The 57,671-nt window shown below is 73.8% G+C and carries 44 protein-coding genes (2 of these 44 running past the window's edge); 12 read left to right on the top strand and 32 right to left on the bottom strand.

Annotated elements, in window-relative coordinates; all coding sequences use genetic code 11:
• The 4 genes from ABZS58_RS31100 to ABZS58_RS31085 form a co-directional block, all read right to left on the bottom strand.
• Positions 1 to 221, bottom strand: partial view of a hypothetical protein gene (locus ABZS58_RS31100; RefSeq protein WP_354786793.1) — the 5' end (the start) only. The gene continues 406 nt to the left of window position 1, outside the view; the window shows 221 of its 627 coding nt (coding positions 1–221); its start codon is at positions 219 to 221; the stop codon falls past the left edge of the window.
• Positions 208 to 1,296, bottom strand: coding sequence for a DUF559 domain-containing protein (locus ABZS58_RS31095; RefSeq protein WP_354786792.1), 1,089 nt, complete (start codon positions 1,294 to 1,296; stop codon positions 208 to 210). The genes ABZS58_RS31100 and ABZS58_RS31095 overlap by 14 nt, the downstream gene beginning before the upstream one ends.
• A 122-nt stretch (positions 1,297 to 1,418) precedes the next feature.
• Entirely contained in the window at positions 1,419 to 4,019 is a 2,601-nt protein-coding gene (locus ABZS58_RS31090) for a discoidin domain-containing protein (protein ID WP_354786791.1), read from the bottom strand.
• Between the two features lie 376 nt (positions 4,020 to 4,395).
• On the bottom strand, positions 4,396 to 6,576 hold the full coding sequence (locus tag ABZS58_RS31085) for a diguanylate cyclase (RefSeq protein ID WP_354786790.1): 2,181 nt from the start codon (positions 6,574 to 6,576) through the stop codon (positions 4,396 to 4,398).
• A 149-nt stretch (positions 6,577 to 6,725) separates the two neighbouring features.
• Between ABZS58_RS31085 and ABZS58_RS31080 the strand changes: the two genes are divergently transcribed.
• Both ABZS58_RS31080 and ABZS58_RS31075 read left to right on the top strand, forming a co-directional pair.
• Complete coding sequence (locus ABZS58_RS31080) at positions 6,726 to 8,147, top strand: GGDEF domain-containing protein (protein ID WP_354786789.1); 1,422 nt, start codon at positions 6,726 to 6,728, stop codon at positions 8,145 to 8,147.
• Positions 8,148 to 8,269: 122 nt separating this feature from the next.
• Positions 8,270 to 9,694: an RICIN domain-containing protein gene (locus tag ABZS58_RS31075; RefSeq protein WP_354786788.1), complete on the top strand. Its 1,425-nt coding sequence runs from the start codon at positions 8,270 to 8,272 to the stop codon at positions 9,692 to 9,694.
• A 419-nt stretch (positions 9,695 to 10,113) separates the two neighbouring features.
• Here the strand turns inward: ABZS58_RS31075 and ABZS58_RS31070 are convergent, their stop codons facing one another.
• Positions 10,114 to 10,344, bottom strand: coding sequence for a hypothetical protein (locus ABZS58_RS31070; protein WP_354786787.1), 231 nt, complete (start codon positions 10,342 to 10,344; stop codon positions 10,114 to 10,116).
• Between the two features lie 69 nt (positions 10,345 to 10,413).
• Here ABZS58_RS31070 and ABZS58_RS31065 point away from each other — a divergent pair, with 69 nt between their 5' ends.
• Positions 10,414 to 14,001, top strand: a complete 3,588-nt coding sequence (locus ABZS58_RS31065) for a CHAT domain-containing protein (protein WP_354786786.1) — start codon at positions 10,414 to 10,416, stop codon at positions 13,999 to 14,001.
• Between the two features lie 308 nt (positions 14,002 to 14,309).
• Here the strand turns inward: ABZS58_RS31065 and ABZS58_RS31060 are convergent, their stop codons facing one another.
• The 3 genes from ABZS58_RS31060 to ABZS58_RS31050 form a co-directional block, all read right to left on the bottom strand.
• A complete protein-coding gene (locus ABZS58_RS31060) occupies positions 14,310 to 14,753 on the bottom strand; it encodes a hypothetical protein (protein ID WP_354786785.1) in 444 nt (147 codons plus the stop codon).
• Positions 14,754 to 14,772: 19 nt separating this feature from the next.
• Entirely contained in the window at positions 14,773 to 16,560 is a 1,788-nt protein-coding gene (locus ABZS58_RS31055) for a CHAT domain-containing protein (RefSeq protein WP_354786784.1), read from the bottom strand.
• A 124-nt stretch (positions 16,561 to 16,684) separates the two neighbouring features.
• Positions 16,685 to 17,686: a hypothetical protein gene (locus ABZS58_RS31050; RefSeq protein WP_354786783.1), complete on the bottom strand. Its 1,002-nt coding sequence runs from the start codon at positions 17,684 to 17,686 to the stop codon at positions 16,685 to 16,687.
• Positions 17,687 to 18,068: 382 nt separating this feature from the next.
• On the opposite strand from ABZS58_RS31050, the gene ABZS58_RS31045 reads away from it, so the two are divergent.
• On the top strand, positions 18,069 to 18,863 hold the full coding sequence (locus tag ABZS58_RS31045; protein ID WP_354786782.1) for a hypothetical protein: 795 nt from the start codon (positions 18,069 to 18,071) through the stop codon (positions 18,861 to 18,863).
• A 98-nt stretch (positions 18,864 to 18,961) separates the two neighbouring features.
• Positions 18,962 to 19,582 carry a LuxR C-terminal-related transcriptional regulator gene (locus ABZS58_RS31040; RefSeq protein ID WP_354786781.1) on the top strand — a complete coding sequence of 207 codons (621 nt, stop codon included), beginning with the start codon at positions 18,962 to 18,964 and terminating at the stop codon, positions 19,580 to 19,582.
• Between the two features lie 113 nt (positions 19,583 to 19,695).
• Here the strand turns inward: ABZS58_RS31040 and ABZS58_RS31035 are convergent, their stop codons facing one another.
• The 5 genes from ABZS58_RS31035 to ABZS58_RS31015 all read right to left on the bottom strand — a co-directional run bounded on the left by ABZS58_RS31035 (position 19,696) and on the right by ABZS58_RS31015 (position 26,825).
• On the bottom strand, positions 19,696 to 19,923 hold the full coding sequence (locus ABZS58_RS31035; protein ID WP_354786780.1) for a hypothetical protein: 228 nt from the start codon (positions 19,921 to 19,923) through the stop codon (positions 19,696 to 19,698).
• A 38-nt stretch (positions 19,924 to 19,961) separates the two neighbouring features.
• A complete protein-coding gene (locus ABZS58_RS31030; RefSeq protein ID WP_354786779.1) occupies positions 19,962 to 22,508 on the bottom strand; it encodes a caspase family protein in 2,547 nt (848 codons plus the stop codon).
• 113 nt (positions 22,509 to 22,621) lie between these two features.
• The gene (locus tag ABZS58_RS31025) at positions 22,622 to 25,663 is read right to left on the bottom strand and encodes an AAA family ATPase (protein WP_354786778.1); all 3,042 of its coding nucleotides are present in this window, start codon (positions 25,661 to 25,663) and stop codon (positions 22,622 to 22,624) included.
• Between the two features lie 68 nt (positions 25,664 to 25,731).
• A complete protein-coding gene (locus tag ABZS58_RS31020; protein WP_354786777.1) occupies positions 25,732 to 26,109 on the bottom strand; it encodes a hypothetical protein in 378 nt (125 codons plus the stop codon).
• Positions 26,109 to 26,825, bottom strand: coding sequence for a VWA domain-containing protein (locus ABZS58_RS31015; protein ID WP_354786776.1), 717 nt, complete (start codon positions 26,823 to 26,825; stop codon positions 26,109 to 26,111). Before ABZS58_RS31015 ends, ABZS58_RS31020 begins: the two co-directional genes overlap by 1 nt.
• Before the next feature lie 412 nt (positions 26,826 to 27,237).
• On the opposite strand from ABZS58_RS31015, the gene ABZS58_RS31010 reads away from it, so the two are divergent.
• On the top strand, positions 27,238 to 28,287 hold the full coding sequence (locus tag ABZS58_RS31010; RefSeq protein ID WP_354786775.1) for a pectinesterase family protein: 1,050 nt from the start codon (positions 27,238 to 27,240) through the stop codon (positions 28,285 to 28,287).
• Here ABZS58_RS31010 and ABZS58_RS31005 read toward each other — a convergent pair.
• Positions 28,262 to 29,452 (bottom strand): helix-turn-helix domain-containing protein, encoded by a 1,191-nt coding sequence (locus tag ABZS58_RS31005; protein ID WP_354786774.1) that lies wholly within the window; start codon positions 29,450 to 29,452, stop codon positions 28,262 to 28,264. The two genes, ABZS58_RS31010 and ABZS58_RS31005, sit on opposite strands and share 26 nt — an antisense overlap.
• A gap of 66 nt (positions 29,453 to 29,518) precedes the next feature.
• On the opposite strand from ABZS58_RS31005, the gene ABZS58_RS31000 reads away from it, so the two are divergent.
• Positions 29,519 to 30,580: a ferredoxin reductase gene (locus tag ABZS58_RS31000; RefSeq protein WP_354786773.1), complete on the top strand. Its 1,062-nt coding sequence runs from the start codon at positions 29,519 to 29,521 to the stop codon at positions 30,578 to 30,580.
• A 19-nt stretch (positions 30,581 to 30,599) separates the two neighbouring features.
• The gene (locus tag ABZS58_RS30995) at positions 30,600 to 31,748 is read left to right on the top strand and encodes an acyl-CoA desaturase (protein WP_354786772.1); all 1,149 of its coding nucleotides are present in this window, start codon (positions 30,600 to 30,602) and stop codon (positions 31,746 to 31,748) included.
• Positions 31,749 to 31,753: 5 nt separating this feature from the next.
• Here ABZS58_RS30995 and ABZS58_RS30990 read toward each other — a convergent pair whose 3' ends face one another.
• Positions 31,754 to 31,975, bottom strand: coding sequence for a DivIVA domain-containing protein (locus tag ABZS58_RS30990; RefSeq protein WP_354786771.1), 222 nt, complete (start codon positions 31,973 to 31,975; stop codon positions 31,754 to 31,756).
• A gap of 50 nt (positions 31,976 to 32,025) precedes the next feature.
• On the opposite strand from ABZS58_RS30990, the gene ABZS58_RS30985 reads away from it, so the two are divergent.
• Entirely contained in the window at positions 32,026 to 32,736 is a 711-nt protein-coding gene (locus tag ABZS58_RS30985) for a spermidine synthase (protein WP_354786770.1), read from the top strand.
• Here the strand turns inward: ABZS58_RS30985 and ABZS58_RS30980 are convergent.
• From ABZS58_RS30980 to ABZS58_RS30960, 5 genes are all read right to left on the bottom strand, one after another.
• Positions 32,728 to 34,710 (bottom strand): endo-1,4-beta-xylanase, encoded by a 1,983-nt coding sequence (locus ABZS58_RS30980; RefSeq protein WP_354786769.1) that lies wholly within the window; start codon positions 34,708 to 34,710, stop codon positions 32,728 to 32,730. The two genes, ABZS58_RS30985 and ABZS58_RS30980, sit on opposite strands and share 9 nt — an antisense overlap.
• A 196-nt stretch (positions 34,711 to 34,906) precedes the next feature.
• Positions 34,907 to 35,839, bottom strand: coding sequence for a carbohydrate kinase (locus ABZS58_RS30975; RefSeq protein ID WP_354786768.1), 933 nt, complete (start codon positions 35,837 to 35,839; stop codon positions 34,907 to 34,909).
• Positions 35,836 to 36,612: an ATP-binding cassette domain-containing protein gene (locus ABZS58_RS30970; protein ID WP_354786767.1), complete on the bottom strand. Its 777-nt coding sequence runs from the start codon at positions 36,610 to 36,612 to the stop codon at positions 35,836 to 35,838. The genes ABZS58_RS30975 and ABZS58_RS30970 overlap by 4 nt, the downstream gene beginning before the upstream one ends.
• Positions 36,609 to 37,625 carry an ABC transporter permease gene (locus tag ABZS58_RS30965; protein ID WP_354786766.1) on the bottom strand — a complete coding sequence of 339 codons (1,017 nt, stop codon included), beginning with the start codon at positions 37,623 to 37,625 and terminating at the stop codon, positions 36,609 to 36,611. The genes ABZS58_RS30970 and ABZS58_RS30965 overlap by 4 nt, the downstream gene beginning before the upstream one ends.
• Complete coding sequence (locus ABZS58_RS30960; protein WP_354786765.1) at positions 37,622 to 38,692, bottom strand: substrate-binding domain-containing protein; 1,071 nt, start codon at positions 38,690 to 38,692, stop codon at positions 37,622 to 37,624. The genes ABZS58_RS30965 and ABZS58_RS30960 overlap by 4 nt, the downstream gene beginning before the upstream one ends.
• Positions 38,693 to 38,886: 194 nt before the next feature.
• Here ABZS58_RS30960 and ABZS58_RS30955 point away from each other — a divergent pair, with 194 nt between their 5' ends.
• A complete protein-coding gene (locus tag ABZS58_RS30955) occupies positions 38,887 to 39,927 on the top strand; it encodes a LacI family DNA-binding transcriptional regulator (RefSeq protein WP_354786764.1) in 1,041 nt (346 codons plus the stop codon).
• 147 nt (positions 39,928 to 40,074) lie between these two features.
• Here ABZS58_RS30955 and ABZS58_RS30950 read toward each other — a convergent pair whose 3' ends face one another.
• The 11 genes from ABZS58_RS30950 to ABZS58_RS30900 form a co-directional block, all read right to left on the bottom strand.
• Positions 40,075 to 40,851: an AIM24 family protein gene (locus ABZS58_RS30950; protein WP_354786763.1), complete on the bottom strand. Its 777-nt coding sequence runs from the start codon at positions 40,849 to 40,851 to the stop codon at positions 40,075 to 40,077.
• 10 nt (positions 40,852 to 40,861) lie between these two features.
• On the bottom strand, positions 40,862 to 41,488 hold the full coding sequence (locus ABZS58_RS30945) for an AIM24 family protein (protein ID WP_354786762.1): 627 nt from the start codon (positions 41,486 to 41,488) through the stop codon (positions 40,862 to 40,864).
• 62 nt (positions 41,489 to 41,550) lie between these two features.
• Positions 41,551 to 43,152, bottom strand: coding sequence for a TerD family protein (locus ABZS58_RS30940; RefSeq protein WP_354786761.1), 1,602 nt, complete (start codon positions 43,150 to 43,152; stop codon positions 41,551 to 41,553).
• An 81-nt stretch (positions 43,153 to 43,233) separates the two neighbouring features.
• Entirely contained in the window at positions 43,234 to 44,958 is a 1,725-nt protein-coding gene (locus ABZS58_RS30935; protein ID WP_354786760.1) for a TerD family protein, read from the bottom strand.
• Positions 44,959 to 45,006: 48 nt separating this feature from the next.
• Positions 45,007 to 46,485, bottom strand: a complete 1,479-nt coding sequence (locus ABZS58_RS30930) for a TerD family protein (protein WP_354786759.1) — start codon at positions 46,483 to 46,485, stop codon at positions 45,007 to 45,009.
• Between the two features lie 28 nt (positions 46,486 to 46,513).
• The gene (locus ABZS58_RS30925) at positions 46,514 to 47,332 is read right to left on the bottom strand and encodes a hypothetical protein (RefSeq protein WP_354786758.1); all 819 of its coding nucleotides are present in this window, start codon (positions 47,330 to 47,332) and stop codon (positions 46,514 to 46,516) included.
• The gene (locus ABZS58_RS30920) at positions 47,329 to 48,468 is read right to left on the bottom strand and encodes a cysteine protease StiP family protein (protein WP_354786757.1); all 1,140 of its coding nucleotides are present in this window, start codon (positions 48,466 to 48,468) and stop codon (positions 47,329 to 47,331) included. Before ABZS58_RS30920 ends, ABZS58_RS30925 begins: the two co-directional genes overlap by 4 nt.
• A complete protein-coding gene (locus ABZS58_RS30915; protein WP_354786756.1) occupies positions 48,465 to 49,817 on the bottom strand; it encodes a phosphoribosyltransferase family protein in 1,353 nt (450 codons plus the stop codon). Before ABZS58_RS30915 ends, ABZS58_RS30920 begins: the two co-directional genes overlap by 4 nt.
• On the bottom strand, positions 49,814 to 50,998 hold the full coding sequence (locus ABZS58_RS30910; protein ID WP_354786755.1) for an HpcH/HpaI aldolase/citrate lyase family protein: 1,185 nt from the start codon (positions 50,996 to 50,998) through the stop codon (positions 49,814 to 49,816). Before ABZS58_RS30910 ends, ABZS58_RS30915 begins: the two co-directional genes overlap by 4 nt.
• Before the next feature lie 254 nt (positions 50,999 to 51,252).
• Complete coding sequence (locus ABZS58_RS30905) at positions 51,253 to 51,828, bottom strand: TerD family protein (RefSeq protein WP_354786754.1); 576 nt, start codon at positions 51,826 to 51,828, stop codon at positions 51,253 to 51,255.
• 389 nt (positions 51,829 to 52,217) lie between these two features.
• The gene (locus ABZS58_RS30900) at positions 52,218 to 52,463 is read right to left on the bottom strand and encodes a hypothetical protein (RefSeq protein ID WP_354786753.1); all 246 of its coding nucleotides are present in this window, start codon (positions 52,461 to 52,463) and stop codon (positions 52,218 to 52,220) included.
• A gap of 599 nt (positions 52,464 to 53,062) precedes the next feature.
• Here ABZS58_RS30900 and ABZS58_RS30895 point away from each other — a divergent pair.
• Positions 53,063 to 54,070: a hypothetical protein gene (locus ABZS58_RS30895; protein WP_354786752.1), complete on the top strand. Its 1,008-nt coding sequence runs from the start codon at positions 53,063 to 53,065 to the stop codon at positions 54,068 to 54,070.
• A gap of 97 nt (positions 54,071 to 54,167) precedes the next feature.
• Positions 54,168 to 56,471: a GTPase-associated protein 1-related protein gene (locus ABZS58_RS30890; protein ID WP_354786751.1), complete on the top strand. Its 2,304-nt coding sequence runs from the start codon at positions 54,168 to 54,170 to the stop codon at positions 56,469 to 56,471.
• Between the two features lie 237 nt (positions 56,472 to 56,708).
• On the opposite strand, the gene ABZS58_RS30885 is transcribed toward ABZS58_RS30890, so the two are convergent.
• Positions 56,709 to 57,671: the 3' portion of an Hsp70 family protein gene (locus ABZS58_RS30885; protein ID WP_354786750.1), read on the bottom strand. The gene runs 651 nt beyond the window's last position; only the last 963 of its 1,614 coding nucleotides appear in the window; the start codon falls outside the window, past its right edge; it ends in the stop codon at positions 56,709 to 56,711.

The raw sequence follows: 57,671 nt of genomic DNA, 5'->3' as shown, positions 1-57,671 counted from the left end.
GCCCAGCCCTTGTCGGTCAGCTCATGGCACAACATCTGACCGATCTTGTGGCTTTCCACCAGACCGAGAGAGACGAGCTTCCTGTGAGACTCGCCGTTCAGCGCGAAGCCGGCCAGTTCTTTGAGCTCTTTGTTGGTGACCGGGCGGGCCTCGGCCATCAGGACGACCAGGGCGAGGATCTGGGTGCCGGTGAGCGAAGGGACGTCGTCAGGGCTCGACATGTGCGATCTTCTCCTTGGGGGACCGTCGTTGCTGGAGCATGGTGCGGAGCTTGTCGACCACGGCGCCGACATCGGCGAGGATGTCGTCGTCGGTGAACCGCAGGACGACGTGCCCCTGCAGGTGGAGATCCACGTCCCGGCGACGGTCGGCGGCGAACTTGTAGCGGCCGCGGTGGTCCCGGCCGTCGACCTCGACCACGAGCCGCTCCGACGGCCAGAACAGGTCGAGCACGTAGGGCAGGCCGAGCGCGCGGGGTTCGTACCGGTAGTTCCAGTGCCGCCCCCGGGCCCACGCGTGCGGGCCGAGGGCGCGTTCCAGGGTCGTTTCCGCCGGGCTGTCGCGGCGCGGTTGGTTGGGCAACGACGGCACGGTGAGCAGCGGCCGGTGCCCGGCCACCGCGTCCGGGCACCCGATGCGCTGCGCCTCGTCGGCCAGGCTCGCCAGGTGGGCCGGCAGCGCGAGCCGGACGGATCTGATCCGGTCGACGGTGCGCAGCGGAGCGCCGGCCAGCCATACGGAGAGCCGCGCGTGGTGGGCGAGCCATTCGGCGGCGCGGGTGAGCGCGGCCTCGGCGGAGGCGATCAGGCCCTCGGGCACGTGGACCAGCACGGCGGCGCAGTCGCGGCCGTGCGCGCCGGCGACGACCCGGGCCAGCCCCGCGGCGCGGACCTCGGCAGGAAACCGGGGCCGGCGGGCCGAGACACCGCCGCGCAGCCCTCGCTCGGCGAGGTCCGCGAGGAACGGCCCGAAGTTGCGCGACCGGGCCGCGCTGGCACCGGCCAGCGCGCGGACGGCGGCGAGCCCCGCGCCGTGCGGGCCGTCGAGCCGTTCGGCGCCGGGAAGCCACGCGGGGTAGAGCGCGAGAGCGGCCCGGTCGAGCTCGTCGAGCAGTGCCGCGACCTGGTCGTCGACCGGGACGGCGGCCGCGGGCCGGAACTGCACGACGACGGGCGCGCCGCCCGGCAGCGGGTCGAGATCGACGGCGAGCAGCTCAGGGTCCACCCCGGCCAGGTGGGTGACCTGCGCCTTCGGCGGCACGTCCCACCAGTGCGCCACCGCCGGCCCGGGCTTCATGGTGCGTCAGGCTACTGGCTGCGCCGGCCCGATCGCACTCCGCTGATCAGTAGTGGAATCCGGCGATACGGCCGAGGGCCGGCCCCCCGAAGGGAGACCGGCCCTCGACGTTCAGCGATGGGTTACGGGTAGCTGATCACGTTGGACGGCACCACCGCGGACGGCAGGGCTGCCGCGCCGGTGTCGTTGATGACGTGGGTGATGGAGCCCTTGCCGAGGGAGACGGTCAGGGCGTTGTGGAACTTCACGTTCGGGGTGTTCGGCACCTCGTAGGCGTGGTAGGCGGCGATCGACGCGTCCGTGGTGAACACGCAGTAGCTGCCCAGGCCCCAGGCCTCGTGGGTGGTGACGTTGTTGTTCACCTTGTAGGCGGCGTAGCCGACGATCCCGTCGTGGGACCAGGCCGCGGCCGACGGCGGGTCGTAGGGCAGCTCGTTCTGGAAGAAGATCGTGCGGCCGCCGTTGCCGTTCCAGACGACGTTGTACTTGTTGAAGTGCTCGACGAAGAGGCCGTAGGCGAGCACGTTCTGGCCGTTGACGATGAGGCCGTTGTCGGACGGGTTGGAGGTCCAGCCCGCGCCGTCGCCGTGGTCGGCGCGCCACGCCCAGATGTGGTCGATGATCGTGTTGTTGTTGTTGACGATCAGGGCCGCGCTGGCCTTGGCGGCACCCGCGCCGCCGACGCGGAGGAACACGTCGGAGAGCAGGTTGGGGGCGCCCGCGTGGTTGGCGGAGGCGCCGGCCGGGCCGACCTGGAGCAGGGCCGGGGAGTTCGTCGGGCCCGCGTCGAAGAGCAGGCTGGCGATCTTGACCCCGTCGACGTCGCCGACGGCCATGGGGATGGCGCCGTTGTCCGCGACGATGGTGGCGTACCCGAGGCCGAGGACCACGGTGCCGGCGCGGTTGATGTTGACGGTGCTGTTCAGGTGGTAGACGCCGGGGGTGAAGAGCAGGTTGAGGCCCTGCGCGGCGGCGGCGTTGAGGGTCGCGGCCGAGACGCCCGGCTTGGCGACGTAGAACTGGCTCAGCGGCAGCGACGTGCCGGGGGTCTGGCCGTTGAGCCAGGTGGCGCCGCTGCTGTTGGTGCGCAGCGACGGCACGAACACCCGGTAGGCGCCGGACGCGTCGGTGTAGAGGTAGGGCTTCTCCTGCGTGATCGGGCTCTGGTTGATCGTGGTGTACGGCGGGTTCGGGAAGCTGTTCGCCGGGGCGCCCTGCACGCCGGAGAACACCATGTTCCAGACCGCGCCGTTCCAGGCGCCGATCGTGCTGTCACGGGTGAACCACTGCTGCTGCGAGCAGGAGCCGATGGTGCCGGTGACCCGGGAGTCGGCGATGTAGCCGCCGGAGGCCCAGCCGCAGTTCGGCGACGCGAGGGTCATGCCGCCGTGGATGTCCATGCGGCGGAACGGGGCGGCCTGCGAGACGGCCCACCGGTCGATGCCGCTGACCGGGTAGACGGACAGGTTCTCCGCGGAGCGCCAGAAGTTCTGCGTCGCGTTGCCCTGGAACCAGCCGGCGTCCACGGTGATGTCACCGTTGATGCGGACGTCCTGCGGGTTCTGGCCGAGGCCGTTGATCGAGGTGTAGAAGCCGATCTGGGCGTTGAGGCCGTTGTACGTGCCGGGCTTGAACAGGAACTGCACGCGGCCGGGGCCGAACTGCGCCGTCTCCTGAGAAGTGAAGATCTGGTCGAGCTTCGCCTGGATCGTCGCGGTGGACTGCGACGGGTCGAAGACGATGACGTTGGAGCCGAGGTCGCCGCCGCCCTGGATCGGGCCGGTGGAGGTCGACGGGGTCGGCGAGGCCGACGGGGACTGGCTGGTCGGCGGGTTCGAGGTCGCCGGGCCGCTGCCGGTCCGGACCATGAACTCCCACAGCGAGTAGCCGTAGCCGGTGCCGCGGGCGGTGCCGTACATCCGCACGTAGCGGCCCGTGCCGGTCACGTCGAGGGTCTGCACCCCGCCCGTGCCGCCGGTGACGGTCTTGATGGTGGTGAAGTTGGTGCCGTCGGCGGACGTCTGGATCTGGAAGTCCTTGCCGTACGCGGCCTCCCAGTTGAGCGTCACCTGGCAGATCGACTGGGTCGATCCCAGGTCGACGCGCAGCCACTGCGGGTCGGCGAAGAGGCTCGACCAGCGGGTGCCGGTGTCGCCGTCGACGGCGGCGGAGGCCGCGTTGGCGCCAGCGTTCTCGGCCGAGGAGGCGGTGGCCGGCTTGCCCTGCGCGGCGTTGACGGCCGTGTTGCAGGTGCCGGGGTTGGTGCCGCCGTAGGAGCCGTAGACCTGGAACTCGTACAGCGAGTAGCCGTAGCCGGTCGCGCGGGCCGTGCCGTACATCCGCACGTAGCGGCCGGAGCCGGTGACGTCGTAGGTCTGCACCCCGCCGGTCGCGCCGGTCACCGACTTGATGTCGGTCCAGGTGTTGCCGTCCGGCGACGTCTGCAGCTTGAACGCCGTCGCGTACGCGGCCTCCCAGTACAGCTTGATCTGCGAGATCGTCGCGGTCTGGCCCAGGTCGACGCGCAGCCACTGCGGGTCGGCGGCGGCCGACGACCAGCGGGTGCCGGTCGCGTTGCCGTCGAACGCGGCCGAGGCGGGCGTGCCGCCGTTCTCGTCCGACGACGACAGCGCGGTCTTGCCTTGCGAGAGGAGGGTGTCGGCGGCGGAGGCCGAGAAGGTCGTGGTCACCGCATACGTCGCCACCATGAGGATGGCGGCCACGGATGCGAAGATCAGATTCCGGCGGCGGCGGTGCGCCGGTCGTGCGGCGGTCAGCATCAATTGCTCCCGGTTTCAGGGCGGGCGGCAGCCGGTAGCGCCACCGTAGGGGTACGGCGGTGCTCGGTCCGGCCATCCGGGGTGTGTGACTCCGGGACCGTGAACGGGCGGCCCGGGGTCGGGGGTGGGAGAGCGCTCTCCAAGGACGAGCGTTGCCCGATCCGGCGGCCCTGTCAAGGGGTCCATGGTTCCGGAACCCGGTTCCGCGAGACTTATTTTTCGACGCGTACGAAGCGCACCGGCGGTTGACCTGCTCGTACACCCGAATCCGCTGCAACGATGACTGGAGAGCGCTCTCCAACCACGGACGGTGATCGACTCAGTGACGTGAGAGGCGGAGGTCCTCGACCGCGACGACGGCCGGGCCCGCGCCGAGCGTGAAGCCGAGCTCCCGCAGCCGCGACACCTGTCCCGGGTCGCCGACGCCGCTGACGACGGTCTCCACGCCGGTCGCCGCGACCAGCCGGACCACCGCGTCGACGAGGGCGGCCCGTCGCGGGTCGGTGCCGTCCGCCGGGAACAGCGCCGCGTCCAGTACCAGCCGGGTGAACGGCAACGAGGCCAGCAGGTCGAGCCGGGCGTGCGCGGTGCCGGTGTGGTCCAGGGCGAGCCCGATGCCGATCCCGCGCAGCTCCCGCAGCGCGGCGCGGACCGCGGGGACCACGGCGTCCTCGCCCGCCAGCGCGGCCGGGACGGCGAGGGTCAGGCAGGACGGCGCGACGCCCGCGGCGGCGAGGATGGCGGCGACGTCGTTGGGGAACCCTGGGGCGAGCAGCGCCGAGCGGCTCACGTCGACGGTGAACGAGCGGCCCGGCGGGGTCACCCGGCACGCCTCGGCCAGGGACCAGCGCACCAGGGGCACCGTCAGGTCCGCGACGTCGACCGATGGCCATCGGGCGCACAGGCGCCGCTCGACCTCCGCTCCGTCGCTCAGGCGGGCGATCCGCTCGACGGTGAGCTCGACCCGGCCGGCGCTGATCGCGGCGCGGAGCTCGTCGGCCCGCTGCGCGGGGGTGGCGAGCAGCCCGGCGAGGTCCGGCGTGTACCGGGCGTGCCGGCCCTTCCCGCGCTGCTTCGCCGCGTACATGGCGATGTCCGCGTGCCGCAGCAGCGCCTGCGGGTCGTCGTCGCGGGACACGCCGACGCTCGCGGTGACGGTCATCAGGTGCCCCTGCGTCGTGACCGGGTTGGCGAGCTCGGCGAGGATCCGCTCCGCGACCTCGCCGGCGGCGAGATCGTCCGCGCCCGGCAGCAGCACCGCGAACTCGTCGCCACCGAGCCGGGCGACCAGGTCGCCGGGGCGCACGGCGGCGCGCAGCCGGCGGCCGACCTCGATGAGCAGACCGTCGCCGATGTGGTGGCCGAGGGTGTCGTTGACGGTCTTGAAGTCGTCGAGGTCCACCAGGATCGCCGCGCCGGAGAACGCCGCGTCGAGGGTGTCGTTGAACAGCGCCCGGTTCGGCAGGCCGGTGAGCGCGTCGTGGGTCGCCTGCTCGTGCAGCAGCCGCTGGTGCTCCCGGACGGTGCCGAGCAGCGCGTCGTTGTCCCGGAACGCGAGCAGCTGCCGCAGCACGACAGCGGCCGTCGCGGCCATCGCGCCGGCCAGGACGGGCATGTCGCCGGGGTGCGCGATGAGCAGCAGGTACACGGCGGCGACCGCGAAATAGGGCAGGATGCTGTACGGGCGGCGGCGCCTCGGCGCGGCGGTCACGGTCCGGGCCCGGCGCAGCTGGACGACGCCGGCGAGCCCGACCATCGTCCCCTCGCAGGTGGTGATGATGTCGGAGACCCCGGCGAGCCGGTCGCTCTGCAGCACCGGCACCAGCGCGGAGCCGATCGCACCGAGCAGCACGACCCCGGCCAGGGACTGCAGCGCCAGCATGTCGACGGCGTCGGTGCCGACGAGGATCAGCTTCACCACCGCCAGGACCGCGAGCAGGCAGAGCAGGCTCAGCACGAGCAGGCCGAGCGCGCGCGGCAGGTCGGCGCGGGCGTCGGAGATCGGCTCGAGGACGAACTGCCACAGCGCCGTCGCGGAGCAGACGAGGACCGTCGCGGCGTCGAGACCGAGCCGCAGCCAGTCCCCGCGACTCCGGCTGCGGGTCGGCAGGCGCAGCAGCCCCCACAGGACCAGCAGCAGCGCGACGCTCAGCAGCAGCACCGCGCCGGCGAGCATGGGCCCGGACTTGCGGCCGCCGAGGCTCGCCTCGGTCAGGGGCTTCGTCGCGGGAGCGATGAGCAGCGCGGCGATGCCCATGAGGCGCCAGAAGCGGCGGCCGGCGGGCGCGAGCCGGTCGAGGCGGGACGCCTGGAACAGGAACCACGACGCCACCGCCAGCGACAGCGCCCCGGGCAGCCACCCGAGGATCGTGACACCGTCATACCCCGCGCCGCGGAACACCGCGAAGCCGAGGGCGACGCAGAAGAGCGGGGCGTAGATCAGCAGCAGCCGGCGGACACCGTCGGCCAGCGTGCCAGCGCGCCGCTCCGGCTCGTCCAACAGCTGACCTCACCGCCTCGTCCTGTGCCGGTGTTTCCCGGCCGACGTCTTGTTCGGCCGGTGTGGTGCCGAGCTGAGCGGTATCGCGTGCGGACAGGGTAGCGTTCGGTCACCGCTCACGTCGATGCTCGCGCTGCCGATGGTTGGGTATGCGTCTGCTGCGCCGGCTCGCTCCCCCTCGACCGCTCGGCGGGCGGATCCGCTGGCTGTTCGTGATCTTCGGGGTGTTCAACCTCCTCACGGTCCTGCCCCGCACGCTCGGCCGGGTCGAGGAGCCGCTGCCGCACCGGCTGCCGGCCGCCGTCGCCGCGCTCGCGCTCGCCGCGTGGTGGCTGCGGCAGTACCGCAGGGGCACGTTCCCGCCGTGGATGATCCCGGTCGAGGGGCTCGCCATGCTCACCGTCGCGCTCGGCATGCGCGACTGGGTCGGCACGCTGGGCCTGCTGTTCGTGTTCGTGTCGTTCCGCGGGCTGTACGGCACCTGGCGGCACGTGCTGGCGTTCACCCTCGTGGTGTTCGCCGCGGCGGTCGCCGGGGTCGCGCTCACCGAACCGTCGGCGGTCGTGCCCTTCCTGCAGCAGGCGCCCGGCGTGCCGCCCCTCGCCCTGTTCACGGCGGTGGTCGCGGAGTCGACCCGCCGGCAGGAGCGGGCCGCCGCCCGGGAGCGGGTGTTCTCCCGGCTCGGCTCGACCCTCGCGACCACGTCCGACCGGGAGGCGATCCTGCGGCACTGCGCCGAGTCGGCGGTCGACCTCCTGGACGGGGTGCCCGGCGCGTGGGCCGTCACCGTCGTCGACGGTCTCGTGGTCACGGCCGCCGGTCCTGTACCGGTCGAGCTCCTGTCCGGCCCGGTGCACGGGCGGACCGCCGGCGGGACGACGATGCCGCTGCGGTCCGACAAGCAGCACTACGGCGACCTCCTCGCCGGCGGCGCCGCGGGCGGTGCCCCGGCCGAGGTGCGCCCGTCGCTGGAGACCCTCGCCGCGCAGACGTCACTCGGCCTGATCAACGCCGAGCACGCCGCCGACCTGCACTACCAGGCGTTCCACGACCACCTCACGGGGCTGGCGAACCGGTCACTGCTGCGCGAGCACCTCCAGCACGCCCTGGCCCGCGCCCGCCGCGGCAGCCACGTCGCGGTGCTCCTGCTCGACCTCGACGGGTTCAAGCAGGTCAACGACACCCACGGGCACGCGGCCGGCGACCAGCTGCTCGCCGCCGTCGCCGCCCGGCTGCGCGACGGCATCCGCGGCGCCGACACCGCGGCCCGGCTCGGCGGCGACGAGTTCGCCGTCGTCCTGGACGGCATGGACGCCGTCGGCGACGCGGTCGTCGTCGCGGACCGGCTCCTCGCCGCCGTGCAGGCGTCGGTCAGAGCCGCCGGCACCACGCTGCTGCCGCGGGCGAGCATCGGGGTCGCGTGCTGGAGCGGGCACGCGGAGATCGACGCGCTGCTGCACGACGCCGACACCGCGATGTACGCGGCGAAGACCGCCGGCAAGGGCAGGGTCGCCTCGTTCGAGTCCGCCGGCGTGCAGCTGCAGCCTGCGGCACTGCACGTGGCCGGCTGACCGCGAACCGCCACTGGCAGGTTTGTTTCACATTCTTGCATTGACCGATGTGATGCTCCGGGGGAACACTGGCCGGAATCGGTGACAACGATGTCACCATCCGGCCGCCACCGGGAGTGTCCATGAGAAGTCTCATCCCCCGTCCGAACCGGCTCCTGCTCGCCGCCGCCGCACTCGTGCTGGCCGCGGCGGGCCTGAGCGCTCCGTCCTCCGCCGCCGTCCCCGGCGACGGAGCCCCGTCGTTCAAGATGCCCGCCGACGACGCCGCACGCGGCCTCGTCTACGGCGGGTTCAAGGCAGGCACCGGCCGATGCGCCGGCCTCCTCGAGGTCAAGGCCGTCCCCGGCGCCTGCACCCACGGCCCGGACGCCCCCTTCCAGGGCCTGGACGTGAAGCAGTCCGTGGCGCCCCTGTCGGGGCTCGCGGTCAACCCGTTGAGCGTCGTCTGCGACGGCGACGGCGTCTCCGGCAACCGCGTGCAGGTGCTGTACGTGCGCGGCTCCGGCAACGCCGACCGGTACAACCAGTACCTCGCCTCGATCCGCACCTGGTCGTCGCAGGTGGACGACATCTACAGCGCGTCCGCCGCGCAGACCGGTGGGACGCGGCACGTCCGGTACGTCACCGACAGCGGCTGCAACATCGCGGTGTCGAACGTCGCGATCGCCAACAGCGCCCTGAGCGACTTCGGCAACTCCGTCAACGCGATCAAGGCGCTCGGCTACAACCGCACCGACCGCAAGTACCTCATGTACGTCGACGCCACGGCACTGTGCGGCGTCGCGTACGTGACCCTCGACGACCGGCCCGGACAGGACAACGCCAACAACTCCGGCGCGTCCTTCAGCCGGGTCGACTCGGGCTGCTGGTCGGCCGGGCCGGCCGCGCACGAGCTGACCCACGCCATGGGCGCGGTGATGGGCTCGTCGCCGAACCACACCGCGTACGGCCACTGCACCGACGACTACGACATCATGTGCTACAACGACGGACCCGGCACGGTCATGCGGATCGTCTGCGCCGACCAGGCCCAGGACAACCGCCTGGACTGCAACAAGAACGACTACTTCCACACCAACCCGCCCGCCGGGTCCTACCTGGCGACGCACTGGAACACCGCCAACAACCGCTTCCTGATCGCCGGCGGCGGGGGCGGCGGCACGGGTGGCCCGCTCACCCTGGTCGGCGTCGGCAAGTGCGTCGACGTCAACGCGGGCGCGACCGCCAACGGCACCAAGGTCCAGATCTGGTCCTGCAACGGCACCGGCGCCCAGCAGTGGACGCTCCCGGGCGACGGCACCGTCCGCGCGCTCGGCAAGTGCCTCGACGTGAGCGCCAGCGGCACCGCCAACGGCACCAAGGTCCAGCTGTGGGACTGCAACGGCACCGGCGCCCAGCAGTGGACGTACGTGTCGGGCAGCCAGGCACTGCGCAACCCGCAGTCGGGCCGCTGCCTGGACGACCCCGCCGCCAGCACCACCGACGGCACCCAGATGCAGATCTGGGACTGCAACGCCTCCAACGCGCAGCGCGTCACCCTTCCGTAGTTCCCCGGCGGTCCATCGCGACGCGCCACCGCCGGTCCGGCATCCGCTGTCCGTCAGCACTCCGGTACCGACGGAAAGTGGCCGACGCGATGACCGGTGGGAACGGGACAGACCCGCAGCACGTCCGGAGCGGGGTCCGTGGCGACGGCTGACGCGCCACGCGACCCCGCTCCGGTGACGGGGTGCCGGGCCGGCTCCGCTGCTGCCCACATCCCCGCCACCGGGCGGGAGGCGCCACCCGCCGGCCACCGCGACGGGTCCGGCGGCCTGCTGCGGCTGCCGGACCCACTGCGCGCGCGGCGGCAGGTCGAACGCGACCTGTCCAGCGGCGGCGAGGCCGACGTCGTGCCGGCCCGGGGCGGGGCCGCGGCCCGGCGGCATCGTCCCCGTCATCGTCGGGACGACGCGACGGGCACGGCTCAGCGGGACCCGGCGGCCGGGCGGTCCAGGTCGGGGTCCTCGGCGGTGTCCTCTGTGGCGTCCGCCGCGGCGGGGTCCGTCTCCAGGGCGGCGAGGCGCCGTTCGGCGACGCCGGCGACCGACTCCGGGGTGCTCCCGGCGGTGAGGGCCGCGTCGCTGAGCACGGTGAGCTCCGACTCGAACAGCCGAGCCAGGAGTTCCCGCTGCCGCGGCGACAGTTCGTTCGACATCGCACACCGAGGCTAACAGGGGCGGCGCCCGCCGACGGGCCGCGCCGCGGGAAATCAGGTGAGGACGCCATGACCACGGACCCCGACGATCTCGACCGCCGCATCGCGGACCTGCGTGCCCGGCACCGCGACGCGCCGCCCGGCGACCAGCTCACCGCCGGGCTCGCCGACGAGCTCGGGCGGCTGCTGATCGTGCGGTACGCCACCCGCGACGGCCTGGTCGAGGACCGTGATGACGCGATCGCCCTGCTCACCGGGGCCCTGGCCGTGGCGGTGCCGCACGAGCGGGAGGTGATGACCCGCGCGGCGCTCGGCGTGTCACTGTTCCTGCGAGCGATGCCCGCGCACCTCGGCCCCGACCCGGACGGCTCGGCGCTGCTCGGGTTCGTGACGGCGATGATGAGCGGCGCGTTCGACGACCCGGCGCGGCTCGCGGACCGGGAACGCGCCGCCGCGCAGATGGACTGGATCGTCGAGCGCGAGCCGCCGGAGTCCGCCGCCCGGCAGCACGCGCAGCTGCTGCTCGCCATGCTGCGGCTGTTCGGCGCGTCCGGGCCCGAGGCGATGCTGCGGGCGGCGATGGCGCTGCCCGCCCTCGCCGGTGACCTCGGCACCCAGCAGCGGGCGCTGCTCGACGCGCTCACCGTCACCGTCCAGCCGGCCGCGCCCGAGCAGCGGGTCGCGGCGTACGACGCGCTCCTGCCGCACCTGCCGGCGAAGCACTGGCTCCGGCCGCTGATCGGCGCCGAGAGCGTCCTCGCGATCGCCGAACGCGGCCACGACGCCCGGCTGCCGGAGACCCTCGCCGACCTGTCACCGGTCCTGCACGAGCACCTCGACGCCGTCGGCGACGACCACCCCGACCGGGAGCTGATCGTGCGGCGGCTCGCCGGGATGCTGGTGTCGTCGGCGGCGTACACGTCCGACCCCGCCGACATCGCCCGCGCGGTGCGCCTCGCCGACGAGCTCGTCGCGGACGCGCCCGACGACCCGGTCGCGGCGGGCAAGGACCGGTACCTGCGGGCGATGACGCTGACGTTGCGCGGCAGGCTGCACGACGACGACACCTACCTGCGCGCCGCCGTCGACGACCTGCGGATCGCGATCGACGCGGTGCCCGGCGACGACGAGCTCGCACCGGCGATCGCCGGTGCCCTCGGCGCGCTGCTCAACGACCGGCACCTGCTGCGCGGTGTCAGGGCCGACGCCGACGCCGGCCGGCGGTTCCTGGACCTGGCCCGGGCCGCCCTCGACCGGCACCGCCCCACCGCGGACACCACCATGCTCGACGTGGCCGGGCTGCTGTCGCGGACCACGGCCGCGATCCAGCGGCGCGACGCCGACGACCTGGACGCCCTCGTCGACGAGCTGGGCGCCTTCCTGGACACGCTGCCCGACGGGTACCCGTGGCGGTCCAGGCTCGACGCCTCGCTGGGCCTCGCGCACCTGACCGTCGGCGTCGTCCGCCACGACCTGACACGGCTGCGGACCGGCACGGCGCTGCTGCGGCGTGCCGGCGACGACCTCGCCGTCGAGGTCTCCGGACGACCGGCGCTGCAGGCCGTCGGCGCCGTCGGCGCGCTCGTGGAAGGCCTCTTCGACGGCGACCCGGACGCGCTGTCCACCGCCGAGGCCCGCCTCGACGACGCCGCCGGCAGCGGGTGGCTGCCGGCGACCGACCGGGTCGCCCTGGCCTCGATGCGGGCGCACGTCTCGGTGCTCCGCCACGACCTCCACGGCGACGTGGCCGACCTGCGGGCCGGCATCGTCGGCTTCGAGCGGATCAAGGCCGGTCTCCTCGCGGGTACGGCCGGGCATCCCTTGGCGGCGCACGTGCACGCGCTGCTGGCCGACGCGTACCGCACCGCCGGCGACATCGGCAGCGCCGTCCACAACGGTCTGACGGCGCTGCGCCGCACCGGCGACGACGTGCTGCTGCAGAGCGGCGCCGGTCACGGGGTCGACGCCGCCCGCGACGCCGCCGAGCTCGCCCTGCGCATCGCCGGCTGGTGCCTCGACGACTCCGCCGACGCGTCCGCGAACCGTTCTGACCCCGCGGCGCTCTCGGACCCCGCGGCGCTCTCGGACCCCGCGGCGCTCTCGGACCCCGCGGCGCTCTCGGACCCTGCGGCGCCTCTTGACCGCTCGACGCCCGCTGAGCCTCTTGACCGCTCGGTGTCGGCGGCCCGGCTGGACCGGGTGGTGTCCGCGGAGCGGCTGGACCAGGCCGTGGAGGCGTTGGAGCTCGGGCGGGGGCTCGTCCTGCACGCCGCGACCGTCGCCACCACCGTGCCCGGGCTGCTGCGCGCCGCGGGCCACGACGACCTGGCGGCGGAGTGGGAGACCGGTCCGGCCGAGCCTGCGCCGTGGCCCGTCGCACCCGGCCCGGCCGCCGGCGCCGCCGTGGGCCGGATCGTCGACGGGCTCGTCGGCGTGCCGACGGACCTGCGGCCGCGGGTCCTGGCCGCCCTGCACCGGGCCCGCGGCGACGCGCTGGCGGCCGCCCCCACGACGGCCGAGATCGCCGCGGCGGTGCGGGCCGTCGACGCCGACACCCTCGTGTACCTCCTGCCCGGCGACGCCACCCGCGCCGGCCGGCTGCTCCTCGTCCCCGCCACCGCACCCGTCGTGCAGGTGCCGGCCCCTGCCCTGCTCGCGGACGCCGGGCCGCTCACCACGTTCCTGGCCGCGCACGACACGACGGCCGGGCGGTCCCCGCGTACCCGCGACCTCGACGCGACGGAGCCCCCCGGCACTCCACAGTGGACCACGCAGCTGGCGGGCGTGTGCGGGTGGGCGTGGGACGCGGTCATCGCACCGCTGCTCACCCACCTGGGACCCGCGGCGCCCGGCCGCCCCCACCGGCTCGTCCTCGTGCCGACCGGCGGCCTCGGCCCGGTGCCGTGGCACGCCGCCCGCACCGAGGGCCCCCGGTTCGCGGGCGAGTCGTTCGCGTTCTCCTACGCGGCCTCGGCCCGGCAGCTCACCGGCGTCGCCGCGCGCCCCGCGGTGCCCGCCACCGGCGCCGTGACGCTCGTCGGCAATCCCACCGGCGACCTGGAGTACGCCACCGCCGAGGTCGACCTACTGCGGCGGTACTACCCGGCGGCCACCGTCCTCGGCCGCCCGGCACACCCCGCCGGCCCGGACGACGTGCTCCGCTCGATCACCGCCGAGACCGCGCTGCTGCACCTCGCCTGCCACGCCCGCGCCGGCGCGACCCCCGACACGTCCCATCTCGCACTCGGCGCCGGCGTGTCCCTCTCGGTGTCCACCGTCCTCGCCGCCGCCCAGCGCCGCCCCGCCTCCGCCGCCGGTGGCCTCGTCGTGCTGTCCGCCTGCGCCAGCGACCTCACCGGCGCCATCCACGACGAGGCACTCACCCTCGCCACCGCGTTCCTCGCCGCGGGCGCGGTCAGCGTCGTGGGCTCCCGCTGGCCGGTCGACGACCGGACCACCGCCTGCCTGATGGTGATGTTCCACCGCTTCCGCACCACCGGCGCCCTCCGGGACCGCGACGCTCTGCGCGCCGCGCAACGCTGGATGCAGGACCCGGACCGCGACGTCCCACCGGAACTCGCCGCCGTCGTCCCCGCCGACCCGGCCGCGCTCGCCGCTCCGTCGGCCTGGGCCCCCTTCACCCACCACGGCCGCTGACCCCACCGTCCCGCCCGCACGGCGGCCGGCATCGCGGCAGCACAGGATCGGGCGGGTCAGCCCGCGCAGCCGGCGAAGCGGTCCGGACGCCGGGAACGGTCACCCGCGCGGCCCGAAGAGGCGGGGCGGGAATCCGGGCCGGAGCCCAGGGCCGGAACGCGGGGCCGGACGCGGCGCGAGGCCGGACGCGGCGCGAGGCCGGACGCGGCGCGAGGCCGGACGCGGCGCGAGGCCGGACGCGGCGCGAGGCCGGACGCGGCGCGAGGCCGCCGGCGGTTGCCCGGCCTCGGCGAACACGGAGACGGCGGCTAGGAGGGCCGGCCCGGGTCGAGGAACGCGGGAAGGGCTTCGATGATCGTTTTTGCGGCGGGGTGCCGCGGGGGCAGCGCCGCCATGGCGGCGTGGAGGTGGGCGACGGCGGACGGGAGGTCGGTGAGGTCGGTGTCCCAGCCGCCGTCGTCGAGGCGGTGCCGCAGCAGCAGCGCGACCGCGAGCACGAAGTGGTCGACGCCCGTGGTGGCAGGGTCGTGGCCGTCGGCGCCGTGCACGACGGCGGTGGCGAGTGCGACGAGGTCGTCGACGCGGTCGCTGCCGGGCGTGGGGGTGGCCGGGTGCAGCAGCGCCGCGGCCGGCAGGTGGGCGGCCGCCGGGGTGTCCGCCTCGACGGCGTCGCCGGTGAGCGATGTCAGGGTGTCCAGCAGCGCGAACCGCAGCGCGCCGACGTCTGCCGGGGAAGCGGGACGGGTGCGCACCGGGAGCCTCCCGAACGGGTCACTGGCCACTGTGGACGTACCCCGACCAGGCGACCGCCCGCGCGGGGTCGGTCTCGGACAGGTGGCGGAGCAGCCGGCCCGGCATCCGCGGTGGCGGGGTCCGGCCGGCGTCGAGCATCCACAGCTGCGCGCGGTGCAGGGCGTCCCAGGCGGGGCGGCGCTCGGCCATGAGGAAGTGGTGGAACATGAACAGCAGCAGGGACGCGGCGCGGTCGGGGACGTGCCACCGCGCGGACAGCACCGACCGCACCCCGCCGGCGAGGAACGCGGTGCCGAGGCCGGCCGCCTCGTCGTGGCCGGCGCCGCAGGCGGCGAGGACCACGAGCGCGATCGCCCGGTCCGGCGCCCCGGCCAGGGCGGCGCCGACCTCCCCCGCGGTGAGCCGCCCGTCGCCTGCGCCGGGTGCCGGCGCGGCGAGGGCGAGGTGAGCGGGGGCGCCGTGGCAGGCGAGGTGCAGCACGGCGCCCGCGGCGGGACGGGTGTCGGTGAGCCAGTCCCGCACCTCGGCGGCGGTGCCGGGCCCGGAGCGGGCGGGACTGCCGTCGGCGCGGCGGCCGACGTACCGCGCGCCGGGATAGAACACGCGGTGCACGGCGCACGCCTCGGCGCGGGCCCCGGGCAGCGCGGGACCGGCGGTGGCCGGGTCGCCGACCACGAGCCCGACGGGCGCGACCGGCACCGGGGCGGCGGCGGCCGACCCGCACAGCATCCCGGCGGACAGCGCGTGGGAGAACGCCGCCGCCTGCACCGCGTAGCGGCCGTTGTGGTGGGCGGCCTGCCACGGTACCCGCGAGAGACCCCCCATCGCGACGAGCACGACACGGTGCGGGCGGCCGGACGGCGGTGGCAGCGACGGCAGGAACCGTTCGACGAGCGGGCCCATCGCGACCCTCCACGCCCAGCCGCCGAGCATCTCGAGCCCGTCCGCCGCGGGTGCGCCGGCGTCATGGAGGCCGGGCAGGGCGATGCAGCTCGGCCGGCCACCGCCGGCGGCGATCATGACCGCCCAGCCGGGCGTCGGCGGCGCGCCGGGCACGAGGTAGACGAGGGCGTCGGCGTCCAGCGCGCCCAGTACGTCCCCGATCTCCGGCAGTGCCGGTGGGTCGGGCGGCTCCGCCCGGCCGCCGCACATCACGTCGAGGATCTCCTGGCGCAGGGCGGCCGGCTCCCGGCCGGGCGCCGACATCCGCCATCGCAGCGCCAGGTCGCGCCGGCGGGCCGCGTCGAGCGTGGCCGGCACGTCGCGGTAGCGGGTCGCGGCCAGCAGCGCCAGGCCGCGGCCCGTTTCGAGGGCCCGCACCGCCGCCGCCGGGTCGCCGCTCGCCAGCCAGGACCGGGCCAGGTCCAGGCAGCGCCGCTCGGCGTCGCGGGCGAGCGCGGCCGCGCCGGCCGCGTCCCGTTGCAGCAGGATGCCGGCGCCGCGCCGCCGGAGACCGTCCAGCGCATCAGGCCGCGCATCAGGCCGTCTCGCCGGACCACGATGAGCACCACCCGCCGAAGCACCGCCGGCAAAGGCACCACCCGCCAAGGCACCGCCGGACGGAGCACCGTCCACCAGGGCACCGCCCGCCGAGGCACCGGCCGCCGAGGCACCGCCGGCCGGAGCGCCATCGGCAAGGACACCGCCGGACGGAGCACCGGCCGCCGGGGCGCCGCCGGCCGGGACACCGCGCTTGCGGAGGCCGCCCGCGACGGGGCCGGCGTTCAGCGGGCGGGCGAACCAGGCGCTGGGCCGGGTCGCGGGGCGGGCCGTGCGGCCGCGCGGGTCGTCGGGTGCGCCGGTCATCGTTCGCCTCCTCGTGGGATGCGGGCCCGCCGTCGCGATGGCAGGTCCCGCCGCGGCGCGGTCCCGGGGTGCGGGAGCGCGGGCCGGCGTGGGTGGTGCCGGCGGGCAGGTCGGTCTCGCCGGGTCAGCGGAGACGGTCGCCGAGGATGTCGAGGACCGTCTCGGTGATCCGCCCGACGGTCGCCTCGTCGGCGACGAGGGCCGCGGCCCGTTCGGCGTCGCCGGGGGTGGTGCCGGGGGTCAGGTCCATCTCCTCGGCGCCGCTGCCGCCGCTGAAGACGGTGCGCAGGACGGCCGCGACGACGGTACGCGGGTCGTGCCCGAGACGGATCCGGCGCTCGATCGCGTCGACCGCACCCGCGGCGAGCTCGACCAGGTGCGCGTCGGCGCGCTCGTGCGGCTCGGTGAGCGCGAGCTGCGGCAGCTCGGCCGGGTGGTCGGGGTCGGTGCGCGGGGCGGACAGCACGGGCGCCTGCTTCCTGCCGAGCGGGCGCTCGACGAAGTTCGCGAACCACATCGGGCTCTGCCGCATCGCCGCGAGGACCGTCTCCACGTCGGTGAGGACGTCGGCCTCGTCGACGCGGGCCTCGCCGGTGGTGAGGGCCCGCTGCCCGGCCCAGGCGCCGAGCGGCCAGACGCCGGTGCCGGCTGTGGACGGCACGCCGACCCAGACGAGGATGTCGACGGCGAGGGCGGTGAGCCAGGGGTCGTCGCCGAGTGCGGTCGCGAGCCAGCCCGGCATCCGTGGGCGTTGCAACGCGCCCCGCTCACCGCGGCGGCGCCGGTGGGCGTCGACGGTGGCGGCGTTGAGCCGTCTGGTGATCCAGCCGTCCAGGTTGTGGATCGGCACCTTCGCGTTGCGCAGCAGATCGTCCAGGACCGCCTCGACGTCGTCCTGGAAACGGTCCAGGCAGTCGGGGCGCAGGCCGGTGACAGACGCGGCGCAGCCGGGGTGGCCGCGTCTGATCTCGAAGCCCCGGGTCATCCGCTGGAAGACGACGGGCCACACGATGTCGTACGCGCCGCCGGTGAGCCTTGCGTACTCGGGGCCGCTCACCGACTCCGCATGCTCCGCGAGCACTCCACGGCGGGCCATGTCCCGCACCAGATCCGCCGACTCGAGCACTGTGTTACTCCTTCCGGGTGGATTGCCGTCAGCCTGCCGCAGGGATATGGCGGCGGCAAAGCCCGGTACGCAAAAGATCCCACCCCAGGGGAGCAACGAAAGGCGTTCGGCCGATGCCGCCGCCCGGTCGTTCCCGCGGCCGTCTGTTCGGCTGCCCGAACACGACCGATATCATTACCTGTGTCCTCCCGAACCATTGGCCAGATACGGGCCGACGTCCTCCGGCCGGATCACGCGAATCGGCGCGACTGGACATCCACTGGCCATCGAGTGGCGCTGCGTAAAAATGCGCACATTGACTTCGGCAACGACCGGGCGGGATTTTCCGGCGCTAGGCTGACCGGGCCTCGCAGCGGCCGGGAACGCCGAAGGGAGAAACACGGTGTCGGCCGAAGATGATCTCGTTCAGGAACTCGTCGCCGTCCGGCGCGGGTGGGGGTTGCGCGACCGCAGCCTCGGCCGGCGGACCGGGCCGCACCTGCGCCGGGCCTGCGGCATCCGGGAGAGCGCCGACGACCGTGAGGTCCACGACCGGGTCCGGTCCTGGCTGACGGCGTTCGCCGACGAGCTGCCGCCGGAGCTGGCCAGGGCCGTCGTGGTCGCGTTCGCGCTGGACCGGGACCGGCAGTATCGGCAGCTGACCCAGCGGGTCGCGTATCTGGCCGCGGAGCAGTCGTGCGCGCCGAGGACCGCCCGCCGCCGGGTCGACCACGCGACGAGGCTGCTGGCGCGGGCGGCGCTGCGGGAGCGGCCGGCCGACGGCCCCGACCCGTTCGCCGGCTGGCGGCTGCGCTCGGTGCGCACCGTCCTGCGCCTGGACACGGCGCTGCCGGAGCTGCACGAGACGTGCGTCGTCGTCGGGTCCGGCGGGCGGGGGTCGGCGCGCCTGCCGGTGCTGCACGAGTCGCGGGTCGCGGAGGTCGCCGCGCCGGACCGGGTGACGCGCCCGCACTACACGCTGCTGCCGTCGGTGCCGTGCGACCACTTCGACCTGGAGATCAGGTTCCGGCCGGGGCACCGGCCGGCGGTCGTGTGGCGGCTCGACGCGGTGCCGCCCTGGTCGCTGGACGCGGACCTGCCCCGCGAGCATCCCCTGGAGCCGGACGGGGCCGGCGAGGTCCGGATCGTCTTCGGCGGGCTGAAGCAGCGCCACGCGTACGGGCTCACGTGGGACTAAAGAAGATCCATCCGTGAATCGCTGAAGAGTGTCAATGTGCCGCCGCTCCGCGCTCGGAAGGCTGTCTGCGTACCCCCCGAGCAGGTGAGGAGCGCAGGATGCCGACCCTTCGACCAACGATCGTCCCCGAGCCGGAGCCGCCGTTCGTGGATCTGGAGCAGCTGGCGAGCGAGGTGATCAACGGCGCGGTCGAGCCTGCGACCCGGCGGCTGCTGAACGCCGCGTCCGGTGGCGATCCGGTGCTGCTGCGCGCGCTGCTGGCCTGCGGGCTCGGCGACGGCACCCTGACCCGTCATGAGGGCCGCTGGCGCTGGGCGGCGGGCATGTCCCGGGCGGGGCGGGTCACCGGCCTCGTCGAGGCCCGCGCCACCGCGATGCGCGACGAGCAGCTGGCCGCGTTGCGCACCGTCACCGCCGGCTGGGCCGAGCCCTTCGCGGTCGTCACGCAGATCATCGGTGACCGGCCGGCGCCGGAAGGGGCGGCCGCGCCGCTGGGGCTGACCCGGCGGGAACGCGAGGTCCTGGTGATGCTCGGCAACGGCGCCAACACCCGCGCGATCGCCCGGCAGCTGTGCCTGTCGGAGCGGACCGTCGCGAAGCACCAGGAGCGCCTGTACCGCAAGCTGGGCACCTCCGACCGGCTCACGACGGTCCTGCGGGCGCAGCGGCTCGGCCTGCTGCGCCCGGCCGCCGACCCCTTCGACCAAGAGGACGCCTGACAGCCCACCAGGCGACGAGGACGCCTGACAGGACCAGGCGAAGAGGACGGCTGACGGCGGCGGTCCGGGCATCCCGTGGAAGGGGCGCCCGGACCGCCGGTCCATGCATCCGGTCAGGAGATCTCGCCCGGCCGCGGGTCCGTGTCGAGGTCGAGCCCGACGGCGGCGGTGGCGCGGCCGTTCAGCACGAGGGTCACCGGCCGGGCCTTCTGGTCCAGGACGACGAACTCGGTGGTGGTGTTGCCGTGCAGGGCGGCCTTGACCTGGGCGACGACGGTCTCCTCGTCCTTGTCGTCGATCGTCCACTCGGTCTCGCCGATGATGAGTCGCTTGTTGCTCATGACGTGTGGTCCCTTCTCACAGCGGTTGGTTCGGGCAGTTAGGACACGGCCTGGACCGTGAACGAGAACGAGAAGTCCTGGGCGCGCCGCAGCGTCCCGTCGGCCGGGTAGCGCCCGACACCGAACTCCTCATGTGCCAGCAGCGACGTGCGGTACAGCCCGATGCTGTCCCCCACGGCGCCCCTGAGCAGCTGATACGCGACGTTGACCAGGACCGCCCCGGCGCCGACGGCACCGACCGCGAGGGCGGCCTGCGGCGCCGCCACCGCCAGGCTCGCCAGCTGCACGCCGGCGGCCTGGACCTCCTGGCCGGTGAGCTGCTGCCGGAGCAGGTCGCTCAGGGCCAGACTGCCGGCCGAGTCCCGGGACACCCACACGGCGATGTCCAGGAAGTCCACCGCCGGGCCGTGGTAGACGAGCATCTGCTCCAACGGCAGCCGGTCGCCGTCCTTGATGTTGGCGAAGCGTTCCGTCTGCGCGGTGTGCACGGGAATCCCGCCGGGGTTCCCGCCGGTCAGCACGACGGCGTCGACGCGGATGTCCGCGCCGAACACCGCCCGGTTCTTGTGCACGACGAGCTCGCCGAGGCGCACCGCGACCGCCCGGGGTGCCAGTCCGCGCGGCGTGAACAGCCGCGCCGACGGGTCCGGCCGGTCGTCGATCTCGAACGCGACGTCCTCGGCGGTGGGCGCGGGCGCGTCGACGACGTCGAAGTCGATGGTCCGCACCATGTACCGCACCTCCGGTCCGGTGTCCGCGAGGTAGTCGCGGGAGCCGCCGACTGCCACCTGACGGACAAGCCGCTCCAGCACCGACCCGGGCCGCCGTGACGGGCCGGGCTTCGCGTCGACGCCTTCCTGCTCGATCACGCCGAGGTTCTGCGGGGCGTCGCACACCAGCGCGATCAGCGTCTCCGGCCGGGCCAGCTGCCCCGGCAGTCCTTCCGGCCATTTCAGCGGCATCCCGGTGAGGACGTCTTCGAGCTGGTCGTGGCCGAACACGTACTCCTTGCCGGGCTCGAGCCGGAAGCCGGCCGGGGCGAACCTGGTCAGCAGCGTGACCTTCGCGGCGACGCCGATGTCGATCAGCGACGCGTAGACGACGGTGTCCCCGTCGTTGCGGATGCGCACGTACGTCCGCTGGCCGGGGTGCAGCACCTCCCCGGCGGCCCGCAGCGGGTGTTCGGTCCGGTCGGCGCCGACCAGGCCCCATTCGACGGTGACGGGCGTGGTCAGCCGGTACGCGGGGTCGTCGCGCAGGCCGCGCAGCGCGGTGGCCCGGGCGACGCGCTCCAGGTCCGCCCGCAACGCCGCGGCCGTGCCCGCCGCGGCGGGACGCGGCGGGTGCAGCGGCCCGGCCCGGTCACAGACGGCGAGCCCGCCGCCGTCGGCGATGACCTCGGCGACCACGTCCTCGTCGGTGTCCGTCGCGGCCCGCACCAGGGTGCTCGCCGCGATCTCGGCCTCGAGCGCGGCGAACACCGCGGCCGTCTGCGGGGTCGGCGCCGGCAGCCGTACGGGCAGCGCCGGCGCCGACGCCCGGGTGCAGAAGGCGCGCGTGCCCAGCGGCACCGCCGTGACGCCCGGCCGGAACGCGACGGCGGCGCCCGCCGCGACGGCGCCGACCCGGTCGACGGTGGCGGTGCCGATCATCGTTGCCGCGTCGGCGGCCTCCGCGGCCGGCGGCATCAGCGCGAACTCGTCCCCGGCCCGCACGCCGAGCAGCGGGGCCACGGCGATGCTGACCCGGTCGGCGACGTGGCCCGGCACGACGCGGAGCGCGCCGAGCCCGGTCTCCTCCCGGGTGTCGAACAGCAGCCGGCGCGCCGGCCCCTCCACCTCGGGACGCTGGCCCACCATGAGCGTGGTGACCCTGCGGTGGACGCGGTCCATGAGGGCGGCCCAGGTGACCGGCAGCTCGCCGGCCTCCGCGAGGGCCAGCACGAACGACTCGGTGAACATGCCGGTCCGCTGGCCGGAGCGGCCGGTGTGCTCGTAGGCGAACTGCTCCGGCGCGCACGCGACCAGGCGCACCGCGTTCCGGTTGCCCAGCGACCGGACCCGTCCGGGTTGCAGCCGGCCGGCGGCGATCTCCCGCCCGTGGTGCGCGACGATCCAGTCGTAGGTGTAGTGCAGTGCCTTGACCCGCAGGTCGGGGTCGCGGGACATGTGCCCGGAGTGGCAGCAGTCGAGCATCACCGCGGCGTTGCCGGTCCGGTCGGTGAGCAGGTCGAGCCGGGCCGAGAGCTCCTCGGACGTGATGCCGCGGAAGTCGCCCTCGGTGGAGTCGTCCAGGTCGTACGGGACGATGAACTGCGTCGGCTGGCTGACCGCGGACGACCCTTCCGGCGGCAGGAGCCGGCCGCCGTGCCCGCTGTAGTAGACGAAGACGGAGTCGTCGGCCGCCGTGTCGGCGATCAGCTTGTCGTACGCCGCGAAGATGCCGGCCCTGGTGGCCTCGGCGCCCTCGCACCGGCGAATGTCGAAACCGCGCCCGGTGAGCGCCCCGGCAATGCTGTCGACGTCATTTCCGACACCGGTGAGACCATTGGTCTGCGAACCGATCAACAATGCTTTCCGCGCCACGAGTGCCCCCTTGGACGGTGACTCGAATGATTCCGCTGCGGACGCTATTACGGCCGCGGGGCACGCGTCACTAGCCGGGGGCTACGTTCATTCACGTATTGCCGAGGACCGTCCTAATCGGTGAACAACTGTGTCCTCGTGGCGACCGCCGCGGCCATTCCGCGATTGTCGACGCCGAGTTTCCGGATGATGTTGGAGACATGGACGCCGGCGGTCGATACCTGGATCGACAGCGCCTCCGCGATCTGTCTGTTGGTCTTGCCGCGGGTCAGCTCGCGCAGCACCCGCCACTCCTGCGGGGTCAGCCCCCAGGGGTCGCGCTGGTGCGGCACCTGCGACGCCGGCGCCGATCCCGCCGCCGGCGCCGGCTCGGCGAGGTCGAGCCGCCAGTTCGCCGCCGTGGCGGTGACCCCGGCGAGCAGCGGCGCGGCGCCGAGCCGCTCCGCGGTCCGGTGCGCCTCGCGGGCCGCCGCGGCCGCGTCGGCGGGCCGGCGGGCCGCCGCCCACGTCTCGGCCGCGCGCCAGTGCGCGTACGCGGCCAGGTACGGCCGGTCCAGGGCGGCCCATGCCTCGGCGATCTCCGTCCACCGCTCGGCGGTCCCGGCGCGCGCGGCCCGGTCCCGCTCCGCGTGGCACAGCCGCAGCCAGGTGCCGCGCTCGGAGCCCGCCGGCGGTGCCGGCTCGACCGTGGCGCACGCGACGAGCTCCGCGACGCGCTGCCCGGCGCTCTGCGGGGTGGGCTCGCCGAGGTCTGCGGCGCGGACGAGGGCGTCGGCGGCGGCGCGCAGGCCGGTGGCGCACAGCCGCAGCAGCGACACGCTGTTCTCGGTGCCGTCGAGCGCGCCGAGCCCGGCGGTCACCGCCGCACCGGCGGCGTCGAGGTCCCGCTCCCAGATCGCCAGCTCCGCGAAGCACCCGTACAGCGGCCCCAGCAGCCGCGGGTCGCCCTTGAGCCCGGCGACCGCCTGCACGGAGGTGAGCAACGCACGCGCCTCGTCGAAGCGGCCCTGGGCGACGTCGATCTCGGCCAGGGTGAGCCGCGGGTAGCGGGTCTGCGGCACCTCCCGGCCGCGTAGCACGGCGCTCAGCATGGCGCGCGCCTCGTCCCACCGCCCGAGCTGCACGAGCGCCGAGCTGGCGTTGTTCGCGAGCACGTCGGCGCCCTTGGTACGGCGCAGGCCGAGCGCGGCGACCCGGGCCAGCTCCTCGCGGGCGACGTTGGCCGCCTCGGCCAGCCGGCCGGCGTGTTCGAGGGCGATGGTGAGGTTCCCGTACGCGCGGTGCAGGTCCTCGAGGTGGTCGACCTCCCGCGCGATCTTCACCGCGGCCTCCAGGTTCGGCACCCCTTCCTCGGGCCGCTCCAGCATGGTCAGCGCGGTGCCCGCCGTGTTGAGCGCGCGGCCCTCCTCGGCGCGGGCGCCGACGGACCGCGCCAGCCCGATCGCCCTGACCGCCTGATCGAGGCCCTCCGTGTAGCGGCCCGCCTGGACCATGACCGTGGCGAGGGCGGCGACGACCCTGGCCGCGACCGCCGTCGGCGGCAGGCCGGACAGGCGGCTGTCGGCGTCCTTGTACGCCGCGTGCGACAGCTCCAGGTCGCCGGCCTCCCACCGGTAGCTGCCGAGCCGCTCCAGCAGCTCACCGGCGCGCCCGGGGTCGGCGGTCCCGCCGACCTCGCCGATCGCCCGGGTGAGCAGTTCGAGGGCGCCGTTCAGGTCGCCGGCCCAGCGGGCGGCCTCCGCCGCGGCGGACAGGACCCGGTCGTGCGGCAGCCCCGCCTGCCGCTCGGCGTCGTCGACCTGGCCCCACAGCGTCAGCACCCGGCTGTACTGCTTCTGCGCCACCCGGAACGCCCGCACCCGCTCCGCCGCCACGGCGGCCGCCACCGCGGACCGCAGCGCCTCCGGGCGCCGCCGCGCCTCGAACCAGTGGTGGGCGAGGTCGGCGGCGGCGGTCGGGCCGTCGACGAGGCTCAGCCCGGGGTAGGCCGAGAGCGCCTCGGCGATCGCCTCGTGCAGGTGCCGGCGCTCCCCGGGCAGCAGATCCTCCAGGACCGCCTCCCGCATGAGCGCGTGCCGGAACGTGTACGTGTCGTCGTCGGTCTGGTCGACGACGAGGACGCGGCCCTTCACGCACCGCCGCAGCGCGCCGTTGAGCGCCCGGCGGTCCAGCTCGCAGACCGCGGCGAGCAGGTCGTGCCCGACGGTCCGGCCGGCGGCCGCGGCGACCCGGAGCACCTCGGTCGCGTCCTCGTCGAGCTGCTCCAGCAGCAGCACCATCGTGTCCGCCAGGGTCCTGGGCAGCGCCTTGAGCTCCAGGTCGTGCAGCACGCCGCCGGCGACGAGCTCCTCGGCGAACAGCGGGTTGCCGTCGGACAGCTCGAAGCAGCGCCGCAGGAACTCCGGGTCGCCGGCCGGCCCGCCCAGGAACTGCCCCAGTTCGTCCTCGGTGAACGCGGGCACCTCGATCTGGCGCACCCTGCGCCGGAACGACGGCTCCGCCATCACCGTCCACAGTGGATGCTGCTGCGGTACCGGCGACCGGAAGCTGAACAGCAGCAGCACCCGCTCGTCCGTCTGCGCCTGGACCAGATACGAGACCAGGTCCAGCGTCGAGGCGTCCGCCCAGTGCAGATCCTCGAAGATCAGCACCGTGGGCGCGTCGCGGCCGAGATGGTCGAGCAGTTGCAGCACCGCGCCGAAGACCCGGGTCTGCGAGTTCGTCTCGGCCGCCGGCCCCTCCGCCCGGCCGGTGCTGGTGAAGCCCGCCAGGAGCTTGTCGATCTCGGCGAACGCGGGGCCGCCGTACCGGGTCAGGTGCTCGGCGCCGCGCTCGCGGACCAGCCGGCGCAGCGCGTCGATCAGCGGCGCGTAGGGCACCACGCCCTCGCCGAGGTTGACGCACCCGCCGGACAGCACGTGGATCCGCGGGTCGCGGGCGGTGGCGGCGCGGACGAACTCGCGGATGAGCCGGCTCTTGCCGACGCCGGCCTCACCGCCGAGCAGCACCGTCGTGGACCGTCTGGCGTCCGCGTCGTCGACGCCCGCGAGGAGCTGCCGCAGCTCGGACCCGCGCCCGACGAAGCCGGCCGCCCGCCCCGCGCCGTCGTGCCGTCCTGTGCCGTCTGCCCGTCCTGTGCCGTCCGCATCCGACATGCCGCCCATCGTGCCCCGGGTCGCACCGGGCTGTCAGCTCGCTCGCCCAGATCGATCCCGTTCGGGTGTCAAGGATCGACCGGAAGCGTCGTGCCGGGGTACCGACACGGCCAGGAACAACCGGATGATCCGGTCCCTGACGGTGGTCGGTCGTCGTCGCCACCGGCGCGCATGGCCTCGACGGCACGCGTGCGGTCGCCGATGATCGCGCCGAGGTCGGCGAGGGCGGCGCCGGCCGTGAGCGCGGTGGTGCAGGCGGTGCCGAGCTCCGCGGTGAGCAGTCGCAGCAGGCGGTCCCTCGCGTCGGCGGGCAGGCCGGGCGCCGGCTGGGTCTCGGGCTGGGTCTCGGGCGGGGTCCCGGGCACCGCGGCGTCCTGGGCCCGGCGGGGCCGGCGCGGGCGGCGGGCGGCGCGGCCGGTCGGGGTGCACGTCCAGCGGCCGCGCATCACACGAAGTCCGCCGGGTCGTACTGCCGGATACCGGCAGGCAGTGCCGTCCGGGCGGGCAGTATCGTGCCGGTGCCGCCGTTGGCCAGGCCGTACCCGGACTGGATCATGCTGGACACGAGGATCTCCTGCATGCCGGTGATCGCCGCCGCCGGTGAGAAGTCCGGCTCCATCATGTAGAGCGACATCCGCTTCGGCCCGGTCGAGGGGTGGATCAGCGACCCCATCACACCCAGGTCCGCGCGGTCGACGCCGCACGGGACGAGGTTCGGAAACGCCGGCGACGAGACGAGGTCCTCGAAGGCCTGGCGCCATATCGTGCCGCGGTCGGTCGGCTCGCCGTCGCTGATGAACCAGACGGCGGGCCGGTGCACGACGTAGCGGTCCGCCTTCAACCGCGCCACGTCGGCCTCGATCTCGCGCCGCAGCACGGTGAACGCCCCCGCGAAGCTGGTCCCGCCGCCGTGCGCGGCCAGGACCGGCAGCTGCAGGCCCGGGGCGAGCAGGTCGCACAGCGGCAACCGGACCCGCGCCTCGTCGGCGAAGTCGATGAGACCGAAGCGGACCCTGTCGGACAGGACCGGATTTCGCGCGAGCGCGTCGACCAGCGCCGGCACGATCCGATTGGCGGCGTCGAGCTTGTGGTCCTGTGTCATTGACCATGACACGTCGATGACCAGGTAGAACGGCAGCAGCTTCGCGCCGGTGTGGTCCATGGTGCGTCCTTTCGTCGGTCCGCGCCCCCGCGGGTTTCCGGAGCCGGGAGCGTGGACGTCGGTCCGGCCGCGCGGCTTCCCGGATTCTTGTCGCACAGCCAGGGACCTGACGGACAGCGCCTGGACGGACGCTGTCCGTCAGCATGGGCGTTCCAGCCGGTCGTGCGGCGCGCACCGGCGGCGGGCACGACGAGGGACCCGCCGGGAATGTTCCCCCCTCCCGGCGGGTCGTCTTGCACCCCCGTTGCGTACTGACGGACAGCGATCCGTCAGGAGGAGCAGGAGCAGCCGCCGCGACCGGCGGGCAGTCCCGCGGCGGGCCGTCGCCTGAAGGGTACGACGTCATGAAAACCCTTATGAAAGCGCATTCCTGCCCTTGCGCGGAACAGCAAACGTTTGCAACCCTCGATGGATGACTTCTCGTCGAACCCTGCTCACCGCCGCGCTCGGCGCGGTGGCCGGTGGCGCCACCGCCGGGCTCGCCGCCTCCCCCGCCGAAGCGTGGCCGGGGCCGGCCGTGACGGTCGCCGCCGACGGCTCGGCCGACTACACGAGCGTCCAGGCCGCCGTCGACGCCGTGCCGTCCGGCAATCCCGGCCCGTTCACGATCAAGCTCAGGCCCGGCGTCTACCGCGGCCAGGTCATCGTCCCGGCGGACAAGCCGCACATCGTGCTGCGCGGTCAGGGCGCCGACCCGACCGAGGTCGTGATCGTCGACGACCGGGCCAACGGCACCCTGAAGCCCGACGGCACCACCTGGGGCACCTCCGGCAGCGCGTCGGTCACCATCTCCGGCGACGACTTCTCCGCCCGGAACCTGACCTTCGCCAACGACTTCGACGAGGCCGCCCACCCCGAGATCACCTCGAGGCAGGCGGTCGCCGTGCTCACCCGCGCCGACCGGCTCGTGTTCGACAACGTCCGGTTCCTCGGCAACCAGGACACGCTCTACGTCAACACACCCGACGCGGCGACCGTCGGCCGCGTGTACCTGCGCAAGTGCTACGTCGAGGGCGACGTCGACTTCATCTTCGGCCGCGCCACCGCCGTGTTCGACCGCTGCGAGATCCGGTCGCTGAGCCGCGGCTCGAGCACCAACAACGGCTATGTGACCGCCGCGAGCACGTCGGTGGCCAACCCGTTCGGCTTCCTCATCACCGGCAGCAGGCTCACCGGCGACGCGCCCGCCGGCACCGTCTTCCTCGGCCGGCCGTGGCACCCGGGCAACGACCCGAACGCGATCGCGCAGACGGTGATCCGCGACTCGACGATCGGCGCGCACATCGGTGCCGCCCCGTGGACCGACTTCGGCACCTGGTCGTGGCGGGACGCCCGCTACGCCGAGTTCCGCAACCGCGGCCCCGGCGCGGCCGTCACCGCCGACCGGCCCCAGCTAACCGCGGAGCAGGCGGCGGCCGCCACCATCGACGCCTACCTCACCGGCTGGTGTCCCCGACGCTGAGCGCGACGGTCAGCAGCAGGAGCCACCCGGGGTCGCGGAGGCGGTCGCCGTACAGCTCGCGCAGCTTCGCGACGCGATACCGGACGGTCTGCGGGTGGACGAAGAGCTCGGCGGCGACCTCGTCGCGGCGGCCCTGGTGCAGCAGCCAGCTGCGCAGGGTCTCCACGAGCTTCGCGACGGTGGAGGCGCGCTCGCCGGCCAGGGGAGCCAGGGCCTGCTCCCGCAGGTCGGCGAGGGCCCGGCCGTCGGCGGTGACGACGAGCTCGACGAGGTGCTCCTCGGAGTCGAGCGCACCGGCGTCGGGCAGGAGGCGGGACACGCGCACGGCCCGCTCGAACGAGTGCCGGGCCAGGGACCACGGCACCGGCGGGCCGGTGACCGCGCCGTGCGGGGCGACGACGCGGAGCAGGTGGCCGCGGGCGGCGCCGTGCGCGTCGGGGACGAGCAGGACCGCCGTGTCGCGGAGGTGCTCGACGGTGGTCGCGAGGGTCCGCGGGTCGAGCAGGTCGACGACGGGCCGGGCGGTCCGGTCGGGCAGCAGGACCGCGGTCAGCGTCTGCGGCGGCGCCCAGTCGGCGGCCTCGGCGGCGACCGCGGCCGCGGCGACGGCCTGGGCGGGCTCGCCGGCGAGGAGGCTCTGCGCGAGCCGGTCCAGGGCGCGCCGCCGGGCCCGGCCGGAGGTCGCGAGCTCGTCGGCGTGGCCGGTGACGCTCGCCGCGGAGAGCTCGTCGATGTACGCGAACGTCAGCTCGGCGAACCGCGCGAGCGCGGGGGCGGTCATCCCGGCGCCGACGGTGACGGCGGCGAGCTCGCGCCAGGCGACGCGGGCGCCGACGCGGTAGGCGGCGAGCAGCGCGTCGAGGCTGCGGCCGGAGCGCGCCTCGCCCCGGCCGAGCGCGTACGCGCCTTCGAGCGACGGCGCGAGCGGGGACGGGCCGGCCCGGCGGGAGGCGAGATTGAGGAAACCGCCGAGCGCGGCGCGGACCGCGAGCTCGATCTTGGCGCCCATCTCGCCGGTGAGGGCGCCGGCATACGCTGGGACCTCGTCGACGATCGCGGCGACGGCGTGACCGGCGACCTCCGGCAGGGCGTGGCGCAGTGACTCGGCGACGCCGGCCTGCAACCGGAAGGCGCCGAGCGCGCTGGCTTTGTCTTCAGCGAACAAGAATCACGCCTCGATTCACGCGGACCGGTCATGATTTTATCCCTCAGACCCCATCATGCTGGACGCATGGCCGCTGCCCAAGCCCTCCGCGCCGGCGCCTGGCGGGTCGTCGAGCTCCTGACGACACCGCTGGTGCCGGCCGACTACCTCGACGTGATCGCGCCGTTGCGCAACGCCGAGGTGCTGCGGGCGAAGGTCGTGGCCGTGCACAAGGAGACGGCACGGGCGGTCACCCTCACGCTGCGCCCGGGGCGCGGCTGGCGGCGGCACGAGCCCGGCCAGTACCTGCGGCTCGGCGTCGACGTCGACGGCGTCCGGCTGTGGCGGGCGTATTCGATCACCAGCGCCCCGGACCGCCCCGACGGGCTGGTCACGGTCACGGTCACCGCGGTCGGCGGCGGCGCGGTCAGCGGTCACCTCATCGCGCGGGCCCGGCCCGGCATGCTGCTCGGCCTGGAGCGCCCCACCGGCGACTTCACGGTCCCGCGCGGCCACGGCGCGAAGGTCCTGTTCGTGACCGCCGGCAGCGGCCTCACCCCCGTGATGGGCATCCTGCGCTCGCACCCGCCCGGTGACCTCAGCGACGTCGTGCTGGTGCACTCCGCGAAGTCGCCCGAGGACGTCCTCTTCGGCGACGAGCTGCGGGCGCTGGCCGCCGGCGGCCGGATCACCCTCGTCGAGCGGCACACCGGCACCGACGGCCGCCTCTCCCCCGCCGACCTGGCGGTCCTCGTCCCGGACCTCGCCGAACGCGACGTCTGGGCCTGCGGCCCCAACGCGATGCTCGACGACCTCATGGCGCACCGGCCGGAGCAGACGCTCACCGTCGAACGCTTCCGGCCCGTGGTGATCGCGGCGGGTGACGGCGGCACGGTGACGTTCCTGCGGTCCGGCCGGACCGTCGAGGCGACCGGCGGCACGCCGCTGCTGGAGGCCGGCGAGTCCGCCGGGGTGCTCATGCCGTCGGGGTGCCGGATGGGCATCTGCTTCAGCTGCGTGCTGCCCCTGCGCGAGGGCGCCGTCCGCGACCTGCGCGACGGCCGGGTCACCACCGCCACCGAGGGCGACAACGTCCTGATCCAGACCTGTATCTCCGCCGCCGCCGGCGCCTGCCGCCTCGACGTCTGACCCGTTCGAAAGGACCTTCGTGACCACGCTGCAGCGCAAGGCCGTCAACCCGGTCGCCCACCTGACGGCCGAGGACATCGAGTCGATCGGGCGGGAGCTCGACGCCATCCGCGACGCGGTCATCAGCAGCCGGGGCGAGCGCGACGCCGCGTACATCCGGCGGGTCATCAAGGTCCAGCGCTGGCTGGAGCTGGGCAGCCGCGGCGTGCTGCTGTTCTCGATCCTGCCGCCGGCGTGGCTGGTCGGCACCGCCGGCCTGTCGGTGGCGAAGATCCTCGAGAACATGGAGATCGGCCACAACGTCATGCACGGCCAGTGGGACTGGATGCGCGACCCGAAGATCCACTCGACGACGTGGGAGTGGGACAACGCGTCGCCGTCGGAGCAGTGGAAGCACTCGCACAACGAGCTGCACCACACATACACGAACGTGATCGGCCGCGACAACGACCTCGGGTACGGCATCATGCGCGTCGACGAGGGCCAGCGCTGGCACCCGGTCCACCTGGGTCAGCCGCTGTGGAACTTCGTCAACGCCTGCTTCTTCGAGTACGGGATCGCGGCCTACGACCTGGAGCTCGGCCGGAACCTGTCGACGAAGGAGCGCCGCAGCAGCCCGCGGTTCAAGGCGGGCGTCCGGCAGGTCCTGAAGAAGATCGGCCGCCAGGTCGCGAAGGACTACGTGCTGCACCCGCTGCTGTCGGGCCCGTCGTTCCTGCACACGATCGCGGCGAACGCGGTCGCGAACCTGGTCCGCAACCTGTGGACGCACTCGGTGATCATGTGCGGGCACTTCCCGAAGGGCGTGGAGACCTTCGAGAGGTCCTCCATCGAGGGTGAGACGCGCGGCGACTGGTACCTGCGGCAGATGCTCGGCTCGGCGAACATCTCCGGCGGCCGGCTGATGCACATCATGACCGGGAACCTGTCCTACCAGATCGAGCACCACCTGTTCCCGGACCTGCCGAGCAACCGCTACCAGGAGATCGCGCCGAAGATCCAGGACCTGTTCCAGCGGTACGGGCTGACGTACACCAGCGGCCCACTGCCGAAGCAGGTCGGCTCGGCGTGGGCGAAGGTGTTCCGGCTCGCGCTGCCGAACCGCCGGCCGATGCCGCCGCTGCGACCGGCCGCCGCTCAGGAGCGCGAGCCCGTCGGCGTCGGCTGAGAACCCTAGGCCGCCCGGCCCTTGCCCACCCGGCGCAGGTAGTGGTCGACGGCGGCCTTGTCGTAGCCGCGCCAGGCGGCGGACGGGAAGCTGACCGCGTTCGCCGCGGCGGCCGCCTCGGCCCGGCGCACCGGGTCGCCGGAGTCCAGCGCCTCCGTCGTGGATGCCACGAAGGCGTCGACGCGGGCCCGGTCATACCCGCCGAACCGATGCGGAAATTCACTCATGTTCCCAGTCTCCACCTCGTGGGGGCGAAGCGCCACGGTAGGGTGCCCCGATGACGCGGCGGTTCGAAGAGCTCGACTGGCAGCAGACCCCGATCGGCGAGGTCAGCCTGCGCCGGCGGCTCGACCCGACGCTCGACGTCGAGGTGCACGAGGTGAAGCTCGGCGACGAGTACCTCATGTCGAGCCTCTTCACGGTCGCCGAGATCGAGCTGGCGCGGCTGGGCCTCGCCCCGCTGTCCGACGGCCCGCTCGACGTGGTGGTCGGTGGGCTCGGTCTCGGGTACACCGCGCACGCCGTCCTGCAGGACCAGCGGGTCCGGTCCCTGGTCGTCGTCGACTACCTGGACGCCGTCATCGGCTGGCACCGCAAGGGCCTGCTGCCGCTGTCGGCGGAGCTGACCGGCGACCCCCGCTGCCGGCTCACCCACGGCGACTTCTTCGCGCTGACCGCCGACGCCGAGGGCTACGACGGCGGCCGGCGCTTCGACGCGATCCTGGTCGACATCGACCACTCCCCGCGGCACCTGCTGCACCCCGGCAACGGTGGCTTCTACACCGCCGCCGGGCTGCGCCGCCTCGCCGGGCACCTGCGGCCCGGCGGGGTGTTCGGCCTGTGGTCCAACGACCCGCCGGACGACGGGTTCACCGCCACCCTCGCCGAGGTGTTCGCCGAGGTGCGGGCCGAGGTCGTCGCCTTCGACAACCCGTTGCAGCGCCGCGAGTCGACGAACACCGTCTACGTCGCCCGGTCGTCACCGTAGGGTGCAGGCCGTGCCGTTGAGCGTGAACGCCGCCGGGTTGCTGTTGGCGCCGGTGTACCCGGCGAGGAAGCCGAAGTTCACCGACGCGCCGGCCGCCACGGTGCCGTTCCAGGCGGCGTTGGACGCGGCGACCGCGGACCCGGTCTGGGTCAGCGTCGTCCCCCACGACTGGTTGACCCGCTGGTTCCCCGCGAACGTCCAACGCAGCGTCCACCCGCTCACCGCCGTGGCGCCGGTGTTGGTGACCGTGACGTCACCGGTGAAACCGCCGCCCCAGTCATTCGTCGTGTAGCGCACCGCGCACCCCGTGCCGCCGCCGCTGGAGGAAGCCGACGTCGACGGCGATCTGGAGGCCGACGGCGACGTCGACGGTGATTTCGAGGCCGACGGCGACGCCGACGGTGACGCCGACGGTGACCTGGAAGCGGACGCCGAAGCGGACGGCGACTGCGACACCGGCGGGCCCTCCGTCTGGATCGTCACGTCGTCGAGGTAGAGGTCGCCCGTCGTGTCCGTCGTCTCCAGGTACACCGACAGCGCCGTCGCACCCGGCAGGAACAGGTAGTCGCCGGACAGCCGTGTCCACGTGGTGCTGATCGCGGTGTTGGCGCTGACGTTCTCGTAGCGGGTCGCGGTGCCGTTCTGCCGTTGCATGCTCAGCCGGGCCGTCCCGGTGCCGGACGCGGTCCGCGCCCACGCGGTTACCGTGTACAGCTTCCCGGGGCTGAGGATGTCCAGGACCGGGCGGGTGGGGCCCTGCCACGTCGCGGTCCGGCCCGACGACAGGACGCTGCCGGTGCCGCCGTGCGCGGCCGCGGTGCTGTGCGCCGTCGTCTCGCCGCCGCGGGACCCCCAGCCGGTCAGGCCCGTCTCGAACGGGTAGGACGCGACCGTCACCAGGCTCGGCGTCGCCGGCGGCTCCGGCACGGTCGGGGTGCCGCCGAGCGCCTCGACGACCGCCGAGTACGCCGGCCTGGCCCGCCACTGCTCGTCGAACAGCAGCGCCGCGCCGTAGCCGGGGAAGAACGCCGGGATCCACGAGTCGGCCTCGCCGACGCCCCACGTCGTCACGCCCGTGCAGCCGGTGACGGCGGCGCACGCGCCGACGACCGCCCGGTAGTCGGCGGCCTGCTGCGCGAGCTCGGCCGCGTCGGCGGGCAGCGGGATGCGCACGTCGAGCTCGGTGATCTCGACCGTCAGCCCGAGCGCGGTGAACCGTTCGATGTTCTGCCGCAGCGTCGACGGGACCTGCCCGACGATGAGGTGCGCCTGCAGGCCGACCCCGTCGATCGGGACGCCGCGGGCCTTGAGCCGCTGCACCAGGTTGTACAGGCCGGTGCTCTTGGCGTTGACGCCCTCGACGTTGTAGTCGTTGAGGAACAGCTTCGCGGCGGGGTCGGCGGCGCGGGCGGCGGTGAACGCGTCGGCGATGTAGTCCTCGCCGAGCCGCGTGAACCATACGGAGGAGCGCAGCGTGCCGTCCTCGTTGAACGGCTCGTTCACGACGTCCCACTGGCCTGCTCTGCCTTTGAAGTGCCCGGCGACCGCGGTCACGTGGTCGAGCAGCACCTGGCGTTGTTCCGCGGCGGGACGGTCGGCGCTGACCCAGGCGGGCAGCTGGCTGTGCCACACGAGCGTGTGCCCGCGCAGCCGTTTGCCGGTGGCGCTCGCATAGTCGGCGATCGCGTCGGCGGCGGCGGCGGCGAAGTCGAACTGCCCCTGCGCCGGCTCGGTGGCGTCCCACTTGCCCTCGTTGCCCATCGTCACCGACGTGAACTGGGTGTCGGCGACCTGCCGCCACTGCCCGGACGCCAGGGTCTTCACCCCGGCGGCGGTCCCGATGTGGAACCCGCGGGCGGTGGCGACCTGCGCCAGGGTCTGCCCGGTCGCGGCGAGGGCGGGCAGCACGCTCACCCCACCGGCCACCAGCGCGACCGCGGCGGCCGCGGCGATGCCTGCTTGCGGTCTCTTCATGGCTGTCGTCCCCCTGTCGCACCGTCGCCCGTCGATCCGGCGGCGCCCACGACAGCACGCGACCGTGTCCCGGGACAACCGCGCCACCCCACCCCCGCAGGTCACGGCCGGTGCCGCCGGTGAAAGATGCACGGGTGAGCTGTTACCCGCACCACGCGGATGCGCTGTGCCTGGGGTTCAACGACGTCGAGAGCGGCTATGACGAGCCGGAGCCGGCCTGACCGTGCAGCTCGGCGAGGGTCGGCGGGTCGGCGCCGCGGCGGGAGCAGGTGATCCCCGCCGCCCGGGACGCGAACGTCAGCATGGCGGTGAGGGTCGCGGGGCTGACCGACGCCAGCCGGTCCCGGTTCGCGGCGCCGAGCAGGCCCTCGGCGGCGCAGGCGTGCAGCAGCCCCGCCGTGAACGTGTCCCCGGCACCCACCGTGTCCACGACCGCGGTCCGGGGTGCCGCGACCGCGACCGCGACGTCGCCGGTCGCCGCCCAGGCGCCGGCCGCGCCGAGGGTGACCACGACGAGCCGGGCGCCGTGGGCGAGCCAGGCGCGGCCGGTGTCCACATAGGACTGTGACGGGTACAGCCAGGCGAGGTCCTCCTGGCTGACCTTCACGATGTCGCTGAGCGCGACGAGGTCCTCGACCCGCCGGGCCGCCGTCGCCCTCCCGCCCATCAGCGACGGCCGGCAGTTGGGGTCGTAGCTGACCGTCGCGGTCGCGCGGGCATTCCGGACCAGGGCGGCGACGTCGGCGGCGCCAGGGTCCAGGAACGCGGCGATCGACCCGGTGTGCAGACAGTCGCCCTCCACTGTGGACGGAGCCGGGGAGAAGCGCCGCCAGGTGACGTCGAACGAGTAGTCCGCCTGACCGTCGGCGGCGGGCGTGGTCCGCGCGACGCTCGTCGGGGTCGCCGCGTGCAGGGTGCCGGGCGTGAGTCGTACACCATTGGCGGCCAGGTGATCGAGGATCAACCGGCCGTGCGGGTCGGCGCCGACCTGGGTCAGCAGCCCGGTGGCATCGCCGAGGCGGGCCAGGGCGACGGCGACGTTGGCGGGGCTGCCGCCGGGATGCGCCAGGGTCGTGCCTGGTGGACCCTCGATCAGGTCCACCAGGGCTTCACCGACGACAGTGATCACTGGCCCGGGGTCTCGGCCAGGGTGGTGGCGCCGGTCATGACGGCGACCGCCTCCGACATCGTGTGCGAGCGCGGCGTGATGATGCCCGCGCACCGGCCGAGGCGCTGGATGTGGACGCGGTCGGCGACCTCGAACACGTGCGGCATGTTGTGGCTGATCAGGATGACCGGCAGGCCGCGGGAGCGGACCTCGCCGATCATCTTGAGCACCTGGTTGGACTCGCGGACGCCGAGCGCGGCGGTCGGCTCGTCCAGGACGATGACCTTGCTGCCGAAGGCGGCGGCGCGGGCGACCGCGACCGCCTGGCGCTGCCCGCCGGACAGGGTCTCGACCGGCTGGGCCATGTTCTGCAGGGTGCCGATGCCGAGGTCGGCGAGGGCCTGCCCGGCGTCGCGGCGCATGCCCTTCTTGTCCAGCATCCGCAGGACCGTGCCGAGCGGTCCGGGCCGCCGACGCTCCCGGCCCAGGTACAGGTTGCCGGCGATGTCCAGCGCCGGGGCGACCGCGAGGGTCTGGTAGACGGTCTCGATGCCGGCGTCGCGGGCGTCCTGCGGGCGCCGGAACTGCACCGGCCGCCCGTCGAGCTCCAACGTCCCGGCGTCGGGGACGAGCGCGCCGGTGAGGCACTTGATGAGCGTGGACTTGCCGGCGCCGTTGTCGCCGATGACGGCGAGGACCTCGCCGGGGAACAGGTCGATGTCGACGCCGTCGAGGCCGACGACCCGGCCGAACGTCTTCACCAGGCCACGGGCGGAGAGGACCGGGGTGCTCATGCGCGCACCCTCCGGATCCACTGGTCGACGGCCACCGCCACGAGGACGAGCAGGCCGACGGCGAGGACGCGGTACTGGTCGTCGACCCCGGCCAGGGACAGGCCGCTGCGGAAGAAGCCGACGATGAGCGCACCGAGCAGCGTGCCGAGGACGGCGCCGCGGCCGCCGAAGAGGCTGGTGCCGCCGATGACGACGGCGGTGATGCTCTCCAGGTTGGCGTCGGTGATCGCGTTGGGGCTGGCGGCGCCGGCCCGGCCGATGAGGATCCAGGCGGTGAGGCCGTAGATGGCGCCGGCGATGACGTACACGCTGAGCAGCACCCTGTCCACGCGGATGCCGGCGAGCCGGGCGGCCTCCTTGTCGTCCCCGACGGCGTAGACGTGCCGGCCCCAGGCGGTGTTGGCGAGGGCGAAGCCGACCACGACGTACAGGACGGCGACGAGCACGACCCCGGCGGTGATCCGGAAGCGGCCGATCGCGAACGTCTCCCCCGTCCAGTTGAGCAGCGCCGGCAGGTCGGCCGACTGGACGCTCTGGCCTTTCGAGTACAGCAGGCCGATCGCGGTGAACACGCTCAGCGTGCCGAGGGTGACGATGAACGGCGGCAGCCCGATGCGGGTGACGAGGGTGCCGTTGAGCGTGCCGGCGGCGACCCCGACCGCGATGCCGACGAGCACGGCGAGGACGCCGGGGATGCCGTTGCCCTCGGCGAGTTTCGCCGACAGCATCATCGCGAGGATCGTGACCGCGCCGACGGACAGGTCGATGCCGGCGGTGAGGATGATCAGCGTCTGCCCGACCGCGAGCGCCCCGATGACGGCGACCTGCTGCAGCACCAGCGACAGCGAGTTCGGCTGGGCGAAGCGCGGGTTGATGAGCGAGAACACCGCGAAGGAGACGACGAGCACCAGGAACGGGCTGATCGCCGGGTACGAGTGCAGGACGTGCTGGACGCGCTGCACCGGCGAGCGTCTGCGGAGCGCGAACTGTTCGGCCGCGGTGGCCGCCGTCATGACTTGCCCCAGCACCGCTTGGCGCCCTCGGTGCTGTCGATGCTCTCCGTGCCGGCGGCCGGTTTGTCGGTCACCAGGGCGACGCCGGTGTCGAAGAAGTCGAGACCGCCGGTGACCTTCGGCTTCTCGCCGCCGGTCGCGATCTGCTTGATGGCCTTCACGCCGAGCTCGGCCATCTTCGTCGGGTACTGCTGCGACGTGGCGTTGATGAGCCCGTCCTTGACCTGCTTGACGCCGTCGCACCCGCCGTCGACGGAGACGACGAGGACGTCCTTGGCGCCGGCGGCCTGCAGCGCCTTCTGCGCGCCGACGGCGGCCGGCTCGTTGATCGTGTAGACCACGTTGACCGCCGGGTTCTTCGTGAGGCAGCGTTCCATGGCGGTCCGGCCGCCGTCCTCGGCGCCGTTGGTCGGCTCGTTGCACACGATGCTGTACGTGCCGCCGCCCGCGTAGCTGCCGGTCTTCGCCTCGTCGCCGTTGCGCTTCCTGTCCTTGGCGTCGATGCCCATGCCGGTGAGGAAGCCCTGGTCGCGGTTGTAGTCCACCGACACGATCTTGTCGTTGAACAGGTCGAGCATGGCGATCGTGGCGGGCTTGCCGGCCAGCGATGTCGCGGTCCACTTGCCGATGAGCTCGCCGGCCTTGAAGTTGTCGGTCGCGAACGTGATGTCGACGGTGTTCGCCGGGTCCGGCGGCGTGTCGAGGGCGATGACGTAGAGCCCGGCGTCGCGGGCCTTCTTGATCGCCGGGTTGACGCCCGGCCCGTTCGGCGTGATGAGGATGCCCTTGTCGCCGCGGGCGATGGCGTCCTCGATCGCCTGCACCTGCCCGGCCTCGTCGCCGTCGGCCTTCCCGGCGGCGATGGTCAGCTTCACGCCCTCAGCCGCGGCCGCCTGCTTCGCGCCGTCCTGCATGGTGACGAAGAACGGGTTCGTCGAGTTCTTGGTGATCAGCGAGACCGACACCTGGTCGCTGCCGCTGTCGTCGCCGCACGCCGCGGTGAGCCCGCCGGCGACCACCGCGACGGCGAGCAACCCCGCGGCCCGCAGACGGTTGCGTTGCATCATGTCAGCTCCTCAGCCCAGTCTTTGACAACGATGTCAAGGAGTGTCGACCCGGCTCATCATGATTGTCAATATGGCATCCTTGATGCTCTTGGACTGCTTGCTCCTCGACTTGACATCGTTGTCAAACAGGCCTGCGTCGGGGAGGATGGGCGGGCTGGCGATAATAGGGGAGCCGATCTTCGCGAGGGAGTGCCGTGACCAGTGCTGCCAGTGCTGCCAGCGCCGCCCGGGCCCGCCCGACCCTGCGCGACGTGGCGCAGCTCGCGGGGGTCAGCCCGAAGACCGTCTCCCGGGTCGTCAACGGCGAGCCCGGCGTCAGCCCCTCCAAGGCCGACGCCGTCGAGCGGGCGATCCGGCAGCTGGAGTACCGGCCCAACATCACCGCCAGCAGCCTGCGCCGCGCGGGCGGCCGCACCGCCGCCATCGCCGCCGTGCTCGAGGACGTCTCCAACCCGTTCTCCTCGGCGCTGTACCGCGCCCTGGAGGACGTCGCCCACGCCCGCGACGTGATGGTCTTCGCCGGCAGCGTCGAGGAGGATCCCGGTCGCGAGCGCGCCCTCGTCCGCGCCTTCGCGATGCGCCAGGCCGACGCGATGCTGATCGTCCCGGCCAGCGACAACCAGGCGTACCTGACCCGCGAGGTCGCCCCCGGCACCCCGCTCGTCTTCGTCGACCGCCCACCCGTCGGCCTGCACGCCGACGCCGTCCTCGTCGACAACGAGTCAGGCGCCGCCGACGCGGTCCGCCACCTCCTCGCCCACGGCCACCGCGACATCGCCTTCCTGGGGGACCTGCGCACGATCGCCACCGCCAGGCACCGCTTCCAGGGCTACAAGGACGCCCTCAGCGACCACGGCATCCGCCCCTCGCACATCGCCCACGACCTGCACACGACCTCGGCCGCCGAGGCCGCCTTCGGCCGTCTCCTGGACACCCCTTCCCCACCGACCGCCTGCTTCAGCGCGCAGAACCTCATCACCATCGGCGCGATCCGCGCCCTGCGCGCCCGCGGCCTGCAGCAGCGGGTCGCGGTCGTCGGCTTCGACGACTTCCCCCTCGCCGACCTCCTCGAACCCGCCGTGACGGTCGTGTCCCAGGACCCCTACCGGATGGGCCGCGTCGCCGCGGACCTCCTGTTCCGCCGCCTGGACGGCGAGGACTGGGAGCCCACGACCCACCTGGTCGAGACCCGCCTCGTCCCCCGCGGCTCCGGCGAACTCCCCGCCCCACCCTGACGCCGGCTGGAAGTGCCGTGGGTGGGCAGGCACTTGCTGGCGGCGTGCCGACATGGACCGCTCAGCCCGCAATGGGGTTGGCGGCTGGGAATACGAACGGTCCCGGACAGGTGCACCCGTCCGGGACCGATCAGGCAGGTGAAGCGGTCAGCGACCGCCGCCCATGCCGCCGAACGGGTTGTTGCCCTGCATGCCGCCCTGGCCGAGGCCGAAGCGGCCGGCCATGCTGGTGCCGGCGAGGGCGTCGTACGGGGGCAGCAGCTCGGCCGGCTGGACGACGACGAAGCCCTCACCGGTGAACTGCATCTGCCAGCTCTCGCCGGTGTTGCCGCGAGGGCGCCACACCGAGGAGGACGTGACCGCCGCCTGCATGCTGACCTGCAGGCTCGAGGACCAGGCGATGACCGCGTCCGCGTCGGCGAAGTAGTAGTTGTTGGGGGTGACCCGCATGACCAGCGGCGCGCCGGTGGTGGTGACGGCGACCTTGCCCCGGCCGCCGATGTCGATGTTGTAGCTGCCGGCGCCGGCGATCTGGACCTGCGAGTCGATGCGCACGATGTCCCAGCGCAGCTGGGTCTCGAAGGCGAGGATGTTGTTGCCGTCGACGGTGAGGCCGTCGCCGGCGAGGTCCAGAATGTGGATGTCCTGGGCCTGGTTGGCCAGGAACACGGTGCCGCTGCCGTGGACCTTCATCAGGTTCAGGCTCTCACCTGTGAAGTGCCGGGCGACGTGCGAGCCCCAGCCCTGGTACTGCGAGTCGAAGTTCACGCCGCCCTGGTAGGCGACCATCGCACCCTTGCGGGCGAAGAACTCGCGCATGCCGGTGGCCTGCCCGAGGGTGGCCTTCAGCATCTTGCCGTTCTGCAGGACGAACCGCTCGGTGCTCTGGACTTCCTGGTTGGCCAGCAGTGAGCTCTGGTACATGTCGGTCTCCTCAACCCCGGGCCGAGAAAGCGGGGCGCGCGTCCTCGCTCGGCTGGACCATCACGAAACCCTGCCCGGAGAAGCCGAGCTGGAACGACTCGCCGGAGCCGCGGCCGATGAGGCTGCCGAAGCGGGCGGTGCGCTTGGGGCTGATGCTCAGCCCGTCGGTGAAGCCGACCAGCGCGTCGGTGTCCACATAGGTCGGTGCCTCGCGGGTGTCGAGGACCACGGGCGTGCCCTTGCTGGTCAGCGCGACCCAGCCGTTGCCGCGGATGACCACGTTGAACATGCCCATGCCGGACAGCATGCTGACGCCCTTGACCCGCTCGATGCTCCACTGGAGGGTGGCGTCGAAGGCGAGGATGTTCTTGCCGTTGACGGACAGGCCCTCGCCGGCGAGCTGCACGACGACGACCTCCTTGCCGTAGTCGGCGAGGTAGAGCTCGCCCTGACCGGTGGCGGTCATCAGCGGCACGCCCTCGCCGGTGGCCCAGGACCGGGCCATCGCGCCGAGCTGCGGCGGGTTGGGGTTGAAGTCGATGAGCCCCTCGTAGGCGATCATCGAGCCGGTCCGGGCCATCAGGTCCTGGCCCTGCGCCATCATGACCTTGGCGATCTTGCTGCCGTGAAGGCTCATGCGGTCCCGGACCTGCGTCTGGCCATAGTGTTGGAGCAGTGGACTCTGCACAGCGTCCCCTTTCAGACCTCGTAGGGCTGGACCACGACGAAGTGGCCCTGCATTCCCATGAACTGGAGCGCGACGGACTCGCCGCTTTCGCCGGCGTAGATCTGCCGGGACACCCGGACCTGCGTCGACACCGCGACCCGCATGCCGGCGGTCCAGGCGACGACGGCGTTCATGTCGCCGAACGTCGGGCCCTGGCACATCAGGGTGACCGGGGTGCCCTTGGTCATGACGACGACGGTGCCCTGACCGCGGACCTCCAGGTGGAAGAAGCCGCCGCCGGGGATGCCGGGGCTCTCGATCCGCTTGACCTCGGTCTGCAGGCTCGCGTCGAAGGCGAGCACGTTGTTGGCGTTGATGCACAGCGCCTGGCCCTGCAGCTCGACGATGTGCAGGTCGCTGGCGTTCTCGGCGAGGAACACCTCGCCCTGGCCCTTGAGCGTCATGAGCTTGAGGCCCTGGCCGGTCATCGCGCCCTCGAACATCGCCTTCAGGCCGCCGGAGCCCTTGTATTCGAACTCGACGTTGCCCTGGTAGGCGACCATCGAGCCGCGCCGCGCGTGGGCGTCCGGGCCGAGGGTGACCTTGACGAGCTTGCTGTTCTGCTTCGACCAGCGGCCGGTGGCCGGCGCTTCCTTGTACTTCTGCAGGCTGTGCATGACGCCCGGCTGGACGCGCTCGGCCTGCGACGGCAGCAGGTCACCCTGCGGCGGGAAACCCTGCTGCGGCGGGAAGCCGGGCTGACCCTGCGGCGGTTGACCGGGCTGCTGCTGGGGCGGATACCCCGGCTGGCCCTGCGGCGGGTAGCCGGGCTGCTGGGGCGGATACCCCGGCTGGCCCTGCGGCGCGAACCCGGGCTGCTGCTGCTGCTGGTAGCCGGGCTGGCCCTGCGGGGCGAAACCGGGCTGCTGCTGCGGGGGCGCGAACTGCTGCGGCGGCGGCGCGAACTGCTGCGTGGGCGCGGGCGGCGGCGCGAACTGCTGCGTGGGCGCGGGCGGCGGCGGCGCGAAGCCCTGCTGCTGCGGCGGCGGCCCACCGGGCGGCGGCGCGAACCCGGGCGCGGGACCGGCGGGCGCCGGAGCCGGGTCGTCGTCGACGTTGCCACCGTACGAGCGGATCAGGTCGGCCAGCCCGCCGGCGAAACCCTGCCCGACGGCGGCGGCACGCCAGACGCCCTTGCGGTACAGGTCGCCGATGATGATCGCCCGCTCGGTGCCGAAGTCGGCGCCGGTGAAGCTGTACCGCATGACCTCCTGGCCGCCGGCGACGATGCGCAGGTAGCCGGACTGCAGCTGGCTCGCGGTGCCCGAGGTCTCGATCGCGGCGCAGAACGACAGCTTCGCGACCTTCTCCGGCACGGCGCTGAGCGTCGCGCGGAACGAGTCCGTGTCACCGGACTGCGGACCCAGCTTCTGGATCGAGCCCTCGGGCGACTTCGGCTGGTTGAAGAAGATGAAGTAGTTGTCGTCCACGAGCTTGTCGTCGGCGTCCAGGCCGAAGCACGAGATGTCCCACGTGATCCCGGGAGCGTTCAACTGGATGCCTACATACAGATCATCTCCCGTGGTGAAGTTCGAAATCGGGCTCTTCTGCCCCCGAGTGAATGACTGAGACACGTGATCTCCTCGGCTACAACGACAGCGCGTCTGCGATCAACTTATAGCGGCACCGTTCAAGTGGCGCCTGACAGTAACGGGTCATCGCCCGTCCGCCTGACGGGCCAGGCGGGCGAGGATCTCGTCGACGGCGGTGCTGCCCGTGGTGGCGTCCGGCGTGAACGTCCAGGTCAGCCCCACCCACGGGTCGCCCATGTGGTCCCCGGACAGGACGGGCAGGCGCGCCATCGAGCGCCACACCGCCCCGACCATCGGACCGAGCGTCGAGGAGTCCTGCGGGTCGGCGACCATCAGGATGTGCACGCCGGCCTCGGGCCCCTCGCTGAGCAGGTACTGCAGGCGCGCGAAGGTGGCCTCGTCGAACCCGTACGGGAAGTCGTGCAGCACCAGCAGCCGCCGCCCCCCGTCGATGTGCTCGTGCGAAGGGTCCGTCGCGCCGGCCCGCATCGCCATCTGCACCAGGTCGACCCGCTCGACGAGGTGCTCCAGCATGTCGCTGAGCGCCTGCGGGGTCGCCGCGACCGGCACCGCGCCGGACCCGCCCCCCTGGGCGCCGCCGAGGTCGAACGCGCGGGCCGCGGCGCCGGCCCCGGCGAGGTCGGCGACGGAGACGCTGAGCTGGCCGGGCGGGTGCGCGGCGAGGAGCCGGACCACGACCGAGCGGGCCATCGCCACGGCGGTGTTGCGGTCGGCGCCGGTCGAGTCGATCCACAGCGCCCGCATCAGCGGCAGCCGGAACAGCAGCGGGATCCGCAGCTCCGGCGACTCCGGGACGTGCACGTCGCCGACGCGGATGCCGACGGTCAGCGTCTCCGGCAGGCGCCAGTCGCGCCACCGCGGGCTGTCCCAGGCGGCCATCGGCGCCGGCAGCGACGCCGAGAGCCCCTTGAGCTCGGTGACGAGCTGGTCGACGTCGCGGCGGCGGTCGGCCTCCGCGCGGCGGACGAGCTCGTCGTGGCGGCGGTCGGCCTCGGCGCGGGCCGCTGCCGTCTGCGGCGAGTTGCGCAGCCGCGGGTCGTTGAGCAGCTCACCGACCTCGCTGTCGCGCCGCTGCTCGGCGTAGCCGACGGCGGAGCGCAGCGCCGACGTGGACCGTGCCGCGTCCTGGAAGATCGACCACACCTGCTGGTAGAGCCGCTCCTCCAGGGGGCCGCCGACCTCCGGCAGCGGCTGCTGCTGCTGCGGCTGCTGCGACGCGGCCGGTGCCCCGCCGGTGCCGGGGAAGTGCGGCGAGGACGTGACGGTCCCGGACGTGCCGGGGAAGTGCGGCGACGACGTGACCGGGGCCGCCACCGGCTCCTCCTGCTCGACGTCCACGCCGTGCGCGGCGATCAGCTGGGCCAGGCCGCCGGAGTACCCCTGGCCGATGGCGCGGACCTTCCAGGCGCCGGCGCGGCGGTACAGCTCCCAGGCGATGACGGCCCGTTCCTCGCTGAGGCCCTGCATGGTGAACGTCCCCAGCTCCGTGCCGGTCGCCTCGACGAGCCGGGCGACCGGCGCGGCGCCGGACCCGAACGTCATGGTGCGGTCGTCGGGGCTGATCACCGCGATGACCCGGGCGACGTCGGCGGGGATCGCAGACAGGTCGATCTCGACCCGTTGCGCCCCGCCGGCGCCGCCGGTCAGCCACGTCACCCCCGGCGCCGCCGGCTGGTTGTAGAAGACGAGGTCACCGTCGGACCGGACGCGTCCCGTCTCCGTGAGCAGCAACGCCGACAGGTCGACCGCGATCCCGGCGTCGACCATGATCCTGAGCGCGGCTGCCGTCAGGGGTGCGTTCTGCCCCTTGACGAAGACCTGCGTCATTGTTCCCCTCCTGATGCCGACGGACCCTGACTTCGGTGACTGCTGCGGCTACAGGAAGCGGCCCAGCGCCGGGATCATCTCCAGCGGCTGCTTGGCGTTCTGGGGCTCGCCGATCGCCGTCATCTTCCAGCCGTTGCCGTCCCGGTGCAGCTTGGCCATGACCATGCCCGTGCTCGGCGTGCCGCCGGAGAGCGTATAGCGGGTCAGCTCGGCCCGGGTCGTCTCGTCCACCAGCCGACAGAACGCCGCCTCGATCTGCGCGAACGTGTGCCCCTCGTAGGAGGTGACCACGAACATGATCGTGGTGACGTGCGCCGGGACGCGGTTGAGGTCCACGACGATCGACTCGTCGTCGCCGTCGCCCGCGCCGGTGCGGTTGTCACCGGCGTGCTGGACGGAGCCGTCCTTGCTGCGCAGCTGGTTGAAGAACGCGATGTCGACCGGCTGCTTGTCGGCGAACAGGATCGCCGAGGCGTCCAGGTCGACCTCGGTCTCCCGGTTGCCGAACAGGCCGCGCTTCTTGATCGGGTCCCAGCCGAGGCCCATCCGGACCAGGCTGAGCGACGAGCCGTCCTGCTTGCGCAGCGACACCCGCTGGCCCTTGCTGAGGTTGACGGGCCCGCCGGGGCCGCCGACGGGGGCGTCCTGCGCGGGGGCGGCCGGCGCCGGCGGGACCGGCGGCATCTGCTGGGTCGGCTGCCCGTAGGCCGGGGCGGCCGGCGGCTGCTGACCGTAGGCCGGCGCGGCCGGCGGCTGACCATAAGCGGGCGGCTGCTGACCGTAGCCGGGCGCGGCCGGGGGCTGCTGGCCGAACGGCGGGGTGTTCTGCCCGTACGCCGGGGTCTCCTGCGGAGGCGCGACGTGCGACGGCGCGGTCTGCGCCGGCATCGTGTAGACCGGCGCGGCCGGCGGCTGCGGCGGCGCGGGCGGCTGCGCGACGGGCGGCGCGGGCGGCTGCGCGACCGGCGGCGGCGGCGCGACCGGCGGGGCGGAGGCGACCGGCGGGGCCGATTGCGGGGCCGGCGAGTCGTCGACGGACACGCCGTGGTCGCGGACCAGGTCGGCGAGGCCACCGGCGTAGCCCTGGCCGACGGCCCGGACCTTCCAGTCGGCGCCGCGGCGGTAGATCTCCAGCGCGATCACCATGCTCTCGGTGTCCAGGCCGGCGACCACGTACTGGATGAGTTCGGCGCCGGCCTGGTCGTAGACCTTCGCGACGGGCGGGGCGAACTGCCCGAACCGCTGACCGGTGCCGTCGACGCTGACCACGACGCGGACCTTGTCGACGTCGGCCGGGATCGCGCCGGTGGAGACGGATGCCTGCCACTTGCCGCCGCCGGTGTCGCGCACGGTGACGCCGGGGCCGTCCGGCTGGTTGTAGAAGACGAAGTCGGCGTCGGTCCGCACCTTGCCGGCCGTCGTCACCAGCAGCGCGGACAGGTCGGTGGCGACGCCGACCTCCACCACGACGCGCACGTCGTTGGCGGTCAGCGCGGTGTTCTGGCCCTTCACCAGCACGGTGGCCATGCTTTGTTCTCCTCTTGTCAGATGTCCGTCAAGGCCGACCGTCACCGGTCTGGGCCACGTACCAGTCGAGAATCTCGTCACCGGCCGCCGCACCCGCGGAAGCCGTGGTCAGGCAGTGCGGCGACGTGAAGCCGGTGAGGTGGAGCTCCCCGTGCGCCGGTCGGATCGCCGCGTGCGCCGCCCGGAGCATGTCGGCGTCCAGCAGGGAGTCCCCGCCGGCGACGACCCGGTCCGCGCCCAGCCGCTCGGCGGCGTGCGCCACCGCGGCGGCCTTGTCCAGGCCGGTGGGCAGAAGATACAGCTTCCTGCCCTGCAGCGAGACCCGCCAGCCGTTGATCCGTCCCCATGCGGCGGCCTCGGCGGCGAAGTCCGTGAGCCACGGCTCGCGGACCCGCACGGTGAGGTAGATGAAGAAGTCCTCCACCGCGCGGACGGCGTCGAAGCCGCGCTGCTCGCGCCAGCGCCGCGCCTCCTGCCAGACGGTGTCGAAGGAGGCGCCGCCCTCGGCGAGCCGCTGCCGGACCTGCCGCTCCCAGCCCGCGTCGGACGAGCCGTCGACGAGGAGCCGGGCGCCGTTGCACACGACCGCGGCGGGCGGGCGCTGCCCGGGCAGCCGCAGCCGCTGGTACTGCTCGACGGAGCGGGTCGTGGCGGGCACGACGACGCGCGCGTCGGCCAGCCCGGTCCACTGCCGCACGACCTGGGTCGTCATGTAGGCGTAGATCCGGTCGCCGTCGACGTCGACGGGCACCAGGTCCTCGTCGGCGGGGCGGACGGGCCCGTGCGACATCGCCTTCTCGGAGAAGATGACGGTCCCGTCCAGGTCCGTGGCGACGACGGTGGTCACTGCGTGGCCCCCTTCGCGCCCTTGGGGCGGATCAGGCCGACACAGGCGTACGGCAGGTCGGCGACCTCGTCGACCGGGATGCCGGTGTCCTTCGCCAGCAGCAGGACGTGGCCGAGCTCGGCGCGCGCGTCCGGGCGGATCAGCACCCGCCACGGCGAGCGGCGCAGCAGCACCCGGGTCGTCTCGCCGACGCCGGGCTTGAGCAGGTTGACGTCGTCGAGACCGTACTCCTCGCTGAGCCGCAGCGCGATCTTCCAGCCGCTCCAGTCGGGGGTGCGGTCCGTGGCGGCGAGGGCGGGCCAGTCGGCGGCGACCCGGGCGGCGACCGCCGGGAAGCACGCCTCGATCGCGTCCAGGAACAGCCCCGACACGTCGCCGGGAGCGAGCTCCTGGTAGAACTTGGCGCCGTGGAACCGGCCGGGCCCGATGTACCGGTCGTTGAGCACGGTGCGCGACACCAGCCCCGACACCGTCGAGTTGAGACAGGCCGAGGGGATGAGGAAGTCGTCGCGGGTGCCGAAGACGCCGGTGCAACCGCCGGGGTCGGCGAGCACCGCGAGCTGCGGGTCGAAGGCGGGCCCGCCGGACTCCGCCAGGAGCGTGACGGCCTCGCGCAGCTCGCGGCAGATGGCGCCCTTGCCGGTCCAGCCGTCGACGAACATGACCTGCGCCGGGTCGTGGTGGCGGGCCAGGTATCGCATCGCCTCGAGGTCGATGCCGCGGCTGCGGACGATCGACACCGCGTAGTGCGGCAGCTGCACGCCGTGCGCGAACCGCGCCCAGCGGCGCATGAGGATGCCGACGGGCGTGCCGGCCCGGGCGAGCGAGACCAGCACCGCCGAGGACGAGCGGGCGGCGAGGACGAGCTCGGTGACGACGCCGACGGCGTGCGCGACCCGCTCCGCCGACGCGGCCAGGGCCTCGTGGAAGAGGTCGAGGTACTCCCCCGTCGGCTGGTACTCGATCGGCAGCGACTCGGCGTAGTGCCCGGCCTTCGCCTGCATCATCGCCTCGCGCTCCGCCGCCGGCGCCTCCAGGGCGACGTGCGACAGGTCGGTCAGCAGCCAGCTCACCTCGGACGCGGCGTAGGAGGAGAACTCCGGGCCGTGCAGCGGTGCTGGGGGTTGGACGTTCACCGGGTCCCTTCCTGCGGTTCCATTGCTTGGGCGACAGCCGGCCGGAGGTCCGGGACGACCACGACCGTGACACCTTGGCAGACTCCGCGCAGCGCCGCCACCAGGCCGCCGTCCTCCCACAGTGCGGGAGTGTCACCGGTCCGGTCGACGACGAGCACGATCCGGTCGAACCCACGGGTGTTGTAGGCGAAGCGGGGCTTGTCGGTGTCGGTGCCGTCGTGCGCGGCGAACGTGAGCCGGGTGCGGATGGCGTAGCCGGGCTCGTCGACCGGCAGGACCGGCGACCGGGTCGTCGAGGAGAAGCGGACCGGCCGGTGCCCGCCGGCGCTTCCGGCCAGGCCGCGGGCCAGCAGCAGCGGCGCGTACATGAGCTCCTCGCTGCCGAGGACCAGCACCGACGCGCCGCCGGGCAGGGTCGCCGACACCTGCTCGGCGAGCCGGTCGGCGGTCTCCAGCAGGCCGGTGCGGTGCGCGGCGGCGAACCCGTGCCGGCCCCCCTCGGGCAGCCCGGAGGGCCAGGTCGCGTCGATCCTGTGCACGGCGGCCGACCCGGTCGGCTGCGGCGGCCGCGGTACGTCCAGCGAGGCCACCAACGCGCTGCCCCGTTCCAGGGCGTCGGCCGGCACGACCGCCTCCCCGGCGGCGAGGGCGACGACGTCGACGCGGGTGCCGAGCTCCTCGCCGAGGGCGGCGAACCCGGACCGGTCCGCGGCGGTCCGCAGGTCCAGCAGCGCGGCGACGACGTACCGCTCGCGGGGCCGCACGGCGTGCAGCTCGCGGATCGTCGCCTGCGCGGTGCGGCCGGTGGTCAGCTCGTCGTCGACGAGGATCAGCGGGCCGTCGCGGTCGAGCCAGGCGGCGTCGGCGGGCAGGAGCAGGTGCTCGGTGGCGTGGCTGTGCGCCTCGTCGAAGCGGCCGAGCAGCGCGACCCCGGGCACGGCCCGGCGGGTCGAGTGCAGGTAGTCGGCGTCGGCGAAACCGTCGGCGACGACGTGGCCCAGCGACGTGGCCGTCTCCGCGTAGCCGACGACGAGAGGCGGGCCGCCCGGCAGCTTGACCTCGTCGAAGTCGTCGGTGTCCCAGCCCGCGTCCGGGTCGGTCCCCGCGCCGAGGACCGCGGCGGCCCGCAGGGCGAGGAGCCGGCCGGCGGCGTAGATCGTGCGCGGCTCGGCGGGGATGTGCTTGCCGAGCACCTGCGACACGACGAGGTGCGCGCGCCGCGGGTTGCGCCGCACGGCGAGCCCCGCGAGGTCCGCGACCCGCGGGCCGTCCGCGGCCGCGTCGGTGAGCCGGACCCCGAGCCGGTCCGTGACCCAGGTGCCCGACCAGATCGGACCGTGCCCGCTCAAGCGACGTGCTCCCTGCTGCTGCTGACGGAGGCGTCGAGGAAGTCCACGAAACCGAGGCCCTCGGCGGCCACCCCGAAGATGTCGGCGCGCACCAGCGTCCGCTCCGCCCACGACAGGTGCGGCTTGACCTCGTTCATCTTGTTCATGTACACGCTGCGCAGGACCCCGCCGCCGCCGTCGCCCGCGTAGTCGTCGCAGATCGCCCGGGCGTCGCAGTACTCCTCGTGGCTGACGACGCTGAGCGCGTGCACGGCCGCCGCGTGGCTGGGGTGGATGACCGTCTTGCCGACGATACCGTTGGCCTTGTCGAGCACGATCTCGCGGATCAGGCCGTCGAGGGCCTGGCGGACCAGCTTCGAGCGGAGCATCGGGTCGTGGTCCTCGAAGGGCGTGACCCGCAGCTGCGGCTTGAGCACGCGCTCGCCGCCGGAGAAGTACTCCCAGACCGGGCCCGTCACCTCATACCCCCTGCCGTCCCGGCGGGCCAGCACGTTGACGATGTCGGTCAGGATGCCGGCCACGACGTTGACGTCCCACGCGGTCAGCTCCGCCGTCCGGCGCAGGGCGTAGATGCTGCTCAGATCGGTCGCGCCGACCCTGACGGCCAGGACCCGGTCGCGGTTGCTCTCGAGCATGTCACGGACCGCGAGCAGCGTCGGCATCCGGGTCTCCGCGTACGCGATCTCCGGCGTCTCGAGCACCGGCATCGCGTACAGGGGCAGGCCGCTGCCGTCGGCGATCTCCCGGACCGCCTTCAGCCCGGCCTGGCCGGACTCGTCGGGCCGGAACTTCGGCAGCACGAACCCGCTGAGGATCCGCAGATCGTCGCCGAGGCGGTCGGCGAGGCGGTAGATCTGGTCGGGGTTGCGGACCCGGACGAAGACCAGCGGGCCACCGGCCTCCATGCGCGCGAGGCGGCGCAGCTGGCTCGCCAGGTTGAGCTCGGCCTCGTCGACCTCGCGGTCACGGATCGAGTCCTCCAGGCAGCCGACCATGCTCATCACGCCCTCGGCGTGGCAGCGGACGATGTCCTCGGCGAGGCGCGGGCGCACCGCCGGTGAGTAGAGGGTGGCGCCGAGTGCCATCGCGAGGGTCTCGGGCGGGCTGTCCTGGGTGAACGCGACCGGCCGCCGGTGAAACAGCGCGTCGGCGGACCCGGGCAGATAGGAGAAGTAGCGCACTCGGTGTCCTTTCTCTCTGACCCGGGCGGGGAAACATGTACGGTGGCGCGACCTGGACGAGGTGTGGCCCGGCGGAGGAACCCTAGGTCAGGTTTGTGAATTCGAGCGGCATGGACTTCCTGACCCCCGTGGCAGATATCGGACTGTGTGAACGTGTCATCGCTGCCGGTAGTCGAGGTGCGGGTACGGGACCGCGGGCCGTCCGTCCGTGTGGATGGGCGACCCGCGGCGATGGTGCAGCGACCCTGACGGGGTCAGACGTTGACGCCGAAGTCCCGGGCGATGCCGGCGAGGCCGGAGGCGTAGCCCTGACCGACGGCGCGGAACTTCCACTCGCCGCCGTTGCGGTACAGCTCGCCGAACACCATGGCGGTCTCGGTCGACGCGTCCTCCGACAGGTCGTAACGGGTGAGCTCGGCGCCCGTGGCCTGGTCCACGACCCGGATGTAGGCGTTGGACACCTGGCCGAAGGACTGGGCGCGCGCATCGGCGTCGTAGATCGAGACGAGGAAGGCGACCTTGCTCACGTCGGCGGCCATGCCGGCCAGGTTGACGTTGACCTGCTCGTCGTCGCCCTCGCCCTCACCGGTCGTGTTGTCACCGAGGTGCTGCACCGTGCCGTCCGGCGAGGCCAGGTTGTTGAAGAACACGAAGTGCTGGTCCGAGATCGACTTGCCGGACTCGCCGCAGATGATCGCGCTAGCGTCCAGGTCGAACTCGGCTCCGGTCGTGGTCCGGACATCCCAGCCGAGACCGACGGTGACGGCCGTCAGACCGGGCGCCTGCTTGGTGAGGCTGACGTTGCCACCCTTGCTGAGGCTGACTCCCACGAACTCCTCCAACTCGGTATGCGGGGTGCCCCCGCAGTTGCAATACGGACCGGACCGCGCCGGACCTTTCCAAAGGCCACCATGAACGCGCCGGCCATCGCGAAAAGCGTCGCAGATCAGCGGAGCCTTTGACGACCGGGAGCGAACGGTGGCACCGGAAATTCATGTGCGAGTGTAGAGGCCGGTCCCAAACAGCTGATCAACCTCCGCGCGTCGCCGCCCCCGACGGATCGGACACGGTCCGTGTCGTCGCAGGTCACGGCCGAGTTTACCGATCCACGGCGGCCCGGTGACCGCGCTTGGCGCAAGCCCGCGGACGTCGCGTGCGAATTCGCTGGGAACCGCCGGGCCGGCACGGGTCGGGCCGGACGGCCCGGACCGCTCTCAGGTCAGGCCGGGTCGGCGCCGCGGGCCTCGTCGTCCTGGGCGTCCGGCACCGGCTCGGACGCGCCGGAGCCCGGGCGCCAGCCGGCGGCGTTGAGGCGGCGCATGCGGGCGACCCGCTCGGTCAGGTCAGCGGTGATCTCGTCGGGGCTGGACCCCTCCTCCATCGCCGCCGACCGTGCGGTGCGCAGCTCCCGGTGCAACAGCTCGGCGATCCGGTCAGCCGGCGGGTCCGTGGGCGGAGTGGCCATGCCCCTATGCTCGCAGACCCGCGCCCGGAGCGCGCCCGGCCGCCGGTGACCGCCCGCCGGCCGCCGCGCCGGCCGTGCCCGGCAACGTGGTCCCGCCCATGACATCGACCTCCGCGCTCGCGCCCCGGGGCGTGGTTGCACGACCCGGAAGTCTTTGACGGACCGCAAGCACCACCCGCGGGGACATCCGATAAGAGATTGATGTCGGAAGATGGCGAGATCCTCCGCGACCATCGGTGAAACTGGCCATACATTGGCCACTGACATGCTTATTCATGGCCAGTCAGGACCGCCTTGGCGGGGTTCGGACCGCACCGGTCCCGCGCGGATGTCCGGACCCCGTCCGCCCGGGCGGGTCGTTCGTTCACGAGCGGCGGAACGCGAAGCGTCACCATCGACGTAGCTGATCGAGGGACGCCTCAGCCAAAAGGCCGATCCACTCCGGTCTGATCGACCTCCGATTCGACGGGAAGTGCCGTTCCCTTCCAAATATGCAATGCCAGACTGGCGGGTGCGTTCAACCAGGCGATTCGGCGCAGCATCCATGCTCGGTGTGCCCACGTCACGCAAGTCTCGGAAATTGGTGAAGGGGAATCGTCATGCCTCGACGCACTGCGACGGCGGCCGATGAAGTTCGCGGCCTGGCAAGGCTCGGGTCACTCGCGGCGACCGTCGCGGACGCCGACGAGCCGGAGCGGCTCCGGCTGACCGGTGGCACCTACTCCGTCGTCTACCCGGTCGTCTACACGGGCCTGACCCAGGGCCTGGAGCGCCGGCGCGGCCACCCGGCCTGCGCGGTCTCGGTGCGGCACCTCGCCGACGACTGCCTCGACCGCTTCCACGACGACGTCGAGGCGGTCGTCCACGACGTCATGCGCCGCGCGACGGCGCCCATCGACAACCTCGACGCCTGGATCTGCGGGCTCATCAACTCCGCGACCGTCGACGGGCACCGCCGCCGCCGCGGCGAGATCGGCGCCCTGCAGCGGCCCCGCGCCCCGAAGTGGCTGGTCAACGGCCTCGGCGGGGACCGCTGGCTGGTCCACCTCGCCGTGCAGATGCTCAACTGGGCCGGCAACCCGGCGACCGCCGGCTCCCAGGTGTGGCCCGTCGACAGCTGGACGGCGCTGCGCTGCCGGTTCACCGGCAACTGGGACCCCGCCGCCCAGGTCGACGTCCGCCACGACATCGAGACGGTGCTGCGGGTCATGCGGGCCAAGCGGGAATGGTACGAGCGGTACGTCGAGGGCCCCCTCGGCCACAAGCACGTGCCGGTGCCCCGCTTCACCCCGGAGAACGCCTCCGGCGACCACTTCGGGCCCGCGCTCAGCCTGATCGACGCCGGCGAGCGCGACGACCTGTACATGCGGGAGCTCGCGCACCTGGCGATGACCGCGATGCGGACCCGGCTGCAGGCCGGCGAGGACCCGCGCACCGTCGTCTCCGAAGTGATCAACGTCGCCTTCGGCGACGGCGCCGGGCCGGCCCCGGACGGCGGCCCGCACCTCAGCTGCATCGCCGGTGAGCACGTCGGGCGGCTCCTGCGCGACCAGGACCGCATCTCCCGCATCGTCGTCGCCGTCCTCGCCATCGTCGACGACCTGTAGCCACACCCACCCCATCCGCAGCGCCCGGGGCGCTCTCTGACGGACCGGTCCGTCAGAGAGCGCCGAACCATGCCCGGGCCAGGATGGGAGCGACGGTATGCACGACGAGACGCGTCATGAGCGGACCGCGACCACCGGCACGCCCCGGATCGAGACCCGCATCCACGTCGCGAGCCGGGCGGACCGGACCGGGACGGCACCCGAGGTGCGTGCGTTCCCGCCGGGCGAGCCGCTGCCCGTCTCCTTCGGGCACGTCGCGGCCGACGGCTCCTACGCCACGACGGTCCGGCGGCACGCCGGCACCGGCAGCCACGTCGCCCACGGCATCGTCACCGGCGACCCCGCCGGCTACGGGTCGCTGCGCCCGGCGCAGCTGTTCGGCGCCCCGTTCTGGACCGGCGCGTCCGAGGGGTCCCCCGCCCGCGGGTCCCAGACGGCACCGACGGCACCGACGGCACCGACGACCAGGCTGACGCCGGCGCTGCTGCGCGAGCGCGTCCTGGCCCATCCGGGCGGCGCCGCGATGCTGCTGGCGCTGGTGTCGGCGATGGACCGGGCCGGCGAGCCGGGCGCCCCGCTGATCGCCGTCGTCGGGTCGGACATCGCCCGGACCGTCGAGTGGATCGCCGCGGGCACCCTGCTCCTGCCGCCCGGCAAGGCCCTCGCCCTCGGCTTCAAGGTCTTCGCGACCGCCCCCGCCACGGCCGGTGTGCCGGTCGTCGGCGTCCAGCCCGGCACCGCACTGCCGGACGGGACCGCCGTGTTCGACCTGGCGGCGGACGCGTTCACCGACACGGTGCCGACGCCGCACGCGCTGCGGTGGGTCGGGCCGTTCCTCGCCGAGGACCCGGGTGCCGTCGTCGGGGCGCTCGACGTCGCCGCGGCCTGTGGCCTGGAGCCGCCGGAGGCGGCCGCCGCGCTCGGGCTCGCCGCCGTCATGCGCCTGGAGCCCGACCAGCGGCACGCCGCGGCGGTCGCGGGCTGGCTGCGCACCGGGCCGCAGGACGTGCGCGAGTCGTACGCCGGCATCGTCGCCGACGTGTTCACCGCCTCGGTGCGGGGCTGGCCGCTGCCGGTCCTGGAAGCGCTCGACGCCGCGGGCTGCGACGGGCTCCTGCCGGGCAGGGCGGCCGCGGTGCGGCTGGCGCTCGTGCGTGGCGAGACCGACGCCGCCGCGCTGCGGGCCGAGGTCTCCGGCCGGGTGCCGCCCGCGCTGCCCGCCGGCGAGTGGACCACCCAGGACGCCTCGACGGCACGCCGGTTCGTCCTCGCCGCGCTGAACGCCGGGCCCGCGCCGACCGGGTCCGAGGCGCTGCTGCGGGTCGCGTCCCGCTTCGGGGTCGACGTGCGGCTGTCCGACCTCGCCGACCGGGGGCGGGAGCTCGTCGAGTTCTGGGCCGACCACCCGTACGCGGGCTTCGACGCGGACCGCTGGCCGTGCGGCGAACGGCTCGCGCAGGCGCTCGTCGACGAGCTGACCCGCCGGGTCAGGGCCGTCCCGGTCCGGCGGCACGGCATCGGCACCGGCTGGTGGCGGTGGCTCCTGCCGCGGATCGACGTCCTGGAGCCGGCGCTCGTCGAGGCCGTCCTCGCCGGGGCGGTCCTCGCCGGTGACGACCGCGCCGGGCTCGTCGAGCGGCACCTGACCGCGGCGTCCCACGACCCGGACCGCTTCATGTCGACGGCCGCCGCGCTGTGGGGCATGGCCGAGCCGACCGCCGACGAGCTGCGGCTGCTCAAGCGGCTCGCGCCGGAGGGCACGGTCCTGCCGCCGGCGGTCCTGGACGGGCTCGTCGGCAGGCTGACCGGCGACGACCCGCTGACCGCCGAGGACGTGGCGGCCGGGCACCTGCTCGTCGACGCCCGGCTCGTGCCCCGGCACCGGCGGCTGTTCCAGCTGCTCGCCGACGACCGGGTGCTGCGCACCGTCGTCCAGCGGCTGACGACGACGTCCGGGGCCGCCGGGGCCACCGTCGCGCTGCTGCACGAGCTGGAGGAGCTGCCGGCCCGCCTCGTCCAGTTGCACGCCGGCGGGGTCGCCGCGGCCCTCGCCCGCAGCGCGCCGCCGCGGGAGCTGCTCGCGGTCCTGCGCCGCCACCCCGGCGTCGTGGAGCACTACGTCGCGCTGCTCGGCGACCTGCTGCGCAAGCCCGGTGACGAGCGGCACGCGGTCGTCGCGTACCACCTGATGCACAACTCGGAGAGCCGCGGCCTCCGGCCGGTGCTGACGGCGCCGGTGCTGCGCTGGGCGACCCGCGCGTCGAGCCGCCAGCTGCACCGCGGCGGCGAGCTGATCGCCGCGTTCGGCCCGGCGTGGTCGGCGTCGTGGGAGGCGTACCTGGACCACGTCCGCTCCCAGCGGCGGATGAACCGGCTCATCCACCCGTTCGGCGGGCACTGACCGCGTCCAGGCCCAGGTGACCGTCGGGGCGTCGCCGCCGGGCCACCTGCGCCGCCGCGCTCCGCGGCCCTGGTGCGCCGCGTGGGCTGCAGGTCCCTCCGCGCGGTGACGGTCGCCGCCCGGTCGGCTCACAGCCGCCCGGCGGTCCACGGCCGCCCGGCGGTCCACGGCCGCCCGGCGGTCCACGGGCCGGGTGACGGTCCACGGGCCGGGTGACGGGCGGCGCGGTCGCCTGGTCTATTGCCGCCGGGTGGCGCGGCGACGGCGCAGGAGGACCGCGTTGCCAGCCGCGAGCAGGGCCAGGAGGGTCGCCGCGAGCCAGAACCCCGGTCCGGTGCCGACCATGTCCGCGGCTGCCTTCCCCTCCGGCAGGCGGCTCTGCGCGACGACGGCGCCGGCGAGGCGGTCGGTGACGATGAGCTGCCCGGCGGTGAGGACCAGGACCGCGAGACCGGCGAGGGCGGCCGTCACGGCCCGGCGGCGCCGGTCGTGGGCGAGCCCGGCGGTGACGGCGAGGATCGCGGCGAGCAGCAGCAGCGCGGCGATGTGCGGCGGCTGCGGATCGAGCCGGTCGGGGTGCCGTGGGTCGGGCGGGCGCCGCTGGTCGGCGGGGCTGACCGCCGGGGAGCCGCCGGACGCGAGGTCGAACCCGGTGTACTGGGTCGTCCCGCCGCGCTGCGCACGCCCGTAGCCGTCGAGCGGCTCGCACGAGACGGTCGCGAACGGCAGCGCGAAGCAGAGCAGGATCAGCAGGACCGTCGCCGGGCTGCGCCACCTGCGCCGCAGCGGCGTCACCGCGGCCCGCGCGGGTGCGACCGGGGCGGCGGGCGGGGCCGGCGGCGCGACGGGCGGCGCCGTCGCGTGCAGGGCGCCTTCGGCCACGACGGTCTCCGGCCGCTCGACGACCACGGGCGCCACGCCGAGCCGGGCGTGCAGGATCCGGGCCAGCAGCGGCAACCGGCTGCCGCCCCCCACGAGGAACACCGCTGCGAGGTCCGGCCCTGCGAGGTCCGCGGCGAGGTCGGCGACGGGGGCGAGGAGCGGGGCGGCGGCCGACTCCAGCTCCTCGCGGGTCAGGTGCGGATCCGACGGGCAGCCGGGCACGTGGACGGGCGCCACGGTGAGCCGGGACAGGCTCTCCTTCGCGGCCCTGACCTCCTGCCACAGCAGCAGCCGGTCCCGGCGGTCCGCGGCCGTGAC

Origin of the sequence: Dactylosporangium sp. NPDC005555, from assembly GCF_040605635.1 — a bacterium.
Classification (GTDB): Bacteria; Actinomycetota; Actinomycetes; order Mycobacteriales; family Micromonosporaceae; genus Dactylosporangium.
This window is presented reverse-complemented; position numbering and strand designations above follow the sequence as displayed.

Coding starts and splice junctions, on each gene's coding strand:
- ABZS58_RS30895 (WP_354786752.1), top strand. CDS start 53,063: ATGCCTCGACGCACTGCGACGGCGGCCGATGAAGTTCGCGGCCTGGCA.
- ABZS58_RS31015 (WP_354786776.1), bottom strand. CDS start 26,825: ATGGACCACACCGGCGCGAAGCTGCTGCCGTTCTACCTGGTCATCGAC.
- ABZS58_RS31095 (WP_354786792.1), bottom strand. CDS start 1,296: ATGAAGCCCGGGCCGGCGGTGGCGCACTGGTGGGACGTGCCGCCGAAG.
- ABZS58_RS31020 (WP_354786777.1), bottom strand. CDS start 26,109: ATGCGCGGCCGCTGGACGTGCACCCCGACCGGCCGCGCCGCCCGCCGC.
- ABZS58_RS30930 (WP_354786759.1), bottom strand. CDS start 46,485: ATGGCCACCGTGCTGGTGAAGGGCCAGAACACCGCGCTGACCGCCAAC.
- ABZS58_RS30965 (WP_354786766.1), bottom strand. CDS start 37,625: ATGACGGCGGCCACCGCGGCCGAACAGTTCGCGCTCCGCAGACGCTCG.
- ABZS58_RS30945 (WP_354786762.1), bottom strand. CDS start 41,488: ATGAGCCTTCACGGCAGCAAGATCGCCAAGGTCATGATGGCGCAGGGC.
- ABZS58_RS31075 (WP_354786788.1), top strand. CDS start 8,270: ATGAGAAGTCTCATCCCCCGTCCGAACCGGCTCCTGCTCGCCGCCGCC.
- ABZS58_RS30990 (WP_354786771.1), bottom strand. CDS start 31,975: ATGAGTGAATTTCCGCATCGGTTCGGCGGGTATGACCGGGCCCGCGTC.
- ABZS58_RS31000 (WP_354786773.1), top strand. CDS start 29,519: ATGGCCGCTGCCCAAGCCCTCCGCGCCGGCGCCTGGCGGGTCGTCGAG.
- ABZS58_RS31080 (WP_354786789.1), top strand. CDS start 6,726: ATGCGTCTGCTGCGCCGGCTCGCTCCCCCTCGACCGCTCGGCGGGCGG.
- ABZS58_RS30950 (WP_354786763.1), bottom strand. CDS start 40,851: ATGTACCAGAGCTCACTGCTGGCCAACCAGGAAGTCCAGAGCACCGAG.
- ABZS58_RS31010 (WP_354786775.1), top strand. CDS start 27,238: ATGACTTCTCGTCGAACCCTGCTCACCGCCGCGCTCGGCGCGGTGGCC.
- ABZS58_RS30935 (WP_354786760.1), bottom strand. CDS start 44,958: ATGACGCAGGTCTTCGTCAAGGGGCAGAACGCACCCCTGACGGCAGCC.
- ABZS58_RS30980 (WP_354786769.1), bottom strand. CDS start 34,710: ATGAAGAGACCGCAAGCAGGCATCGCCGCGGCCGCCGCGGTCGCGCTG.
- ABZS58_RS31065 (WP_354786786.1), top strand. CDS start 10,414: ATGACCACGGACCCCGACGATCTCGACCGCCGCATCGCGGACCTGCGT.
- ABZS58_RS31055 (WP_354786784.1), bottom strand. CDS start 16,560: ATGACCGGCGCACCCGACGACCCGCGCGGCCGCACGGCCCGCCCCGCG.
- ABZS58_RS30970 (WP_354786767.1), bottom strand. CDS start 36,612: ATGAGCACCCCGGTCCTCTCCGCCCGTGGCCTGGTGAAGACGTTCGGC.
- ABZS58_RS31040 (WP_354786781.1), top strand. CDS start 18,962: ATGCCGACCCTTCGACCAACGATCGTCCCCGAGCCGGAGCCGCCGTTC.
- ABZS58_RS31070 (WP_354786787.1), bottom strand. CDS start 10,344: ATGTCGAACGAACTGTCGCCGCGGCAGCGGGAACTCCTGGCTCGGCTG.
- ABZS58_RS30900 (WP_354786753.1), bottom strand. CDS start 52,463: ATGGCCACTCCGCCCACGGACCCGCCGGCTGACCGGATCGCCGAGCTG.
- ABZS58_RS31035 (WP_354786780.1), bottom strand. CDS start 19,923: ATGAGCAACAAGCGACTCATCATCGGCGAGACCGAGTGGACGATCGAC.
- ABZS58_RS31025 (WP_354786778.1), bottom strand. CDS start 25,663: ATGTCGGATGCGGACGGCACAGGACGGGCAGACGGCACAGGACGGCAC.
- ABZS58_RS30985 (WP_354786770.1), top strand. CDS start 32,026: ATGACGCGGCGGTTCGAAGAGCTCGACTGGCAGCAGACCCCGATCGGC.
- ABZS58_RS30960 (WP_354786765.1), bottom strand. CDS start 38,692: ATGATGCAACGCAACCGTCTGCGGGCCGCGGGGTTGCTCGCCGTCGCG.
- ABZS58_RS30890 (WP_354786751.1), top strand. CDS start 54,168: ATGCACGACGAGACGCGTCATGAGCGGACCGCGACCACCGGCACGCCC.